Origin of the sequence: Cupriavidus sp. OTU4054 (genome assembly GCF_038440175.1) — a bacterium.
GTDB lineage: Bacteria > Pseudomonadota > Gammaproteobacteria > Burkholderiales > Burkholderiaceae > Cupriavidus > Cupriavidus pauculus_D.
Map to the genome: position 1 here is coordinate 228,314 of NZ_JASATF010000003.1, position 56,739 is coordinate 285,052.

A 56,739-nucleotide genomic window follows, 5' to 3' on the forward strand; every position below is an offset into this window, starting at 1 on the left:
GCGCCGAATTTCCAGTTCACGGATGTGAGCGTGCGGTCGGAAGCGCTGATGCGCAGCATCTCGCTGATCAACCTCGATACGGTGGCCGACTTCGCGCGCCATCTGGACCACCCGCTGGATCCGCTGCGTTTTCGCGCGAACCTGTATTTCTCGGGACAGCCCGCGTGGACGGAAATGGAATGGGTCGATCGCGAACTGACGATCGGCGACGTGGTGCTGAAGGTCGTGCGGCGCACGAAACGCTGCGCGGCCACGAGCGTGGATCCGCAGACGGGTATCCGCGACCTCAATATTCCGGTGTCGCTGCTGCAGTACGTGAAGCACGGCGACCTCGGCATCTATGCCGAGGTGGTGCGGGGCGGGACGATCCGCCCGGGAGACGAGCTGGTGCTGCGGGACGCGTGAAGGTTCGATCGACCCCGGGTCAATCCACCTTCGCGCCGGACTGCTCGACGATGGGCTTCCACTTCCGATAGTCCGAATCCACGAGCTCGGCGAACGCCTTCGGCGTCATGAGCTTCGCCTCGGCGCCCTGTTCGTGGATCGCATGAATGACGTCGGGGTTGGCCAGCACCTTGTTGATCTCGGTGGCCAGGCGGTCCACGACGCTGGCCGGCGTTTTCGCGGGCGCGAAAATGCCGTACCACGTGCTGACATCCACGTCCTTGTAGCCGCTTTCGGCGACGGTCGGCACGTTCGGCAGCGACGTGCTGCGGGTGGCCGACGTCACGGCCAGTACGCGCAGCTTGCCGGCCTTGACCTGTGCCAGCGCCGAGGGCACCGAGGCGACCATCAGGTCGACGTTGCCGGCCATCGCGTCCATCATCGCGGCATTCGAGCCCTTGTACGGCACGTGCAGCAGCTTGATGCCGGCCGCGTGGCTGAAGATCTCCGCCGCGAGGTGAATCGTCGTGCCATTGCCGGGCGAGCCATAGCGGACCGACTCCGGATGCGCCTTCGCGGCCGCGACCACATCGGCCAGCGTCTTGAAGCGCGAGTTCGCCGACGTGACGATGCAGATCGGCGTGTAGGCAACGTGGCTGATGGCGATGAGGTCGCGCGCCGGCACATACGACACCGACTTGTAGAGCCACGGCGCCACCACGAGGTTGTCCTTCTGGCCCATGACCAGCTCGTAGCCGGTGGGCGCCGCGCGCACGATCTCGGCAATGCCGAGCGTGCCGCCCGCGCCGGGCTTGTTGTCGGGCACGAACGTCCATTTGGTGCTCTGCGCGACCTGGTTGGCCACGAGGCGCGCGAGGATATCGGTGCCGCCGCCCGGCGGGAACGGAATGACGAGCCGGATCGGCTTGGCGGGCCAGTTGTCCTGCGCCAGCGCGGGAAAGCCGCTCGCCATCGCGGCCGAGGCCAGCGCGCCTTTCAGCAGGGCGCGCCTGGAGGTATTGACGTCGGGGGACGCGGGCAGGGCGGTCTCGCTGTGCAGCGAGCCGGAACGATGGGCGGGAATTCGGGGCATGGAGGGTTCGGACGGCGGGAAAGCAACCCGCGATTATACCGCCGCCGCTCCGCCGCCCACTCTACACGCCCCGCGCCGCCGAAGTCCGCCGATCGCGCTGAGATTGCCCCCTCGGGATGTTGCCCTCGGGGGGGACGGCCGTTACTCCACCATCGCGCCGGCGACGCCTTCGAGCAGGTCGCGGTCGTGGTTGGACGGCAGCTCCATGAACGGCCTGCGCGTGACGCTCCACAGGCGCATGTCCTCATCGGTATGGAACACCTGCTTCTTCGGCATGGCCGGCCACGATTCCACGCGCAGCCACATGCGCAGCAGATGGCGGCGCTTCGACAGTTCCTGATGATCTTCGTAATCCGTGCGGCCATGCACCATCATGCGGTTGTTCAGGAACTGGATATCGCCCTCGCGGAAGCCCATATCGAGGTAGTGCTCGGGCATCGCCGCGGCCTTGCGCGCGTGGTAGAGCGCGTCCGACTCTTCCTGCGAGAACGGACGCTGTCCGCTTTTCTCGGCGAGGCGCGCATAACCGGTGGGCAGGTAGCAGGTGACTTCGCCCTGGCCGTCGTCGGCAAAGAACGGCACGCGGTCTTCGCTGAACGTGCGTGTGGCGCGGCGGCCGTCCTCGTCGGTACGTTTCAGGAACAGTCCGCGGCTCAGGATGTCGAGCGACTTCGGGTGATGTTCGAGCAGATAGTTGTGCACGGTCAGCGCGCTCGTAATCCGGCTCTCGCCACCCGAGATGGCCGTGCGCAGGCACATCAATCCGATGATGTCGCACGAGTCGGTATGCATGAGCTGCCCGCCGCCTTTGCGATAGCCGCGAGACTTCGGCTCGTAGTCGCTTACGTTGACGACGTGTCCCAGGCGGTCGCCGAGGTACGACTGCGTCATGGTCTTGCCGATGTACGCGCCGAGCCCGAAATAGATGCGGGCCATGTCGTCGTCGCTGTAACGGTCACGCGGCAGCCCGCGCAGCATCAGGAAGCCCGCGCCCTCGCGCAGCCGCTTTGGCAGCGACGCCATGAGCGTGCCCACGGTGTCGAGCGGGAACGTCTCGCGCGTGATATCGGGAAAGTCCACGTCGCCCAGCGACTTCAGATGCTGGAGCGCGCGATCGATCTCGGCCAGTTCTTCCGCGCCGAGGACGTGGAGCCCTTCCTTCGTCCAGTCGATGTCGGGACCTTTCCAGGCGCCGGGACCCGTGATCGGATGACCAACTCGGTTCATTGTCTTCTCCTTGTGTGATGGCAGTGCAGCGTTGTCACGCCGCAGAGGAAAGCGGGGCGGGCGCGTGCGCGCCGCCGACCAGCGCGCCGCTCGCGCGCAATCGGGCGAGGCCTCCCTCGCCGAGCGCCTCGCGGACGATCTCGTCGTTGTGCTGCCCGAGGTCCGGTGCCGGGCAGCGGAAGTCCCCGGGGGTATCGCTCCAGCGCGGCACGATGTTGTGCATCGGCAGTGCGCCCAGTTCCGCGTCCGGCAGCTCGACGAGGCTTTCGCGCTGGGCCACATACGCGTCGTCGAGCACCTGCTTCGCGTCATGGACAGGGCCGATCGTGACGCCCGCAGCCTCGAAGATCGCCAGGTTCTCGTCGAGGCTGCGCGCGCGGATAAAGTCGCCCACCACGCGATCGACCTCTTCGATATGCGCGAGGCGCGCGCTGTTGGTGGCATAGCGCGGATCGTCGAGCATGTCGCCGCGCCCGATGGTCTCCATGAGCCGGCGCGCCACGCTGTTGGACGCCGTCGAGAGCGCGAGCCATTTGTCGTCCCGCGTGCGATACACGTTGCGCGGCGCGGTCGTGCTCGACCGGCTGCCCGTGCGGCGCTTGAGCTTGCCCGTGAACTTGTAATTGGCCGCCTGCGGTCCCATGATCGACAGCATCGGCTCGAACAGCGACAGGTCGATGACCTGGCCGCGCCCGCCATGCGCCTGGATATGCCAGAGCGCCATCATCGTGGCGCTCGCGCCATAGAGGCCCGTCGTCATGTCGCCGAGGAACATCGGCGGCAGCACCGGTTCGCGATCTTCGAAGCCGTTGATCGCCGCAAAGCCGCTATAGCCTTCGACGAGCGTGCCGAATCCGGGCTTGTGCCGATAAGGTCCGGTCTGGCCCCAGCCCGAGATGCGGGTGATGACGAGATTCGGATTGATCGCATGCAGCACGTCGGGGCCCAGTCCCATCGCTTCCAGCGTGCCGGGCCGGAAGCTTTCGACCAGCGCGTCGGCGGTCTCGGCAAGCGTCTTGAGCAACGCGATGCTTTCGGGGTTGCGCAGATTCAGCCCGAGGCTGCGCTTGTTGCGCGCGTAGGTCTTCCACCAGATATCGAGCCCATCGGTCTTGAAGTTGCGCAGCGAGTCGCCGTCGGGCGGCTCGATCTTGATCACGTCCGCGCCGAAATCGGCCAGTTGCAGCGTCAGCATGTTGCCGGCGACCAGCCGGCTCATGTCGATGATCCGCAGGCCATGCAGCGGGCCGCGCGCTTTCGGGTTGAATACCTTGCTTTGCATCGCGTGGCTCAGTTGGTGGCGACGGCCACATGTCGGGTCGAGACGAGCGTGCGCCACTTGCCGACCTCGGACTGCACATAGCTCGCGAACTGCGGCGCGGTCATGTTGCTCGGCTCCGTCGACTCGCGCGAGAAGAGTTCCTTCATCGCCGGCGTCTCGGCCACCGCGCGAATCTCCTGATTGAGGCGATCGACGATGGGCTGCGGTGTCTTCGCGGGCGCGAACACGCCCCACCATGCTTCCACGACGAAGCCGGGCAGCGTCTCGGCGACGGTCGGCAGGCCGGGCGCAAAGCGCGAACGCTCCGCCGAGGTCACCGCGAGCGCGCGGACCTGACCGCTTTTCAGCGGACCGGCCACCGATGCCGCGGTCGTGATCATGACCTGCACGTTGCCGCCCACCATATCGACCACCGCATTGGAGACGCCCTTGTACGGCACGTGTACCGCGCGGCCCTGGCCCAGCGCGTTGAGCAGTTCGCCGCCGAGATGGCCGCTCGAACCGGGACCGGCCGAGCCGAAGTTGATGCTCTTGTCCTTGTCGCCGCCCTTGCCCTGGAACGCCTCGACGACGTCCTTCACGCTCTTGTAGGGCGTATTGGCCGCGGTCACGAGCAGCATGGGTCCGCGGTTCAGCATCGCCACGGGCTCGAACGACTTGATCGGGTCGTAGGGCAGCTTCGGCTGGATCGCCGCGTTGGTGCTGAAGCTCAGCGAGTTGAGCAGCAGCGTCGAGCCGTCCGGATCGCCGGTGGCCACGGCCTGCGCGCCGATGGCACCACCGGCGCCGGGCCGGTTCTCCACGACGACGGAGGAACCGGTCCGGCCGGCCAGGCCCTGCGCCAGCGCGCGGGCGAACAGATCGTTGCTGCCGCCGGGGGAGAAGGGCACGACGATACGAATCGTTTTCGGCAGGACGGGCTCCTGGGCCATCGCGGCGCTGGCCGTGGCGAGCAGGCCTGTGCATAGCACGGCCAGAATGGATGCATGGGGGCGTTGCATGCTGTCTCCTGATTGTTGTCTTGTAGGTATGAGGATCAGTATGCGAAGCCGGTCGATAAAGAAAAAGGCCTATCGTCTTTCTTCAAAAGATAGATAATCTATCTTCATGCCGTCCCGTATCGGGTATCGACCTCATGAACACCCTCTTCCTGCAGAATTTCCTTTCCGTGCTCGAGCATGGGTCCATCGCGGAGGCCGCACGGCGGCTCAGCCTGACGCCCGCCGCCGTCGCGCAGCAGATTCGGGCGCTCGAACGCGAGATGGGGGTGTCGCTCGTGATCCGGTCGGGCCGGCATGTCATTGCCACGGAAAGCGGCGAACGCGTCGCCGCGAGAGCGCGCGACGTGCTCGCACATGTGAGCGGCATGTTCGCGGCGGCGCTCGATGAAGAAAAACTGGCGGGGGAGTTGCGGCTCGGTGCCGGACCGACCGCACTGACGGGCATGGTGCCCGATCTGCTGAGCGCGCTGATCAAGCGCTATCCGGGCATCAGCGTGTACGTGCAGCCCGGCTATTCGGTCGATATGCACCCGGCCGTGCTGAACGGGACGCTCGATGCCGCCATCGTGCTGGCCTCACCTTCGCCGCTGCCGAAGCTGCTTCGCTGGCAATTGTTGCGGGAAGAGCCGCTGGGCTTGCTGGTGCCCGCACAGCTTGCGGGGTCGGATCCCCACGAGCTGCTGCGCGTGGCGCCGTTCATCCGCTACGACCGCCACGAATGGGGCGGCCAGCTCGCCGACCGCTACCTGCGCGACAACGGCATCGCGCCCAACGAACGCTTCGAGCTCAATTCGCTGTCGGCGATTGCCGTCATGGTGGACCGGGGCCTCGGCGTATCGCTCGTCCCCGAGTGGATCCGCCCATGGCCCGAAGGGCTGCGGCTCGTGCATCTGCCGCTGCCCATGCCCAGCGAACCGCGGCGCATGGGCCTGATCTGGTCCCGCACGACGTCGCGCACACGGCTCGTGGAGGCGCTGCGGGACGAAGCGGTCAGGCAGTTCCGGGGGACCGCTTCGTGACTGCGGAGAACACCGCATTGGCGCGCGACGCCATGTTGCCGCACTAGGCAAACACCTCCGCATCCTCGAGGGTGCGGCCCGCCGCGTCCTTCGCGGCAAGGATCGGCGTGCCGGCGATCGGCCATTCGATCCTGAGGTGGCCGTCGTTCCAGAGCAGCGATCGCTCGTGCTCGGGGTACCAGCGGTCGGTGGTCTTGTACAGGAACTCGGCGTAGTCGGACAGCACCACGAAGCCGTGGGCAAAGCCTTCCGGGATCCACAGCTGCCGCTTGTTCTCGGCGGAGAGCGTCACGCCCACCCACTTGCCGAACGTCGGCGAGCTTCTGCGCAGGTCCACGGCCACGTCGTACACCTCGCCGGTGACCACGCGCACGAGCTTGCCCTGCGGATGCCTGACCTGATAGTGGAGCCCACGCAGGACATTGCGCGCCGAGCGCGAATGGTTGTCCTGCACGAAGTGGCGCTTCAAGCCGGTGGCCGCCTCGAACTCGAGTCCGTTGAAGCTTTCGTAGAAGAAACCACGATCGTCGCCGAACACCTTGGGATCGACGATCAGCACATCCGGAATCTCGGTGCGGGTCACGTTCATGGTCATGGTTCAACTCCTGGGCAATTGCGAAACCAGTTCCGGCATCACCGCATGCAGGCCGTCCTGCCAGTCGGGGAGATGGATGCCGAAGACCTGGCACAGCCTGGCGGTGGCCAGCCGCGAGTTCGCGGGCCGGCGCGCGGGCAGGGGGTAGTCGTCCGTGCCGATGGGCTCGACGCGCGCGGGATCGACCTTGAGCGCGACGCCGAGCGCGGCGGCAATCCGCAGCACTTCCAGTGCGTAGGCATGCCACGTCGTCGCGCCCGATGCGGTCAGGTGGTAGAGGCCGCACGGGAATGCGGTGGGACTGCCGAAGATCCAGTGCCGCGCCACGATCTGCGCCGTCACGTCGGCCACGAGCGCGGCCGGCGTGGGCGCGCCGGACTGGTCCGCCACCACGCGCAGCCGGTCCCGATCGCAGCCGAGCTTGAGCATCGTCCGCGCAAAATTGATGCCGTGGCTGCCGAAGACCCAGCTCGTGCGCAGCACCAGGGCGCTGGCCTCGCTGTTCAGGACCGCGGTCTCGCCCGCCAGCTTGCTTTCGCCGTAAGCCGATACCGGATGGGGCGTGTCGGCCTCGGTATAGGGGTCGTCCTTTGTGCCGTCGAACACGTAATCCGTGGAATAGTGGACGAGCAAGGCACCCAGCGCGCTGGCCTCTTCGGCCAGCACACCGGGCGCGGTGCCATTGATCGCGAAGGCCTGGGCGGCGTCGCTCTCGGCCTTGTCCACGGCCGTGTAGGCGGCGGCATTGACGATGATGTCGGGCGCGAAGTGCCGCACCACGCCGCGCAACTGGCCGATATCGGCAAGGTTGCAGCCACCGCGGTCGAGCGCGATGACGCGGCCGAGCGGCGCGAGGCTGCGCGTCAGTTCGAAGCCGATCTGACCGTTGCCGCCCGTGACCAGTAACGTGGGCGGTGCGCCGCGCGGGCGTTCACGCGGCATATTGCATCCCCATCCAGTGGCGATACGCGCCCGACATGACGTCGCGTACCCAGAGCGGATTGTCGAGGTACCACGCGACGGTCTTGCGCAGGCCTGTCTCGAAGGTTTCCGCCGGGCGCCATCCGAGTTCGCGCTCGATCTTGCGCGCGTCGATCGCATAGCGGCGGTCATGCCCGGGACGGTCCTTCACAAACCGGATCTGCTCGCGATACGAGCCCGCGTGACGGGGCCGCAGTGCGTCGAGGCTGTCGCACAGTGCATGCACGACATCGATGTTCGTCTTCTCGTTCCAGCCGCCCACGTTGTAGGTCTCGCCGACGCGCCCGTTCGCCAGTACCGCGCGGATGGCCGCGCAATGGTCGCCGACGTAGAGCCAGTCCCGAATGTTCTGCCCATCGCCGTACACCGGCAGGGTCTCGCCCTCCAGCGCGCGGGCAATCATCAGCGGAATCAGCTTTTCCGGGAACTGATACGGCCCATAGTTGTTGGAGCAGTTCGTCGTCAGCACGGGCAGGCCGTACGTGTGGTGCCATGCGCGCACCAGATGATCCGAGGCCGCCTTCGATGCCGAGTACGGACTGTTCGGCGCATAGGCCGTGGTTTCGGAGAACGGCGCGTCGGCGGGCCCCAGCGAACCGAATACCTCGTCGGTCGAGACATGGAGGAAGCGAAAGGCCGCGCGGTCGTCGTCGGGCAGCGCCTGCCAGTACGTGCGCGCGGCTTCCAGCAGCGAGAACGTGCCCGCGATATTGGTATCGATAAAGGCGGCGGGACCGTGGATGGACCGATCGACATGGCTTTCCGCGGCAAGGTGGACGATCGCGCGCGGATGATAGCGCACGAGCAGTTCGTCCATCTTCGCGCGATCGCAGATGTCCGCGTGGACGAGCCGGTGGCGCGGATCCCCGTCGATGAGGTCAAGGCTGTGGCGGTTGCCCGCGTAGGTCAGCTTGTCGACGTTGACCACGGCATCGGTCTGGGGGGCGGTCTGGGGGGCGGTCTGTGTGCCGTCCTCCGGCCGGGCCAGCCAGTCGATCACGAAATTGGCGCCGATAAAACCCGCGCCGCCGGTAACGAGAATGCAGGACATCGCTGGACTCCTGTCCGATAGATCAGGGCTCAGCGGCCCACGAGCCGCCGTGCCAGTGCCTTGGCGTACGGCGGCGTGATGCCGTGCAGGAAGTCGCGCGTCGTCAATGGAAATCGCTCGCCCGGCGCCGCCTGAAATCGTGTGGTGTGGACCTCCGCCTCCTCATCCTTGGGCCGGCCGTTCGAGTAGTAGTAGAGCGCGATGGAGCGGCGCGACATGCCCGCCGGACAGGCGAGCGGCACGGGATGCCCATGCCAGGAGCATTCGTTGGTGCTGAACACGACGAGCCGGTTGCCGATCGGCGCGATCTTCTGCACGCAGTGCTGCACGCCTTCGTCCCAGAGCTGGAGGTGCCCGGCCCAGTTGTCCTCCCAGGTGTCGTTGAAGTACAGCAGCACGTTCACGCGGCGGTCCAGCTTCCACTCGGGATGGTAGTTGTAGTCGATATGCAGCCCGAGGTGCCCGCCCGGCAGCGTCTGATGCAGCCCACCGCCATGCAGATGCGGGTCGGGCACCAGTCCGGTGATGCCGGTCAGCGTTTCGAGAAAGCGCACGAAGCCCGGGCTGTTCATCTCGAGGATGAGCCCCCGCAGCGCGGGCGGAATCGAGTAGAAGTCCTGGATCTGCAGCTTGAGGTTCTCCGCGGCCGACTGGAACTTGAACCAACCGCTTTCCTTCTTGCCCGGGAAGGCGTCACTGGTTTCGCGATATACGTCTCCGTCGAGAAAGTCGTCCACGCAGATGTGCGGGAAGGGGGGATTCGTCCGGTAGGGCTCCGCAAGTTCGCGTGCCATCCAGTCCAGCTTGGCCAGGTCAAGCATTTCCTTGTACATGCTCAGCGCTCCTCCAGAAGTGGCGATATCGATCCGCCTGTGTTGTGATGCTGGTTCCTGTATTCGGTGGGGGAGAGCGCGAAGCGCTTGCGGAAGATCTTGCAGAGGCGGTCGCCGTTGCCCATGCCGCAGCGCCGGGCGACCTTGTCGACGGGCAATGTGGTCCTGGTCAGCAGCTTGCAGCTCATGTCGAGCCGCGCGCGCAGCAGATACTCGGAAGGCGTGACGCCGATCGTGCATTTGAATCGGCGCAGATAGTTGCGCTCGCTCATCGCGGCAAAGCGCGCGGCATCGGCGACGGAGATGGACTCCATGTAATGCTCGGTGATCCAGCGCGCGGAGGCGTGGATCTTGTTGGCCGTTGCGGCCGACATGTCCGGCAGGTCGTCGTCGCGTTCTTCCTTGTCGTCGCGACTCGCATCGTCGGACGTATCGTTCGCGGCCTCGCGGCGTGGCGCGAGCAGGTTGCCCACTTCCTCCGCCATGGCCGTGCCGAGGTCGCTCTCGATCTGCGCGAGCGCGAGATCCATCGCCGAGGGCATCACTTCCGGCGTATGGCCCGTGCCGCCGCGGCACCAGAAGACGGTGGCGGGGGCGATATTGATGCCCGGGTCGCCGGAAATGGCGGCCGTCGCGCGCGACACACGCGGCGTGATCATTTCACGTCCGCTATCGCGCCATTCCAGTGCGGCCGCGCTGATCTCCAGCGTGGTACTCATGACGCGCGCGGCACGTTCGCCCGCCGGTTCGCGCTCGCTGCACGCGATGAAGATGGCGCCGAAACCGCGCTGGCCAGCGGCTTCGAGACCCTGCGTCCAGATCCTGACCGACGAGGAGCACGCGATGTTGCCGCCATGGTGCGAGAGCAGCGAGAGTTGATAGAAGGGACGCCTGTGTTTCTGGATCTCGAGTTCGTTGGCAATGCGAAACGCCTCGGCGACGATGCCGGCAGCGAGCAGCGAGCAACCATCGAACAGCAGCAGGCCGATACGCTGGACCGCCTGTTGCCCCGCCACCGGCAGAGGACCCAGTTGCCGCACGGGCGGAGGTGTGTCGACTAGGTTCTCCATGACGCATTTCCCCTCGCGAAAGAACTTCGGATTCGAAACTGGTTTATCTGCATCATATTCAATTTGCCGCGCCGCACAACGTCGAATGTCCGATATTCACGTAACGTTGTCGGAGGGATACGGTTGCCGGAGAAAAGTCGCTCTGAAAATGCGGGATACGCCGCAATATGTCGCCGAGTGATTATCAAAAGTGAATCAAATTTGATAATTGTTACCTACCGTACATACAGCCGCTGTCCGATAAGAAAGCTAAAAAGTCATATAGAACAACGACTTCACCGCATTTGTGCAACGCACGCGAAATCTGGTGCGGTGAAACACGCTCCCGCCCCAGAGATAGGCGGTTACATGACTAATTTGGTGCAGGATAATGTGCCATTATCAAGATAAATACGTTTTTCTGACATTTCGCGGCGGCATCGGTCAAATCTTCTCCGTTTTCGGACATGGTTATACCGGCGCATTTCCGCGCATCTATGCTTCAGTGCAGCAAAGTCTTGCCATACCGGTCGGATTGCCTCTCAGGAGCCCAGGATGCCCATCACCGTTCCCGGCGAAGCCCTCACCGAAGCCCCCCACCTTGCAGACGCGCGCCTGCATGCCACCGCACTGAAGTTCTGCCCCGTCGTGCTGGCCGGTGGATCGGGCACGCGGCTCTGGCCACTATCCCGCAAGCACTATCCCAAGCAACTGATCGACGTCATCGGCCGCGACTCGCTGCTGCAGGCCACCGTGCGCCGCACGGAGGCGTTGCGCGGCATGGGCCGCGCGGAGACGGCCGCGATCATCGTGTGCGGCGAGCCGCATCGCTTCATGACGGCGCAGCAACTGGAGGCCGCCGGCGTCGATGCGCGCATCGTGGTCGAGCCGACGGGCCGCAACACCGCGCCGGCACTGACGCTCGCGGCGCTGCTGGCCACGGCCCAGGGCGACGACAGCATCATGGTGGTCATGCCCGCCGACCATGTCATTGCCGATACGGAGGCCTTCGGCCATGCCGTCACGCGCGCCGCGCAGTTCGCGGAGCAGGGCGCCATCGTGACGCTCGGCGTGCCGCCGACGCGGGCAGACACGGGCTACGGGTATATCCGCATCGGCTCGCCGCTCGATGGCGTGGCGCACGCGATCGACAGCTTCGTCGAGAAGCCCGCGGCCGAGATCGCACAGGCATACGCGGCTTCCGGCGACTACTGGTGGAACAGTGGCATCTTCGTCGTGCGCGCGAGCACATGGCTGGCGACGCTGCAACGCCTGCAGGCCGACATGCATGCGGCGTGCTGCGATGCCTTCGCGAAGGGCCATGAACACGGCACGTTCTATCACCCCGACACCGAGGCGTTCGCGGCCGTGCCGTCGGACTCCATCGACTATGCGGTCATGGAGCACCTGGCGCGCGCGGGCGATGTGCAGGGCGTGGTGGTGCCGATGTCCGCGGGCTGGTCCGACCTCGGATCGTGGGACGCCGTGTGGGACGCCATCGACAAGGATGCGGAGGGCAACGCCGCGCGTGGCCGTGCGATGTACGAAGGCGCGACGTCCTGCTACGTCCATGCCGACAGCCGCCTCGTGGCTTGCGTGGGCACGACGAACCTGATCGTGGTGGAGACGCCCGATGCCGTGCTCGTGGTCGATCGCTCGCACGTGCAGGGCGTAAAGGGGCTGGTCGAGCGGATCGCGCGCGAGCGGGGCAGCGAGGCGGAGAACCATCGCAAGGTGCAGCGCCCCTGGGGCTGCTACGACTCGATCGACCAGGGCGAGCGTTTCCAGGTCAAGCGCATCGTCGTGAATCCGGGCGCATCGCTGTCCCTCCAGCTGCACCATCATCGCGCCGAACACTGGACCGTGGTGCGCGGCACCGCCCAGGTGACGCGCGGCGACGAACGCTTCCTGCTCAGCGAGAACGAGTCCACCTATATCCCGATCGGCGTGATGCACCGGCTGGAAAACCCCGGCAAGCTGCCGCTCGAACTCATCGAAGTGCAATCGGGTGCCTATCTTGGCGAGGACGACATCGTCCGCATAGCGGATACGTACGGCCGCTGCGCCTGAGCTCGACCTGAACCTGCCCCCGGGACGGCGCACCGCCAGCGTGCCGCGCCGTCTGTCGTCCACCCATCGGTCCAGGGAGAAACCAGCATGCGCCTGCGCTTCCTCAAGTCGTTGCTGTCCAGAGCCGGCATCCTGCCTTCTCATCTGACGGCCAACATCTCCGCGAGCCTGTCCCCAGATCTGGCCGAGGCGCGCGAAGGTACGAAACCGCGCGTCGAACCGCGTTATGCGGGTGCGCTCGGCCATGCCACCAAGCGCGCGTTCGATGTCAGCGCGGCCCTGACCCTGCTGATTCTCCTGTCGCCGCTGATGCTGACCGTGGCCCTGCTCGTCATGCGCGATGGCGGCGCCTGCGTCTATGGCCACACCCGCGTCGGCATGGACGGCCGCAAGTTCCGATGCCTCAAGTTCCGCTCGATGGTGCGCAATGCCGACGCCGTGCTGCAGGCGCTGCTGGCGAGCGATCCCGCCGCGCGCGCGGAATGGGAGAAAGACTTCAAGCTTCGCAACGATGTGCGCGTGACGCGCCTGGGCCGCTTTATCCGCAAGACGAGCATCGACGAACTGCCGCAGCTCTGGAACGTGGTGCGCGGCGATATGAGCCTGGTCGGTCCGCGCCCGGTGGTCGAGAAAGAGCTCGAACGCTATGGCGATTCGGTGTCGTACTACCTGCGCGTGCTACCGGGCATCACCGGACTCTGGCAGGTCAGCGGCCGCAACGATGCCGACTACGACAAGCGCGTGATGCTCGATGTGGCCTACGTCCGCAACTGGACGTTCGCCGGCGACATCGTGATCCTGTTCAAGACAATCGGAGTGGTGATCTATGGTCGCGGCGCATACTGACCTGCCCTGGAGCAGGCGGCTCTCCGGCTGGTTCTCGGCCCTCGTGGTGTATGTGGTGAGCGGCTGCGCGATGGCGCCGGGCATGACGTACAAGACCACGACGACCACGTCCACAAGCACGCAGCAGGCGTCGGCCGCGGGGCCGGTCCAGCCCGCGCCGGCCGTGGGCAGCCTGCCATCGGTACAGGGCGTGCAGTCCGTCTCGCAGGAGAACCTGATCGAGATCGATCATGGGCTGCTGGCCTCGCAGCGCGCGGCGCAACCCAACGGCATTTCGCCCGAAGTGCGCGCGCTGTTCGACAAGCCCCGCCCCTACGTGCTGGGGCCCGGCGACGTGCTCAGCATCGTCGTGTGGGGACATCCCGAACTGAACCTGCCCTCGCTGCAGGTGACCAGCGGCGTGGATACGTCCGGTTCCAACTCCGTCGTCACGGGCTATACCGTCGATGCGCGCGGCAATGTGCAGTACGCGTTCGTGGGCATGGTGCAGGTGGCGGGCCTGACGGAGGCCGAGGCGCGCGAGTTGCTGACGCGGCGGCTCGCCGAATACGTGCGCAATCCGCAGGTGACGCTGCGCATCCAGGCCTACCGGAGCAAGCGCGTCTATCTGGACGGCGCCGTGCAGCAGTCCGGCGTGCAGATCATCAACGACGTACCGATGACCTTGCCCGAAGCGATCAATCGCGCGGGCGGCTTCAGCGCCGCGGCCGACCGGTCGTGGGTCGCGGTAACGCGTGGCGAGCGCACGGCCCGGGTGAGCTTTCCGGACCTGATTGCCAAGGGCACGAACCCGTCGGACATCCTGCTCCGCGATGGCGATCTCGTGCGCGTCTACGCGGGCACCGACAGCAAGGTCTACGTCATCGGCGAGGTCGCGCGCAACGCGGCGCTCACGCTGAACAACGGCAAGCTCAGCCTCAATCAGGCGCTCGGCGACGCCGGCGGCATCAGCCAGTACTCGGGCGATGCGCAGCAGGTCTATGTCGTGCGCGGCAATGGCGGGCACGAGCCGCAGGTGTTCCATCTGGACGCCAGCCGGCCGTCCGCGATGGCGCTCGCCGATGGATTTGCACTCCAGGCCAACGACGTGGTGTTTGTGGACACCTCGTCGCTGGTGCGCTGGAGCCGCGTGGTCAACCTGCTCCTGCCCACCGCACAGACCGCCACCGCCAGCCGTGCGATAGCGCCATGAGTCAAGCGAACCCCGGGAGGGCAATGGCAATGCAAACCACAGATCTCGCACATCCGGTGCCGTACTACGGGCCGATGGCCCGTCCGACGGCACGCGCGATGAACCCGCTGACCACGCTGGTGGCCAGCCGCTGGCTGATCGCCGGCATCACGCTCGCCTGCGTGCTCGCGGGCGTCGCCTATGCAGTGTTCACGCGCCCGGTCTATCGCTCCGACATGCTGATCCAGGTGGAACCGAGCTCGATCGAGAACCGGTCGGCCTCGGGAGATCCCCGGCTGACGCCCGAGATCAAGCCCGACACCACGTCTGAGATCCAGGTGCTGAGCTCGCGCATGGTGGTATCGCGCGCCGTGGACACGCTCAAGCTCTATATCGATGCCGCGCCGCGTTATGTGCCCGTCATCGGCTGGTGGCTCGCGGAACGCGCGGACGGCTATTCGCGGCCGCTCGGCGGCCATGTCTACGGCAAGGAACGCATCGCGGTGACGACGTTCGACGTGCCGCCCGCGCTGCAGGGCAAGCCATTCACGCTGACGCTGGGGGAGCATGGCGACTTCACGCTGACGCAGCCCACCGCGTTTGGCGCGCCCGACATCTCGCTGTCCGGCCGCGTCGGCATCCTGATGCGCGCGGAGACCGCGCGCGGGCCGCTGACGCTGCTGGTTCGCACCGCCACGGGCCAGCCCGGCGCAAGCTTCACGCTCAAGCGCTATTCGGAGACCGCCACCACGGAATGGCTGCAGCGCACGCTGGCCATCGGCGAGCGCGGCAAGCAGTCGAGCATCATCGGCGTGTCGCTGGACAGCGTCGATCCGGTGGAGTCCACGCGCATCCTCAACGAGATCGGCAAGGAGTACGTGGACCAGAACGTGCGCCGGCGTTCCGAGGAAGCCGACAAGTCGATCCGCTTCCTCGACGAACAGCTGCCGCAACTCAAGAAGCAGCTCGAGGAGTCGGAAAGCCGCTACAACGCGTTCCGCGCGCAGCAGGGCACCGTCGATACGAGCCAGGAAGCGCGCGCGCTGCTGCAACAGAGCGTCGAGGCCGAGACGCGGCTGGTGGACCTGCGCCAGAAGCGGCAGGAACTGATGACGCAGTACACCGAGAAGCATCCGGCGCTGCTGGCCATCGACGGACAGATCCGCGAAGCGCAGGCGGCATGGTCCGTGGTGCAGGGCCGTACGAAGCAGCTGCCGCTGATCGAGCAGAAGGTGCTCCAGCTGCAGCGCAATCTGCATGTTGACACCGAGCTCTATACGAACCGCCTCAATGCGCGCCAGCAACTGACGCTGGTCCGCGCCGGCAAGGTGGCGAACGTGCGGCTGATCGATCCGGCCACGCCGCCGGAGACGCCGATCTCGCCGCGGCGCGGCGTGGCCATCGGCGGTTCGCTGCTGGCCGGCCTCATGGCGGGCATCGTGCTCGCGATGGCGCGCCGCCGTATCGCGGGTACGGTGCAGGATCGCGAGGAGATCGAGATCGCCACGGGCATTCCCGTCTACGCCACGGTGCCGCGCAGCCGCCTGACGGGACCGTTGCGTGCGTCGTGGCGGAGCCGCTCCGGCGAGGGCCCGATGCTGCCGGATGCGGCGATCGAAAGCCTGCGCGCTGTCCGTACCACGCTCCATTTCGCGCTGCACGACGCGCCGAACCGCGTGGTGCTCATCACCGGTCCCACCGCGGGGGTCGGCAAATCGTTCGTCGCCGCCAACCTTGCCACGCTGGCCGGCGCGTCCAAGCAGCGCGTGCTGCTGATCGACGCCGACCTGCGCAATGGCCGTCTGCACAAGCGCTTTCATCTGGACCGCGGGCCCGGACTTGCCGAGGTGCTGGCGGGCACCTGCAAGCCCGAGGACGCGATCCGCCGCAATGTGTCCTACGGCCTCGATTTCCTTTCCACGGGCGCCTGTTCCGCGGGCCCGAGCGAACTCCTGCTGCAACCCGAGCTTCGCGTGCTGATCCAGCAGGTGGCCGCGCACTACGACATGGTGGTGCTCGACGGCCCGCCGCTGTTGCCCGTGGCCGACGCGCTCGTGCTCGGCCGCATGGCGGGCACGGTCTTCATGGTCGCGCGCCACCGCGTGACCACGGTCGAGCAGATCGACGAAAGCACGCGCCGGCTCGCGCAGGCCAACGTTGCCGTGCGCGGCGTGATCTTCAACGACTTCACCGGCACGATGCATCGGTACAGCTACGCCTATGGCTCGACGGCCGAGCCGCAGACCGTCACGGCCGGGGTTTGAGTACCTATCACGACTGGCCTTGGGGAGAGCCGCCATGCCGCACCTGCACCACAAGCGCATCACGCTGGTCACGGTCACCTATGGCGACCGCCTCCATTACTGCGCGGAACTGCTGCGGCGCAGCTTCGAGAGCGAAGGCGTCATGCACGCGATCGTGGTCAGCAACAACTCGAGCTCCGATCTCTCGCTGCTCGAGACCACATGGGGCAAGCGCGTCACGATCATCCGGCTGCCCAGCAACTCGGGCTCGGCCAATGGCTACGCGATCGGCATTGCCGCGGCGCTCGAGCGCAGCACCACGGACTTCATCTGGCTGATGGACGACGACAACGCGCCGCGCGAAGGCGCGCTCGACGTGCTGGCCCACCAGCTCGACGTGCTCGCACGCCAGCGCGGACGTCAGCTCGCCGCGGTGCTGGGTTTCCGGCCCGACCATCAGGGCGATATCGCGGCCGGCGTGCCGGTCAGGCTCGCCATGCCCCCGCGCTCGAGCTACTTCGGCTTTCACGTGGCGCGCATCCCCTACAAGATCTGGCGCCGCACCCCGTGGGGACGTCCGCGCCCCGACGCGCTGCCGGCCGTGGTGCCGCTGCCGTTCGCGCCCTACGGCGGGCTGCTGGGCCACCGCGACATGTACACGGACCTCGGCCTGCCAGATACCAACCTCGTGCTCTATGCGGACGACACCGAATACACCTACCGCCTGACCGCGCGCGGCGGCTGCATCGCGCTGGTCACCGGCGCGGAGCTGGAGGACCTGGAAGGGTCGTGGAACGTCAAGCGCAACTGGAAGAACCATTTCGAATGCATGCTGCTCAGCGGTTCGGATTTCCGCGCGTACTACAGCAGCCGCAACCAGGCATGGTTCGACCGCAACTACTGGTCCCAGTCGGGAATGATGTATCGCCTGAACCGGTACGTATTCCTGCGGCTGCTGCGGCTTTATGGCAAGCGGCGCAATGCCGAGGCGCGCCTGCGCCTGCTGGAGGCCGCCATCGCCGATGGCGAGGCAAGCCGGCTCGGCTTCCACGCCGACTATTCGCTATAGCCACGACAGGAGACATCCATGCCCGACCGGACCGCATCGCCCGCGCTGACCATCGTCATCTGCAACTACAACTATGCGCAGTACCTGGCGGCCGCCATCGATTCGGCGCTCGCCCAGTCCACGCCGGACGTGCGGGTGATGGTCATCGACGATGGGTCCACCGACGATTCGCGCGCGATCATCGAAGGGTACGGTACACGCGTCGAGGCCGTCTTCCAGCCCAACGGCGGACAGGTGGCCGCCTACAACCACGCGCTGGAACGCGTCGTCACGCCGTATGTGTTGTTTCTCGATGCCGACGACATGCTGCATCCCGCCGCGGCGGCCACCGTCATCGCCGCGTTCTCGGGCTCGGGCGACTGGGTCAAGGTGCAGTACCGCCTGGACGTCATGACGAGCGACGGCCTGCCTACCGGCGTGCAGGTGCCGCAGTCGATCCGGGCCGACGGCTGTGGCCGCATGCTGCGCGACGGCTGGCTGTATCCGTCGCCGCCGGGGTCGGGCAATGCCTATCGCGTGGAGGCGCTGCGCCGCATCTTCCCCGTACCGGTCGGCGCCGACAATATCCATGGCGCCGACTTCTATGCCATCTACGGCGTGGCACTGCTGGGCAAGGTCTGCGCGATCGAGCAGGCGCTCGGTTGCTATCGCGTGCATCGCGCCGCCGCGGCGAAGGCGCCGGGCGAGGACCTGTCGCTCTCCAACGCCGAAGACTCGCTGGCCGTGGCCCGGCAGTCGGCGCGCCGCTGGTCCGTCCTGCGCGAGATCGCGCAGGACCGGCTGGGCATCGAACTGCCGCCGGCTCCGCTCGATTTCTCGGCGGAGAAGGCGCGCTTCGCGCAGCAGGTCTACGGCGCGTCCTTCGCGCAGCGCTGGCACTGGTTCCAGTACGACTCGGGCCGCTACTTCCATGCGATCGTCGCCAATCCGTTCTGGACGCTGCGCAAGAAGATCGCGGTCTGGGGCCTCACCGTGCTGTGCCTGCTGCCGGCTGCGTCGTTCAGCGACCGCGTGGTGCGGTACATCGCCAATCCGCTTGCGCGGGCCGGTCACTAGGAGCATGCGATGCCCACGACCGTCGCGATCAATGGCCGCTTCCTGGGGCGCCAAGCCACCGGCGTCGACCGCTTCGCACATGAGGTGGTCCGTTGCATCGACCAGCTGGTGGCCGAGCAGGATCCCGCCACGGCGGGCCTGTCGTTCGAACTGCTGGTGCCCCCCGACGTCGCCGTCGATGCGCAGCAGTTCCCGAACCTGCATATACGTCATGTGGGCCACCATCTGGGGCGGGGCGGCGGGCAGTTATGGGAGCAGGTCAGCCTGCCGGTGGCGGCCGGAGGCGCGCTGCTGCTCAACCTGTGCAATGCGGCACCGCTGCTCTATCCGAACCAGGTGACGGTGATGCACGACGCCGCCCCGGTGCGCGTGCCGCAGGCGTATTCGCGGGCGTTCCGCTCCTGGTACGGGGTCATGGCGCCATGGGTCGGGCGCGTGGCCAGGCGCGTGCTGACCGTGTCCGAATTCTCGCGCCGCGAGATCGCGTCCGCTTATCGCATTCCCGGCCGGAAGATCGGCGTGCTGCCCCTGAGCGGCGACCATATGCTGCGGCTGCCGGAATCGGAGGACGTGCGGCTCAAGTACGGACTGTCCGATCGTCCGTATGTGCTCGCCGTCAGCAGCGCGAGCTATCACAAGAACTTCAGGCTGGTGGCGGAGGCAGTCGGCATGCTGGGCACGGTGGACTACGACGTGGTCATCGTGGGCGGCGGCGGGCACGTGTTCCAGTCCGTGCGCGACGACCGGTCGGCCCAGATGAGTTCGGTCAAGCGGCTCGGCTATGTCGAGGACGCCGACCTCAAGGCGCTGTTCCGGGGCGCGGGCTGCTTCGTGTTTCCGTCGCTCTACGAGGGCTACGGACTGCCGCCCGTGGAGGCGATGACGCTGGGGTGTCCCGTGCTGGCGTCGAACCTGCCCTCCGTGCGAGAGGCCTGCGGTCCGGCCGTGCTGTATTTCACGCCGACCAGCCCGCGCGAGTTCGGCGCGCTGCTGACCCGCGTCATGCAAGACAGTGCCCTGCGCGAGAAGCTGCGCGAGAAGGGCCTGGCGCGCGTGCGGCGCTATTCCTGGCGCGACACGGCCGCGCGGTTACTTGGCGAGATCTCACCATGGCTTCCACAACGATGAATCCTCCTGTCAGCGAATTCGGCCGGGTCGCCGTCGTACACGAATGGCTGTCCACGTACGCCGGGTCCGAGCGCGTGCTCGAGCAGATCCTCAAGATCTGGCCGGAGGCCGACCTGTTCAGCGTGGTCGATTTCTTTCCCGACGCGCAGCGCGCCGCGCTGCAGGGCAAGCACGCGACCACGACGTTTATCCAGCGCCTGCCGCGCGCGCGCAAATCGTTCCGCTCCTACCTGCCGCTGATGCCGCTGGCCGTGGAACAGCTCGATCTCTCTGCCTACGATCTGGTCATCTCGTCGAGCCATGCCGTGGCCAAGGGCGTCATCACGGGCCCCGGCCAGGTACACGTCAGCTATGTGCATTCGCCGATGCGATACGCGTGGGACCTGCAGCACCAGTACCTCACGGAGTCGCGGCTGACGCGCGGTCCCAAGAGCTGGCTGGCCCGCGCGATCCTGCACTACATGCGGCTATGGGACCAGCGCACCGCGCATGGCGTGGATCTGTTCGTGGCCAATTCCGCGTATGTGGCCCGGCGCATCCACAAGGTCTACGGGCGCGATGCCGTCGTGGTCTATCCGCCCGTCGATGTCGAGAAATTCAGCCTGAACGAACAGCGCGAGGACTTCTACCTCACCGCGTCGCGCCTCGTGCCCTACAAGAAGGTCAGCCTGATCGTCGAGGCCTTTGCCTCCATGCGAGACAAGCAGCTGGTCGTCATCGGCGATGGTCCCGATTTCGAGCGCATCCGCGACATGGCCACGCCGAATGTCCGGGTGCTCGGCTACCAGTCGGCGGAGGTGCTGGTCTCGCATATGCAGCGCGCAAAGGCCTTCGTGTTCGCCGCCGAGGAGGACTTCGGCATCGTGGCCGTGGAGGCGCAGGCGTGCGGCACGCCGGTCATCGCGCTGGGGCAGGGCGGCGCGCGCGAAACCGTGATCGACAGCCGCGACCGGGACCTGCGCACGGGGGTGTTCTTTCCGCGCCAGACCGTCGAGGACATCGTGCGCGCGGTATGCCGCTTCGAGGGCAGCGGCCCCGTGCTGCCCGCCGCGTGCCGGCGCAATGCGCTGCAGTTTTCGCCGGAGCGGTTCCGCGCGGAGTTCCTCGCGATGGTGCGCGGCGCGATGGCGCAGACGCCCGCGGTAGCGCCGAGCATCCCGCGCGGCATGGCCGTCGCGGATCCGCTCGCCGTGGCGCCCGAGTGAAGGCCGCCCCATGCGCGACGTCCGCCCCCTGAACGACGGCTACTGGTGGGAAGATCCGGCAAAGCTGCTGCTGTGGTTCATCATCCCGCTGTACGCACTGGTCTGCGTCGAACTGCTGGGCGACCAGAAGTCGATCGATCGCATCTACTTCAACAGCCACTACGCGATCGCCGGCGCGTTGTTTCTGTTCACCATGGCCGCGGCCGCCGCCGGCGAGCGCGTGCTGGCGCCGCGTCCGGCCGAGCGGCCCGTCGCGGTGTCGCCGCTCGTGCTGGACGCGTTGTTCTGGCTCGCCTGCCTGGGCTACCTCGTGATGATGGGTGGGGTCCTCGCCAAGCCGGCCGTGCTGATGTCGTATCTGAACGGCACCGCCAGTACCTACGACGTGCTCGAACTCAAGGGCCGCGTGGCGGGCATCAGCACGCTGACGCAGGCGTCCGTGGCCTACGTGCCGCTCTACTTCGCCGTCTTTCCGGTCGCCGTGCGTGGCATCACGCGCTACAAGGCCTACCTTGGCGTGCTGTTCGTCCTCACGCTGCTGCGCAGCTTCATTTTCGCGGAGCGGCTGGCGCTGGTCGAAGTGGTGCTGCCGTGGGCGCTGATGTTTGCGCGGTTCCGGCTGTCCGGCAAGGGCGAAGGGCGAAGCCTGCTGATGTCGCTCGGGCCGTTCGCCGCCATTCCGCCGCTGATCGGCTTCTTTATCGCCAACGAGTACAACCGCTCGTGGGAGACGTACTACGTCAACATCTACGACAACATCTTCGACTTCGCGCTGGAGCGTCTGGGCCTGTACTACTCGACGGCCATCAACAACGGCGCGGGCCTGCTGACGGTCATGGGCTGGGGGACCGGCGATCCCACGTTCACGTTCGACTGGCTGGTCAAGTTTCCGGTCATCGGCGAGAGCTTTCGCCCGTTCGTCGGACGTGGCGACGGCTACGGCACGTTCCTCAACACGTTCGGCGACCCGGAGTTCAACAACCCGTCCGGCCTCTACGTGCATTTCTACGAATGGGGCTGGTTTGCGCTGCTGGAGGCGGCGCTGATGGGCTGGCTGCTGGGCCGCAGCTACGCGGGCTGGCGCACGGGCAATGGCTTCTGGTGCTGCGCGCATGCGGTGCTGCTGGTCTCGCTGATGGAAATCCTGCGCGTGCCGAACCTGTTCAGCGGCCGCAATTTCGTCCCGCTCGCCTTGCTCTGGCTGATCTTCCGCTTCCTCGGGCAGCCTGTCCGGCAGCGGGCCCCGGCCGCGGCGCAATCGCTCTATGGCCGGCCGAACTTCGGCCCACGCCGCTAAGCGAAGGCCGTGCCCATGCCGCCATCCATACGTTCGACCGCGTCGTACCTGTTGTTGATCCAGGGCAGCAACTACCTGTTTCCGCTCGTCCTGCTGCCGTTTCTGGGCCACAAGCTGGGCGTGCGCGAGTTCGGCGTGCTGGCCTACTGCCAGGCGCTGGCGCAATACCTGATTCTTCTGACCGACTACGGCCACAACCTCTCCGCGACGCGCGTGGTGTCGCTCAGGCGCGACGACCCGGCGGCCGTCGCCGAAGTGTTCTCCGCGACGATGCTGGCCAAGCTGCTGCTGTTGCTCGGCGCGGCCGTGTTGATGGGCGGCGCACTGCTCGGCCTGCCCGATCTCCGCGAGCACTGGACCATTCTCGCCGCGGCATTCGTCGGCGTCGTCGCCAATGCGGTCACGCCTATCTGGCTCTATCAGGGGCTGGAGAGGATGAAGACGCTGGTATTGCCCAACTTCGTCTCCAAGGCAGCAAGCCTCGGCTGCGTGATGTTGTGGGTCAAGTCGCCCGGCGACGCGGCGCTGGCCGCGCTCGGTATCAGCGTGGGCACCGCGATGCTTGCCGCAGCGGCGCTGTGGGGCGTCGTGCGCGGGCGGATGGCGTCGCTGGTCAGGGTCCCGTGGACGGCGGTCACGGCATCTTTGCGTGACGGCTTTCCGATGTTCCTGTCGCTGGTGCTCGTCAGCTTCTACGTGAACTTCAACGCGATCCTGCTCAACCACTTTCACGGACCGGTCGCGGTGGGCCAGTTCTCGATGGCGGACAAGATCCGCATCGCGGGCCAGACCATTTTCACGGTGCTGGGCACCGCGTTCTATCCGCGCATCAGCCAGTACAACGTGACCAACCCCGCGGCCGCGCGCGCGCTGATGCGCCGTGCGATGGTGGTGGTCTTCGCATGCTCCTGCTCGATGTTCGTGTTCGTGGAGGTGTTCGCGGGCATGGGCATTCGCATGTGGCTGGGCGAGCCGTTCCATGACGCGATTCTGCTGCTGCGGCTGGAGGCCGTGCTGCTGCCGCTGACGAGCGTGGCGTTCATCTACGGCAATCTGGGGCTGATGGCGCTGGGTCACCATCGCACGGTCCGGAACATCTATGCCGCGGTCACGCTGCTGCATCTGATCTACGTGGTGCCCTTCGTACTGTACCTGGGGGCCGAGGGCACGGTGATCTCCGTGATCCTTACCGAACTGGCGGGCGCCATCGCGTTCTGCCTCTGCTACCGGCGCGCGACGAACGGCGGCGCGCCCGCACCACGCACGCATGAATCCCCAACTGTGAAGGAGATGCAGGTATGACACGCAAGGGCATCATTCTCGCCGGCGGTTCCGGCACGCGGCTGTACCCGGTCACGCAATGCATCTCCAAACAGCTGCTGCCCGTGTACGACAAGCCGATGATCTACTACCCGCTCACCACGCTGATGGTGGCCGGCATTCGCGACGTGCTGATCATCTCCACGCCGCAGGACACGCCGCGCTTTGCCTCGCTGCTTGGCGACGGGAGGCAGTGGGGCATGAACCTCCACTACGCGGAGCAGCCTTCGCCGGACGGCCTCGCGCAGGCATTCATCATCGGCCGCGACTTCGTCGGCCGCGACCCGTCGGCGCTGATCCTCGGCGACAACATCTACTACGGCCACGATCTCGCCCGCATGCTGACCCGTTCCGGCCGGCGCGAGGAGGGTGCCACCGTGTTCGCGTATCACGTACACGATCCCGAACGCTACGGCGTGGTGGAGTTCGACGAGGACTTTCGCGCGTTGTCCATCGAGGAGAAGCCCGCCACGCCGCGGTCCAGCTACGCGGTGACGGGGCTCTACTTCTATGACAACGCGGTGTGCGACATCGCCGCGGACATTCGCCCCTCGGCGCGCGGGGAGCTCGAGATCACCGAGGTGAACTCGCGCTACCTTGCGGCGGGCAAGCTGAACGTCGACATCATGGGCCGTGGCTACGCGTGGTTCGATACGGGCACGCACGACTCGCTGATCGATGCCGCGCAGATGGTCGCCACGTTGCAGAAGCGCCAGGGCCTGATGGTCGCGTGTCCCGAGGAGATTGCATTCCGGCGGCGCTGGATCGACGACGAACAGGTCGAGCGCCTTGCCACGCCGCTCGGCAAGAGCCACTACGGCAAGTACCTGCGGCAGCTGGTCGCGGAAACGCCGCGCATCAGATAAGGCGGCGCTATTGGGGGAACGGCGCTATTGGGGACGTCGATAGGAAGACCGCACCTGGGGTAACCGGCTCGCGTCGGCCCCGGCAACCTGAACCGATCCCCCGCCGGAACACCCTGACGGCCCGGACATACCCGCGCCATCGAGCGTATTCCCGCCGCAGTTGAATTGCTCGGCCGTACAGTTGCGGTAGAGCAGCGCGATCGGCGTCCCGCCGATGGCGCCGAAACGGTTGCCGGTAATGCCGACCCCGCAGATATTGCCCTGTACCCGAAAGCCGTCGAACCGCGTGCGGATGATCTGGTTGCCCATGATCTGCAGCCGCGACACGCTGCCGCTGTCCGTATTGATGTCGATGGCCGCGTGCCCGGTCGCCATGCGGTTGTTCCCGGGTTGCGTCGCGTTCTGGTCGTCGGCAATCGAGTTGCTGGCAATCAGCACGTTGGAGGCATCCATCGTCCGATAGCCATCCTCCTGCGCCACCATGATGGCCGCGGCCTTCTGCACGCCCTCCACCCAGTTGCCGACGACGGTCACGTCCGCGCTGCCGACCACCGCGACGCCGCGTCCCCACGCGTTGCCGGCCAGATAGTTGCCGGTCACATAGATGTTCCGCGTCTGCTCGCCATCGCGCTGATAGCTGACGATCCCGACCATGTCGTCGCCGGTGGCCGTGACGGAGGAGTCCTGCACGAGCACGTCCTGCGAGCCGCCCGTGATGTGAATGCCGTCGGCCAGCGTCCCGCTGACCTTGTCCCCGATCAGCGCGATGCTTCGGCCCCGCGACACGAAGATGCCGGCGCTGGCGCCACCCTGGATCGTGACGTCGAGCACCTGAATGCCTTCGCCGTCGACGACCACTTTCGCCGATGTCGCCGACTCCAGCCGCTGCGTGCCGACGCCGCGCAGCGTCAGCCCCACGAGCGTCGAGTTTCGTCCGTTCATGACAATGGCCTGCTGATCCGGATTGGTCGCGACGAAGGTCGCCCCGTAGCCGGACACGACGACCTGCTCCCGGCTCACGGTCAGCACGCGGCTGACCGTATAGGTGCCCGGCGCGAGCACCAGCCGCTGGCCCGACTGCAGGGTATCGAGTGCCGATTGCAGCGCATCGGTCTGATCCTGGCCGCTGGGGCCAAAGGAGACATCGGCAGGTGCCCCAACCGCCGAAGGGATCGGATCCGGCACATGCCACAGGTCCAACCGGGTCACTGCACCGGCCCCTGCGAGCGCAACGAGCGCCAGACCGGTCCACAGGGTTCTACGCAAGACAAGTTTCATAGGTGCCAGCATACGTGCTGACGGGCCGGACGGCGGCTGTCTGGAACCGGTTGTCCGGAATGGACGAGATGTTGTCGGAACCCGAATGGGGCAACCGCATGTCGATAGGCGTGTTGCGATGCAAGTCCACACCCGCGATGGTGCCTACGTGCGGTTCTGCGTACAAAATCGGCCAAAGTGCCGTCAAAAAGTCTCTCATCCGGCCCTTTTTGCGGCCGTTGTTGCTGCCAAGCACTACGTACTATTACCTAATGCTGCATTGCGCCAATCCTTTTGCTACAATTCGGGAAAACCCCATAAGGGTTATCCCTAGGAAGGAAGAACGCCATGAACACGAACTCCGATATCAAGATCACCGACCAACTCGAGCGCGAACTGATCGAGCGCGAACTGGGCTCGCAAAGCCTCGGCTTCGCCAACGACGTCAAGCGCGTCATCGCCGCTGTGCAGAACGTCTTCACCCGTCTGCAAGCCGAAGCCCGCAAGGCCAAGGTTGTCTACGCAAACGGCTGATCGCAGCAAGCAAGTTGGATCGGGTCGCTGTCCAGCGACCAGGTAGTACGCGGCATCGCAAGGTGCCGCACCCCATTGAACCGGCCCACCGCCACACCTCTCGTGTGAGCGGCGGGCCGGTTTTGCTTTTTGCGGGTCACATTTCGACAATGTGACGTATATTCAATTATTTTGAATAACTATGACAGCGATAGCCGACTTTCTCCGGGAAGGCGACCGCTATAGTTCAACCCATGGACAGCGCAGCACAGCTAGCACTGCCCAACAACAACCTCAAACTTATTGAATTACCTTTTCCGGAGAGAAACCATGTCGAACGCCAAGCTGCAAGTCCTGACCCCGCGCAACAGCCAGTTGATCTTCATCGACCACCAGCCCCAGATGGCCTTCGGCGTGCAGTCGATGGACCGCCAGACCATGAAGAACAACGTCGTGGGCCTGGCCAAGGCAGCCAAGATCTTCGACGTGCCGACCACCATCACCACGGTCGAGTCCGATTCGTTCTCCGGCTACACGTATCCCGAACTGCTCGACGTGTTCCCCGGCAAGGAAACGCTGGAGCGCACCTCGATGAACTCGTGGGACGACCAGAAGGTGCGTGACGCGCTGGCCGCCAACGGCCGCAGGAAGATCGTCGTGGCCGGTCTGTGGACCGAAGTCTGTAACACCACGTTCGCGCTGAGCGCGATGCTCGAAGGCGATTACGAGATCTACATGGTGGCCGACGCCTCGGGCGGCACGACCAAGGAAGCGCACGACTACGCGATGCAGCGCATGATCCAGGCCGGCGTGGTGCCCGTGACGTGGCAGCAGGTGCTGCTCGAGTGGCAGCGCGACTGGAAGAACAAGGAAACGTACGACGCCGTGACGGGCCTGGCCAAGGAACACTCGGGCGCCTACGGCATGGGCATCGACTACGCCTACACGATGGTCCACAAGGCCGCCCAGCGCACGCAGACCCCGCACGCATCGATCGCACCGGTCCACGCGCCGGTGACCGAATACTGAGAACCCCGCAGATATAAACCGGCAACGATCACGCAGGCGATTCGCGGACAAGACCATGACACGCAACCACAACCTCGGCCGCAGACTGGAACTGGCCGCCATCGCCTTCGCGACCGGATTCACCACGCACGGCCACACCTCGTCGTCCCTCGGCGTCCTCGCCGGAACGTTCGCGGTATGCGCGCTGGTCGCGCGCAGCACGCTCCGCAGGCGCGGGCCGGCGGCCGCGCTTGCGTGAAGGGGCGTCGGGCCCTCAGGGCCACAGGCCCACAGGCCCACAGGCCCACAGGCCCACAGTCCCACAGGCCGCCCCCTTCAATCCATCTCGATCTGCGCCTCCTTGATGACCTTTGCCCACTTGACTGCCTCGCTGCGCATCTGGTTCTCCAGCACCGACGGCGGACCGCCTACGAGGTCGAAGCCCATATCGGTCAGGCGGGTGCGGACCTTCGGGTCTTCGAGCGCTTCATTGAACGCCGTGTTCAGCTTCGCGACGATCGGGGCCGGTGTGCCGGCCGGGGCAACGAGGCCGTACCAGGCCACGAGCTCGTAGTTCGGCACGCCCGACTCGGCCACGGTCGGCAGATCGGGGAACTGCGCGAGGCGATTGCTCGTGGTCACGGCCAGCGCGCGCAGCTTGCCGTCCTTCACCATGGGCAAGGCCTCGGGCGCGATGGCGATCATCATCGTCGTCTGGTTGCCGAGCAGGTCGGCCAGCGCGGGGGCGCCGCCCTTGTAGGGCACGTGCACCAGCTTGGGCAGATTGGCCAGCTTCTTGAAGAGTTCGCCGCCCAGATGCGCGGGCGTGCCGTTGCCCGCGGACGCATAGGAGGCCTGCGCGCCCAGGCTCGAGAGATAGGGCGTCAGTTCCTTCATCGACTTCACCGGACTGCTCGAGTTGACGACCACGAGGCTCGGCAGGCGCGTGGCCAGCATCACCGGGCGAAAGTCCTTCAGCGGCGAATACGACAGGTTCTTGTACAGGCTTACATTGACGGCCAGCGCGGCCGACGTGCCCAGCAGCAGGGTATAGCCGTCCGCCGGCGCCTTCGCCACGAACGCGGCGCCGATATTGCTGCCCGCACCGGGCCGGCTTTCGACGACGACGGGCTGGCCGAACTTCGCGCCGACCCGCTCCCCGAGCGCCCGCGCGAGCAGATCGACGGAGCCGCCCGCCGGATACGGCACGACGATGTGGATCGGCCTGGACGGAAAGTCGGTGGCTTCGTCCGCGGCATGTGCCGGCGCGACGATGCCCGCTGCGAGCGTCACTGCGGTCGCGGCCAAGAGGCCCGGCAGGGAAATTCCATGCATTGCTTGCTCTCCATGGGAGGATGACCGTGGGCGGTCAAAGTGGGGGTTAAACACAGGAGCGTGCGCTGGAGCGAGCAGGCGGCCATCGAGGGCCGCTTCATATCGTATTGGTTCAGACGAGCATTTCGCATGCCCGTCTCAGGCGCTGGCAGCCTTCGTCGAGCACCTCGATCGAGGTCGCATACGAAATACGGAAAAACGGCGAGACGCCATAGGCGGCCCCATGCAGGACGGCAACGTTCACCGCGTCCAGCAGATACAGGATGAAATCCTCGTCGGTCTCGAGCACCTTGCCGTCGGGCGTCTTCTTGCCCAGCAGCGCGGCACACGACGGAAACGCATAGAACGCGCCTTCGGGCCGGTGGCAGCGGATGCCGGGGATGTCGTTGAGCCAGCCCACGACCTTGTCGCGCCGTTCCTGAAAGATCGCCCGGCGCGGCGCCATGAAGTCCTGCGGTCCGTTGAGCGCTTCCACGGCGGCCGCCTGGCTGATGGAGGACGGATTCGACGTGCTCTGCGACTGCAGCTTGACCATCGCCTTGACGAGACCGGCCGGCGCGCCGGCATACCCGATCCGCCAGCCCGTCATCGCGTACGCCTTCGACACGCCATTGAGCGTCAGCGTGCGGTCCTTCAGCGCGGGCTCGACCTGCGCGGGCGTGCAGAACTCGCGCCCATCGAAGATCAGGTGTTCGTAGATGTCGTCCGACAGTACCCACACATGCGGATGGCGCATCAGCACGTCGGCCAGTGCGCGCATTTCTTCACGCGTGTAGATCGCGCCGCTGGGATTGTTCGGCGCGTTCAGGATGACCCACTTCGTGCGCGGCGTTATCGCGCGGTCGAGGTCTTCGGGCTGCAGCTTGAATCCGCATCCTGCGGGGCAGGGCACGATGATCGGCGTACCGCCGGCCAGCAGCACGATGTCGGGATACGACACCCAGTAGGGCGACGGCACGATGACTTCGTCGCCGGCTTCCACTGTGCACATCAGCGCATTGAAGATGATCTGCTTGGCGCCCGTGCCCACGATCAGTTCGGACGGCTTGTAGTCGAGGCCGTTGTCGCGCAGGAACTTGTCGCGGATGGCGAGCTTGAGGTCCGGCGTGCCGCCGACGTCGGTGTACTTGGTCTTGGACGCGGCCATCGCGCGGATGACCGCTTCGGTCACGTTGGCGGGCGTATCGAAGTCCGGCTCGCCGCTGGTCAGGCCGACGATGTCGCGGCCCGTCTCGCGCAGTTCGCGCGCGCGCTGGCCTGCCATGGAGCTCGGAGAGGGTTTGATGCGGCGGATTCGGGCAGCAAGGTTCGGCATGGTGTGCGGGGTGGGCAGGTCGGAAAAAACAGGCCGGGTGCGAAAAGTTTATGTGGGCCGGCTATTCGGTACAAATTATTAGTTTTTGTTGACTATTCGTTTTTGCAGATATATTTTTCGAGGCATGAATCGCACCATTTCGCTTCGTCATCTGCGCTGCTTCGCCGAGGTCGCGGAGTCGGGTTCCTTCACGACGGCCGCGACCCGGCTGTTCGTGACCCAGTCCGCGCTCACCGCCACCATCCAGCAGTTCGAGGAGGCCGTCGGCCTCAAGCTGTTCGACCGCAACACGCGCCGCGTGGCGATGACGCCCGAGGCGGTACGGTTCAAGGCGGAAGCGGACAAGATCCTGCGAGAGTTCGACGCGGCGATCTCCGACCTCGAGGCCATCGCGCAGAGCCAGAAGGGCCATGTGCGCATCGCCGCCGCGGCATCGGCCATCTATCAGTTCCTCGTGCAGTCGATCGTGGCGTTCCGCGAGGAGTACCCGGCCGTGTCGTTCACGCTCCGCGATGCGGGCGCGCAGCAGGTCGAGCAACTGGTGGTGGACGGCGAACTGGACTTCGCCATCGCCAGCCGCTACAAGGGCTTCGACGAACTCGACTACGTGCCGCTGCTGAGCGATACGTTCGGCATCGTCTGCCGCCCCGACAATCCGCTCGCGAAGGGCAAGGGCCCGCTCAAGTGGGCCGACCTCCCGAGCGAAGGCTTCGTGGCCTTCACGCAGGACACCGGCATCGGCACGATCCTCAGGACGCAGGGTCCGGCATGGCCAGGCTTCGACAACTGCCAGTTCGAGATCTCGAGTTCGACGTCCCTGCTGGCCGTGCTGACGGAAGGCGGCGGCTTCTCGATCGTGCCCGCGCTCGCGGGCAAGGTCGCGGGATTCGAGACGCTGGCCTTCCGCGAACTCGAATCGCCGGTGCTGAAGCGCGAGGTCTGCCTGATCACGCGCCGGCTGCGCTCGCTGTCGCCGACCGCGCAGCGGCTGCTGCGCGTGCTGCTGCAGACGATCCACGGGCAGACGCTGCCCGAGGGCGTGGTAGCCGCCGCGATCGACCCTGTATAGAGACGCCTCGCGCATGGCTCAGGCCACGTAGCCGTGCAGGCGGTCGCGCCGGCCGAGTTCCGGGTCCCGGGCCGAGGCGGGACCGAAACCGCCGCCGCCCGGCGTGCGCAGAATGACTTCGTCGCCGGGGTTCAGCGTATGCGGAATGCGCGCATTGATGGCCTCGCCGTTGATCAGCACCTCGCCACACGCGCCGGCCTCCGCGCCCCCGAGTCCCGGTGCGGGCACGTGCAGGCGTTCCGTGAGGAAGACGATGGAGAGCGGCGTCGGATGTTCGCTGACGAAACAGATCTCTTCGCCAAGGCCGCCGCGATACTGCCCGGCACCGCCCGATCCTTCGCGCAGCCGCTTGTACCGGAAGTGCAGCGGCGCATCGCGCTCCGCGACCTCGATCGGCGTCGGCGAGATATTGCTCGGCCACGACATCACCGACGCGCCGTCCTTTTTCGCCGTGCCACCCAGGCCGCCGTTGTAGAACAGCACCGTGGCAAACGGCTTGCCTTCCGCCGTGGTGCCGCTGAGGTTGGCGATCCACAGCGGCGAACCGACGCCCGCCATCACTGCATCGGGCAGCACGCGATGCATGGCGCCGAAGATCGCCGTCGGCACATAGTGCCCGGTGCACGCGCGGCCGCCCACGGGAGCCGGCGAGCGCGGGTTCAGGATCGTGCCTTCCGGCGCGGTGACCTTGATCGGACGGAACAGCCCATCGTTGTTGGGCAGGTCGGGCAACAGCAGGCACTTGATCGCATACACGGACATCGCGTTCGTATAGGACAGTACGCAGTTGATGCCGCGCGGCTGCTGCGGCGACGTTCCCGCGAAATCGCATTCGATCTCGCCGCCGCGCACGCGGACCGTGACCGCGAAGCGAAAGCGCTCGCCGAAGCCGTCCGTTTCCATGTCGTAGGCATAGCTGCCTTCGGGCAGCTTCGCGATGGCGCGGCGCATCGCGTCTTCGCTCCGCGTGAACAACGCCTGGGCGAGGTCATCGATACCGGGCAGCGCGTACTCGCGCAGGATGGCGGTGAGCCGTGTGGCGATGAGTTCGACCGCGCCCACCTGTGCCCAGATATCGCCGACCGTCTGCTCGGGCGTCCGCACGTTGGTGCGGATCAGCGACAGCAGCGTTTCGTCCGCCCGATTCGCGCGCAGCAGCGGCATCAGCGGAATATGGAAGCCTTCTTCGAACAGCTCGCGCGCATCGACCGATCGGATCTTGCCGCCGATATCGGGCACGTGGCCCGCCGTGGCCGCGAAGCCGATCAGCGATCCGTCGTGGAACAGCGGCTTGACCAGGCAGACGTCGTTCAGGTGGCCGGTGCCGATCCACGGATTGTTGGTGATGTAGATATCGCCGGGCTGCATATTGGCCGCACCGATCCTGGCGAGGGCGGCCTGCACGGTGCGGGGCAGAGTGCCGATGAACGACGGAATGCTGCCGCTGTTCTCGGCCAGCGCGCGGCCGGCTGAATCCGTCACCACCACGGCGAAGTCGTTGGCTTCGGTGGACAGTGTGGAGAACGATGTGCGCACGATCAGCTTCGCGGCTTCGTTGACGACCGAGCGCACGCGCGTCCAAAATACTTCGAGAAAGATCGGATCGACCGATGCCGCCGATGCCGCCGATGTCGCTGCATTTGCAATGGCCATGGCTCACTGCTCCTTGATGGTGATGACCAGGTTGCCGCTGGCAAGTTGTTCGACATGGCCCTTGGGGCCGACCACGAGCGTCGAGCCCGTGTCCTCGACGAGCAGAGGCCCCTGGGCGGAGAAGCCCACACGCAGCGCCGAGCGATGGAACACGGGTGTGGACACGTAGCCATGCGCCTCGCGGAAATACACCTCGCGCTCGCCGGACGGCGTGGCACGATCGCCGGTGTCGAGCGGCTTCGGCGCGAACGCCATGCGCGGCGGCGCTTCGCCGGTGACGCGCAGGTTGACGAGTTCGATCGGGACATTGGGCGGTGTGCGGCCGAATTTCTCGCGATAGGCGGACTCGAACGCGGCGGTGAGCGCCTCGCGCATCGCGCCTTCGCCGGCCGTGTCGGCAAGGTAGGGCCCTTCCGGCAGTTCGACGGACAGCGTGAAACCCTGCCCGACGAAGCGGCCATCGGCATGGCGCGACAGCCTGATGGGGCCGAACGTCGCATCGACGGAGGCCAGCGAATCGCGGACCTGCGCCTCGAGGTGGCGGAACGCGTCTTCCAGTTCGGCGAGTTGCCCCGTGGACGGACGGAACGTCGCCGTGCGCGAACGGTCGGCCCGCGCGGGCGCGACCAGCAGGCCATACGCCGAGGCGACGCCGGCGGCCGGCGGGCAGATGATCGTGTTCACGCCGATCTTCTGCGCGACATAGTACGCGTGGAGCGGCCCCCCGCCGCCCGTGCACAGCAGCACGAAGTCGCGCGGATCGCGGCCGCGTTCCGCGGCGTGGACGCGCGCGGCGCCGGCCATGTTCTCGGCCACGATGTGGTGCATGCCCCATGCGACGTCGAGCGCGCCGATTTGGGTCTGGCCGCCCATCTCGCTGGCGATGCGCGACAGTGCCCCGTGCGCCTTGTCGCGATCGACCTTCATGGTGCCGCCCGCGAAGTAGTCGGGATTGAGGTAGCCGAGCACGAGGTTGGCATCGGTGACGGTCGGATCCTGTCCGCCCAGCCCATAGCATGCCGGTCCGGGTTCCGAACCCGCGCTATGCGGGCCCACCTTCATCAGGCCGAGTTCGTCGCAATGGGCGATGCTGCCGCCGCCCGCGCCGATCTCGATGAGGTCGATGGTGGTGATGCGAATCGGCAGGCCGCTACCTTCGGCGAAGCGCTTGCGGCGCGCCGCCTCGAAGCCGAACGCGATATAGGGCTTGCCGTGCTCGACGAGGCAGAGCTTGGCGGTGGTACCGCCCATGTCGAACGCCATGAGGTTGGGCTGGTCGTCGCGATGGCTGTAGTGCGCCGCGGAGATGGCACCGGCCGCGGGGCCCGATTCGAGCAGTTCGATCGGATTGCGCTTGGCTTCCTCGATATGGGACAGGCCGCCGTTGGACAACATCAGCAGCACGCCCTTCGGCAGCCCGAGCGCGGTAAGCCGGCTCTCCAGCGCGTCCAGATACCGCTTGGCCAGCGGCTTGATATAGGCGTTGGCCACCGTGGTCGAGTTGCGCTCGAACTCGCGAATGACGGGCGCCACGTCGGAGGACAGCGTGACGTGGAGATGCGGAAAGTCCTGCGCGATCCATGCCCGCACCTGCTGCTCGTGGCCGGCAAACGCGTAGGCATGCAGCAGGCAGACGGCGATCGATTCGACGCCCTGTTCGACGAGGCCGGCGACGGCCTTGCGCACGTCTTCCGCATCGGGCGCCTCGAGCACGCGGCCATGGCCATCGACGCGGCCGCCGATTTCGGCGCGCAGGTTGCGCGGTACGAGCGCGGGCGCCGGTTCGATATGGATGTCGTAGAGGTCGTACTTGCGCTCGTGCCCGATCTCGAGCACATCGCGAAAGCCGCGCGTCGTCAGCAGACCCGTGGTGCTGCCGCGCCGCTCGATCAGCGCATTGGTGAAGAGCGTGGTGGCGTGGACCACGCGGGCGACGCTGCCGGGACGGATATCGCATGCCTGCATCAGCTGCTGCACGCCGTCGGCCACGCCCTGGGCCGGATCCCCGTGTGTGGTCAGGACCTTGAGGCTATGCAGCGCCCCCTCGTCGTAGTCCAGGGCGACCACGTCCGTGAACGTGCCGCCGATATCGATGCCAATTGCCCAGGTTGTCAAAGGAAGCCCCTATCCGTATTCCGCTTGGTGTGAGCAGATCATAGGGCGGGGCATTTACAAGTTCCAATGACATGTTTCGATAGATTATTCATCAGCGTTGATAAATAAGTGGATGGAGAACCGTTCGAACTGGAAAGACGGGCGGCAATCTGAACCCTCGGTGCGGGAAAAGGGAGAAGAATGGGCTTGCCCTGCCCCTAACGAGGAAGATCCATGGCATCAGCTGCCGAGTACCTGAAGGCGGGGACCATCGCGCCCGACTTCAGTCTTCACGCGACACCGGACCAGAGCATCGCGCTGCGCGAATTGCGCGGCCGGCCCGTGGTCCTGGCGTTCTATCCCGCGGACTGGAGTCCGGTCTGCGGCGACGAAATGACGCTCCTCAACGCCACGCGGCACGAGATGGAGGCCTTTGGCGCCGTCCTGTTGGGGATTTCCGTCGATAGCGTATGGAGCCATACGGCGTTTGCCGAACAAAGGAAGCTGCATTTCCCGCTGCTCGCGGACTTCGAACCGAAGGGCGCCGTGGCGCGCGCCTACGGCGTCTATCGCGAAACGGATGGCACCTCGGAACGCGCGCTGTTCGTTATCGATGGCGACGGCGTGATTCGCTGGAGCTATGTGTCGCCCATCGCCATCAACCCTGGCGTCGATGGCATTCTCGATGCGCTGGGCCGTCTGCAGGGCAAGGAGCCTCAATGAGCCACCTCACCATTCCGGTCGGCCCGGCCGATCATCTGCAGGGCAACGCGGACGCACCGCTGGTGCTCGTCGAGTACGGCGACTTCGAGTGTCCGTTCTGCGGGCGCATGTATCCGATCATCCAGCAGCTGCAGCGCGAACTCGGCGATCGGCTCGCCGTGGTCTATCGCCACTTTCCGCTCGTCGATATGCACCCGCATGCGGGTGCGGCGGCGATGGTCAGCGAGGCGGCCGCGCACGCGGGCAAGTTCTGGCCGATGCACGACCGGCTCTTCGAAAGCCAGGGCGCCCTCGAGGACGACGATCTGGTGCGCTACGCGCGCGAGCTCGGTGTGCCCGACGTGCTGGTCCAGCGCGCGTTCGACGGCGACAAGGAATTCGTGGCGAAGATCGAAGCCGACTTCAAGGGAGGCGTGCGAAGCGGCGTGAATGGCACGCCGTCGCTGTTCCTCAACGGCACACGCTACGACGGCGCGCCGGACTTCGCGCCGTTGCTGAAGACGCTGGTGCGCATGCTCGGCTAGCGCGCGGCAAGCTCGAACACGCCGAACGCGGGCGCGTCGCTGATCCAGTGGCGCGTCACCTGCCAGCCCGCATCGACGGCAAGCGCCGAGAGCGACTCCACCGTGAACTTGTGCGAGTTCTCGGTATGCAGCCGCTCGCCGCGCCGGAACGTGAACGACTGCCCCGCGGCGTGCACGATCTGGTCGACGCGGCTGACCAGATGCATCTCGATACGCTGGTGCGCGTCGTTCCAGATGGCGAGGTGGTCGAACGTGTCCGGATCGAAATTCCCATCGAGCTCGCGGTTGATGCGCACGAGCAGATTCTTGTTGAACCGCGCCGTCACGCCTTCCGCATCGTCGTAGGCGCGCAGCAGCGTCGGCAGATCCTTGACCATGTCCGCACCGACGATCATGCGGGCATCGGCGCCGAGCATCTCGCGCGCATTGCGCAGGAACTGCGCGGCCTCGTCGTGCGTGAAATTGCCGATGGTCGAGCCCGGGAAGAACCCGACGCGCGGACGGCCCTGCGTGGCCTCCGGCAGCGCGAACGGCTGCGTGAAATCGGCCTCCAGCGCGTGGACGTGCAACGCCGGATAGCGTTGCGCAAGCCGCGATACCGCGCCCGCCAGCGCGTCGCCGCTGATATCCACGGGCACATACGCATCGATGCGATCGCTGGCCGCGAGCAGCAGATTCGTCTTCTCGCTGGCGCCGCTGCCGAATTCGATCAGCGCGGTGCCCGTGGCAAAGGTGGCGACCACATCGCCGGCGATACGCGCCAGCAGCGCGGATTCCGTACGCGTGGGGTAGTACTCGGGCGTGCGGCAGATCGCCTCGAACAGATCGGAGCCGGTCGCATCGTAGAAGTACTTTGGCGACATCGCCTTGGGATGACCCGACAGGCCCACGCGCACGTCGCGCGTGAAGTCGTCATGCTCGTCATGGCTGGGATGCCGCCCCGGCGGCTGCGTGCCCGGATCGCGCGCCAGACGCACGCCCGCGAACATCCAGCGCATATGCGGATAGAAGAAATTGCGGTACGTTGCCCGTGCGTGGTCCGGCGGCGTCACGCTCGCGCCGCCGCGCAGCACGAGCTGGCTCACCATGAACTTGCCGTTGTACTCGCCAATCGCATCCATCGACGCGTGGAAGCCCGGATAGGGGCCGTACGCGGTCTGCGTCCACTGCCATGCCACATCATCGACCTGGGTCAGCACCCCGGCGCGCGTGCTGATCTCCCACTCGGCTTCCGACGGCAGGCGCGCACCGGCCCAGCGCGCATAGGCGTTCGCCTCGTAGTAGCTCACGTGCACGACGGGGGCGTCCCAGTCGATCGAACGCAGGCCGCCGAGGGTCATCTCCTGCCAGCCATGCTCGGAATGCTGCCAGTACAGCGGGGCATCGAGCTCGCCCGACTTTACGCGTGCCCAGCCATCGGCAAGCCACAGCTCGGGGCGCGTGTAGCCGCCATCGTTGATAAAGCGCAGCCATTCGCCATTTGTCACGAGCCGGTCCGCGATCTCGAACGGGGCCACGTAGATCTTGTGGCGCGGCCGCTCGTTGTCGAAGCAGAAGCCGTCGGTGTCGTCGCCGATCTCGACGAGTCCGCCCTCCATGCGCGCATAGCGCGCGCGGCCGGCGGCACGCGGGCGGGGCCAGCGCGTGTCGTACGCGGGCTTGAGCGGGGACTGCGCGAACAGATGGAGGATGTCCATCAGCAGCAGTTCCTGGTGCTGTTCCTCGTGCGCAAGGCCCAGATCCATCAGCGATGCCAGCGTGTCGGGCGCGCGCGTCTCGAGCAGCGCGAGCATCTGCGCGTCGACATGCGCGCGGTAAGCCATCACCTCATCGACGGTCGGCCGGCTCAGCAGCCCGCGAAACGGGCGCGGCTGACGTTCGCCGATGGCTTCGTAATACGAATTGAAGAGATAGCCGTAACTGGCGTCATAGACCTTGTAGCCCGGCAGATGCGGCGTCAGCAGGAACGTCTCGAAGAACCACGTCGTATGGCCCAGGTGCCATTTGGCGGGACTCGCGTCGGGCATGGACTGGATGGCCATGTCCTCCGCGTTGAGGGGCTCGACCAGTGCGAGCGTACGCTGGCGTACCGCGAGATAACGGCTATACAACGGCGAACGGTGCCCGGCGGGCACGCCTTGGGTCTGCAATGCCATGTGTCGTGTCTTTGTTGTGGAGCGCGCGCTCAGGCGCTGACTTCGATGCTGTCGACGCGATCGGGGTAGAACGCGAGATGGCCGGCGATGGACACCACCGCGTCATGCGGGGTTTCGTACGTCCATACCGCATTGGCGCCGCGATCGCCGGCGCCGGGAATGCTGTAGTACGCGGCATCGCCCTTGTAGGGGCAGTGCGTGCTGTGCGTCGTGCGGGTCAGCTGCGACATGTCCGCGTCTTCTCGCGGAATGTAGTAGACGGCGGGGTAGGTGGATTCTTTCAGTACGAGCGCGTGCCGGCTGTCGGCAACCACCCGGCCGCCCGCTGTCACGATCACGCGGCCATCGAGCGGCTTGATATCGATGGGATGGTCCGGCCCGGGAATCCTGACGGTCTTGCCTTGCATGGCGGTCTCCTCGTCTCGGGTAGAAAAGTAGGCGCGGCAAGCGCCGCGCCTTGTATCAACCGGGCGTGCGGACGAACAGTCTGACCACGCGCGCTGACACCAATGAAAAAACCGCCACGGAGGTGACGCGGAGTCGGAAGGAGAGAAGAGCCCCGACCCCAATACGCACGATAGCAAGGTCTGACGCGTCAGAAAAGCGTGAGGACGGAACACACTTTTCTTCAATGTTGAACAATGTGTGCAAATGCCCGACCAAACGCCCGACTAAACGCCCGACTAAACGCCCGACTAAACGCCCGGCACGCGCGCGTGCGCGATCGGCGCGAATCAGCGCGATTGTTCCTCGACCCACAGCGACAGGCGCACCTTGTAGGCCTGCTGGATATGCCGCCGTGCGATTTGCTCGGCTTGCGTGGGATTCCGTGCTTCGAGCGCTTCCACGAGGGCCATGTGTTCCTCGTACGAACCGCGCGCGCGGCCCGGCACGGCGAGGGTCGAGCGGCCCAGCAACGCCATCGACTCGTGCAGCGTGCGCAGGGTCTTGAGCAGGTAACGGTTATGCGCGCAGCGGTGCAGTGTCTCGTGGAACAGGCGGTTGTTCGCGACGAGCCGTTCGGGATCTTCGGCGAGGAGCAGGTCTCGTTCGACGATATCGCGCAGCAGCGAGATCTCGACGTCGGTCGCATGGCGCGCGGCCAGCGCGGCCGCGGTGGCCTCCAGCACTTCGCGCATCACGTACAGCTCGCTGACCATGCTGGCGTCGAGCTGCGTCACCATCATGCCGCGATTGGGTTCGTTGACGACGAGGCCCTCGGACTCGAGCCGCGACAGCGCCTCGCGCACGGGGGTGCGCGACAGGCCGAGCGACTCGGCGAGCTCGACCTCGCGCAGGCGCGTGCCCGGCGACAGTTGCCCGGACTGGATGGCGGCCCGCAGCTGCTGATAGGCCCGTTCGGACCGCGGCAGCGAAGCCTGGCTGCCGTCGGGACCGGAAAGATCGGTAGGAAGCATGGAGTGGGGTTATGCGTGACAGCAACCGGAGATGATACCCGTTCGCCCGCGGCTGTTGCCGCCCGGGCCTAGTGCTTCTTCTTCCTGCGCCGCGCCAGCATGTTCAGCGCCTCCACTGCCACGGAGAAGGCCATGGCCGTATAGATATACCCCTTCGGCACGTGGTGGCCGAGCCCGTCCGCGATCAGCGTCATGCCGATCATGATCAGGAAGGCCAGCGCCAGCATGACGATGGTCGGGTTGCGGTTGATGAAGTTGGCCAGCGGCCCTGCCGCGAACAGCATGACCGTCACGGCCACGATCACCGCGACGAACATGATGGGCACATGGTCGGTCATACCCACGGCCGTGATGATGCTGTCGATCGAGAACACGATGTCGAGGATCAGGATCTGCCCGATCGCGGCCGCAAAGCCGGGCACGGCGCGGGCCGCCGCGGCGTCGTCGCCTGGCTCGCCGCCTTCGCCATGGTCGTCGTCGTGTGCCACGTGCTGGTGGATCTCCCGCGTCGCTTTCCAGACGAGGAACGCGCCGCCGGCAATGAGGATCAGATCCCGCCACGAGATGCCCTTGCCGAAGATCGTGAACACGGGCTCGGTCAGCGACACGATGATGGCGATCGTCGCCAGCAGGCCGAGGCGCAGGATCAGCGCCAGGCCGATACCGATCCGCCGCGCCTTCTCGCGCGTTTCCTCGGGCAGCTTGTTCGTGAGGATGGAGATGAAGATGAGGTTGTCGATCCCAAGCACGACTTCCATCGCGATCAGCGTGGCCAGCGCGGCCCATGCCGACGGGTCACGGGCGAGGTCCATCAGCGAATCCATGCGAACTCCTTGGCGGGTGGGGCACGGGGAACGGGCTGGGCACAGCGGACGACACTTCGATGGTAGTGCAGCAGGCGCTATCTGAGAACAGGAGGATGTCTGACAGTGCACGTGAACGCCGCGCGGAGGCGGGAAAGATTGCGGTCGTCCCGCAAATTGAGGTTGTCCTGTGCTGGTGTGGAATATAGTATGTGATATATCAAAACAGCTTTCACATAATCTATAGCACTGAGGAGACGACGCATGAAGATCTGTATCTATGGCGCCGGTGCCATCGGCGGGTATCTGGGCGCCCAGCTCGCGCTGGCGGGTGCCGACGTCAGTTTTATCGCGCGCGGCCCGCATCTGGCCGCCATGCAGGCCAACGGCGTGCGGTTGCTGATCGAGGGGCAGGAACGCGTGGCCCGCGTCCGCTGCACGAGCGATCCACGCGAACTGGGCCCGCAGGACTACGTGTTCATCACGCTCAAGGCCCACCAGGTGCCGGGCGTGGTGGACCTGATGCAGCCGCTGATCGGTCCCCAGACCGCCATCGTCACGGGCGTCAACGGCATTCCCTACTGGTACTTCTACAAGCACGGCGGCGAATTCGCGGGCTCGACGCTGGAGAGCGTGGACCCGGGCGCGAAGCAGTGGAAGGGCTTCGGCCCCGAGCGCGCGATCGGCTGCGTGCTCTATCCCGCCGCCGAGATCGAGGCGCCCGGTGTGATCCGGCACGTCTATGGCAAGAAATTCCCGATCGGGGAGCCCGATGGCAGCCGGTCCACGCGCGTGACGGCGCTGGCCGAGCTGATGGTTGCCGCGGACCTCGACGCACCGGTTCGCGACAACATCCGCGACGAGATCTGGCTCAAGCTCTGGGGCAACCTGTGCTTCAACCCGATCAGCGCGCTGACCCACGGCACGCTGGACATCATCACGTCCGATCCCGCCACCCGCGCGCTGTCGAAGCAGATGATGCTCGAGGCCAAGGACATTGCCGAGCGCTTCGGCGTCCATTTCCGCGTGGACGTGGAGCGGCGGATCGATGGCGCGGGTGCGGTGGGCGCGCACAAGACGTCGATGCTGCAGGATCTGGAGGCGGGGCGCGCGATGGAGATCGATCCGCTGCTGACGGTGGTGCAGGAGATGGGCCGCATGCTCGGGCAGCCGACGCCGATGATCGACGCGGTGCTGGGCCTGGTCAAGCAGCGCGATCGCATGGCGCAGACCGCGCTGGCGCCCGCGTCGGCGCCGAACGACGCGAAGGTGGCGCGCGCGGCATAACCTTGCAGTGGCAGTGATGTGATATACCATATACGAAAGGCCGGTGGCGATATCTGATCGCCACCCGCGCGTCCCCGGAGGCAGAATTCATGAGCGAAACGCATGACGGCATGCCAAACTGCCATCTATCGTTGCGTGTGAAGTCTGCCGGGGACCGCGCGCCGGCCATCTACGAGTGCATTCATGTCTGCCCAAAGCCAAACAGAAGTTCAGGACGTCACCCAGCCGCCAGGCGGTCTCACACTGGCGCTGCAGCCGATCAATGCGGGCGCCAGCCTGCGCGACCAGGCCTACGCGATGCTGCGCCAGGCCATCGCCGATGCCGATATCTACCAGTCGCGAGAGGAGGTGCGCCTCGACGAGCGCGTGCTCAGCGAAGCGCTGGGCGTGAGCCGCACCCCGATTCGCGAGGCCATGACGCTGCTCGAGCAGGAAGGCTTCCTGCGCACGGTGCCGCGCCGCGGCATCTACATCATGCGCAAGACCAAGCGCGAGATCGTCGAAATGATTCAGGTCTGGGCCGCGCTGGAAAGCATGGCCGCGCGTCTGGCCACGCAGAACGCCACGGACGAGGAGATCGGCAAGCTGCGCCACATGTTCGACAGCTTCCGGGACTCGACACCGGCCGAGCATATCGAGGAGTACTCGGACGCCAACATCGTCTTCCATCAGGCGATCGTGCAGCTGTCGAAGTCGCAGGTCATCATGGACCAGATCAAGAACATCTTCGTCCATGTGCGCGCGATCCGAAAAATGACCATTTCCCAGAGCGATCGCGCCGCGCGTTCGATCGTCGACCATCTGCGGATCATCGAGGCACTGGAAAAGCGCGACACGGAACTGGCCGAACGGCTCGTGCGCCAGCATTCGCTGGACCTCGCCGATTACGTCGAGAAGCACTGCGACTTCCTGGACTGACGACCCGCTCCGTCATCGCGATGCCCCAGCGCCGGCCCGGCGCTGGGGCATTTTTTTTGGCCGAATCCTGATTGCTGCGTCGCAATATCGAAACTTGCCTGATTGGGGTTTAAACCCTCTTGCATCTTCGTGATATACCACATACTGTATGTCGAAAGAGCGAAACACAAATCAGGAGACGCATCATGGAGCAACGCAAGGCCCTGGACGGCATTCGCATCCTGGACATGACGCACGTGCAAGCCGGACCTTCGGCGACGCAGCTGATGGCGTGGATGGGCGCCGACGTGATCAAGGTCGAAATGCCCGGGCGGGGCGACATCACGCGCAGCCAGCTGCGTGACGTGCCCAACGCCGACAGCCTGTACTTCACGATGCTGAACAGCAACAAGCGCAGCCTGACGCTCAATATGAAGACGCCGGAAGGCAAGGCGCTGCTCGAGGACCTGATCCAGAAAAGCGACGTGCTCATCGAGAATTTCGGCCCGGGCGTGCTGGCCCGCGCCGGCTTCGGCTGGGACCAGATCCAGGACCTGAATCCGCGCATGATCTACGCGTCGATCAAGGGCTTCGGCCCCGGCCCGTATCAAGACTGCAAGGCCTACGAGAACGTGGCCCAGTGCATGGGCGGCGCGGCATCGACGACGGGCGAGGCCACCGGCATGCCGACGGTGACCGGTGCGCAGATCGGCGACTCGGGCACGGGCGTGCACTGCGTGGTGGGCATCCTCGCCGCGCTGCTGCAGCGCGAGCATTCGGGCCGCGGCCAGCGCGTGGAAGTGGCCATGCAGGACGCCGTGCTGAACCTCTGCCGCGTGAAGCTGCGCGACCAGCAGCGTCTGGATGCCGGCCCGCTGCGCGAGTACCCCAACGACCAGTTCGACGACCACGTGCCGCGCGCGGGCAACGCATCGGGTGGCGGCCAGCCGGGTGCCGCGCTGCGCTGCGCGCCGGGCGGTCCCAACGACTACGTCTACGTCATCATCCAGCCGCAGGGCTGGGAACCGCTGATGCGTCTGTGCGGCCGCGAGGAACTGATCACCGATCCGGAATTCGCCACGCCCGAAGTCCGCCTCAAGAAGCTCCCCACGTGCTTCGGCATCATCGAGGAATGGACGCTGGGCCGCACCAAGTTCGAGGTGATGAACGCGCTCAACGGGGTGGACGTGCCGTGCGGCCCGATCCTGTCGATGAAGGACCTGATCGAGGACCGGACGATGTACGAGCGCGGTTATCTGGTGGAGCTGGACCACCCGGCGCGCGGCAAGTACGTGCAGCTGGGCTCGCCGATCACGCTGTCCGACTCGCCGGTCGAGGTCGAGCGCTCGCCGCTGCTGGGCGAACATACCGACGAGATCCTCGAATGGCTGGGCCGATCGCCGGCGCAGATTGCGGCGCTGCGCGTCGCGGGAGCGATCTGACCCGAGGCGGCCGGCCCCGGCCGGCGCCTGCAAGCCACTGCCCCTGACAGGGGCTCCCCCTCAACGTGCAAAGCGCTGGTGCGACACGGTCGCGCCCGCCGGAGGAGCTTTTGCCGTGCAAACCTGGATTCGCTTCCGCCGCCCCGATGGCGACCTCGCCTACGGGCGGCTCGACGACAGCCATGCCGACCGCGTCATGGAATTCGACGGCCCCGGCTATACCGATCCGCGCGCCACGGGGAACATCTACCCCTATGCCGCGCTGGAACTGGTGGCACCCTGCGAGCCCGGCAAGATCGTGGCGCTGTGGAACAACTTCCACGCGCTCGCGGCCCGGCTCGAGAAATCGGTGCCCACGCATCCGCTGTTCCTGCTGAAGCCGGCGAGTTCGCTCGCGGGTCCCGGAGACGCCATCCAGCGTCCAAGCGGGTACACCGGCAAGATCGCCTACGAAGGCGAACTGGGCATCGTCATCGGCCGCCCATGCCGCAATGTGCCGCTCGCCGAGGCCGCCTCGCACATCTTCGGCTACACGATCGTCAACGACGTCACGGCGGGCGAACTGCTCAATGCCGACCCCAATTTTCCGCAGTGGACGCGCGCCAAGGGCTCGGACACGTTCGGCTGTATCGGGCCGGCCATCGTCACGGGTTTCGACTGGCGCAGCGCCAGTGTCGTGACGCGGCTGGACGGCGTCGAGCGTCAGAACTACCCACTGTCCGACATCGTGTTTTCGCCCGAAGAGCAGGTGAGCCTGCTGTCGCGCGACATGACGCTGATGCCGGGCGACGTGATCGCCGTCGGCACCTCGATCGGCGTCGGGTCGATGAAGGACGGCGCCGTGGTGGCGGTGACGATCGATGGCATCGGGTCGCTGGTCAACCATATGAGCGGTTGATCTCCGTAATTTCCCTTATCTAACCGGCAATTTCGGTCAAATGCTGCGCCGCACCGACGAAAGTTCACAATGAGTCCTTGCTGAGCTTGGATATATCACATACCGTATTTGCACGTCCTGAAGCAGAAGTCCTCTATCCCAGTCAATTCGTACAGAAGGATGCAACCATGGCAGAAGTAGACAACGAGCTGCAGCGTCAAGCCGTCGAAGCGCAACAGGCGCAAACCGATGGCTTTCATCTGGTCATCGACGCGCTGAAGCTGAACGGCATCGAGAACATCTACGGCCTGCCCGGTATCCCGGTCACGGATCTGGCCCGCCTGGCGCAGGCCAACGGCATGCGCGTCATCAGCTTCCGTCATGAGCAGAACGCGGGCAACGCGGCGGCCATCGCCGGCTTTCTCACGCAGAAGCCCGGGGTTTGCCTGACCGTTTCCGCGCCGGGCTTCCTGAACGGGCTGACCGCGCTGGCGAACGCGACCACCAACTGCTTTCCGATGATCCTGATCAGCGGCTCGAGCGAGCGCGAGATCGTGGACCTGCAGCAGGGCGACTACGAAGAGATGGACCAACTGGCCATCGCCCGTCCGCACGCCAAGGCCGCCTTCCGCGTGCTGCACGCCGAGGACATCGGCGTGGGCGTCGCGCGGGCCATCCGCGCCGCCGTATCGGGCCGCCCGGGCGGGGTGTACCTGGACCTGCCGGCCAAGCTGCTGGCGCAGTCGATGGAAGCCGAGAAGGGCCGCAACTCGCTGATCAAGGTCGTGGATCCGGCCCCGCGCCAGTTGCCGGCACCGGACTCGATCGACCGTGCCGTCGCGCTGCTGAAGAGCGCCAAGCGCCCGCTGATCCTGCTGGGCAAGGGCGCTGCGTACGCACGCGCCGATGCGGACATCCGCGCGCTGGTCGAGAAGACGGGCATTCCGTATCTGCCGATGTCGATGGCCAAGGGCCTGATTCCCGATACGCATCCGCAGTCGGCCTCGGCCGCGCGCTCGTACGTGCTGGCGGAAGCCGATGTGGTGATGCTGGTCGGTGCGCGCCTGAACTGGCTGCTCTCGCACGGCAAGGGCAAGACCTGGGGCAAGCCGAAGCAGTTCATCCAGATCGATATCTCGCCGACGGAGATGGACAGCAACGTCGCCATCGCCGCGCCGGTCGTGGGCGATATCGGCTCGTGCGTATCGGCACTGCTCGAGAAGGTCGGCAACGGCTTCCCGAAGCCCGGGGCAGAGTGGCTGCACGCGGTGGACGAGAAGAAGGACAAGAACCTCGCGAAGATGGCAGAGACGCTGGCGAAGGAAGTGTCGCCGATGAACTTCCACGGCGCGCTGCGCGTGCTCAAGGATGTCGTCAAGGACAACCCTGGCATCTCGTTCGTGAACGAAGGCGCCAACACGCTGGACTACGCCCGCGCCGTCATCGACATGTACGAGCCGCGCAAGCGCCTGGACGTCGGGACGTGGGGCGTGATGGGCGTGGGCATGGGCTACGCGGTGGCCGCGGCGGTGGAGACCAGCAAGCCGGTCCTCGCGCTGTGCGGCGATAGCGCGTTCGGGTTCTCCGGCATGGAGGTCGAAACGATCTGCCGCTACGACCTGCCCATCTGCATCGTCGTGTTCAACAACAACGGCGTCTACAAGGGCGTCGATGTGAATCCGACCGGCGGCAAGGATCCCGCGGTCACGATGTTCGTCAAGGGAGCGCGTTACGACAAGATGATGGAAGCATTCGGTGGCGTCGGTCACAACGTCACCACCCCCGCGGAGCTCGAAGCCGCGGTGCGGGAAGCCCTGAAGTCGGGCAGGCCCACGCTGATCAACGCGGTCATCGACCCGAATGCGGGCACCGAAAGCGGTCGTCTGACCAACCTGAATCCGCAGAGCTCGGCCAGCAAGTAATCCAATCCAGCCAACCCCGTTTTAGTTTCACCCCTCTATTCCAATAGGAGAGCGAACGTGAACCTCCCACTCAACGGCATCAAGATCATCGACTTCACGCACGTTCAGGCCGGTCCCGCCTGCACGCAGCTTCTCGCGTGGTTCGGCGCGGACGTCATCAAGGTGGAGCGCCCCGGGTCGGGCGACGTCACCCGCACGCAGCTGCGCGACATTCCCGACGCGGACGCGCTGTACTTCACGATGCTGAACAGCAACAAGCGCTCCCTGACGCTGGACACCAAGAAGCCGGAAGGCAAGAAGATCCTCGAGCAACTGATTCGCGAGTCGGATGTGCTGGTGGAGAACTTCGGCCCGGGCGCGCTGGACCGCATGGGCTTTTCGTGGGACCGCATCAAGGAACTGAACCCGAAGATGATCGTGGCATCGGTCAAGGGCTTCAGCGACGGCCACCACTATGAAGACCTGAAGGTGTACGAGAACGTGGCACAGTGCGCCGGCGGCGCCGCGTCGACCACGGGTTTCTGGGACGGCCCGCCGACCGTGTCGGCCGCCGCGCTGGGCGACTCGAACACCGGCATGCACCTGGCCATCGGCATCCTGACCGCGATCATCGGCCGCCAGCAGACCGGCGAGGGCCAGAAGGTGGCCGTGTCGATGCAGGACGCCGTGCTGAACCTGTGCCGCGTGAAGCTGCGCGATCAGCAGCGCCTGGACCGCATCGGCTATCTGGAAGAGTATCCCCAGTACCCGCACGGCACGTTCAGCGACGTGGTGCCCCGCGGCGGCAACGCCGGCGGTGGCGGCCAGCCGGGCTGGGTGCTGAAGTGCAAGGGCTGGGAGACCGATCCCAACGCGTATATCTACTTCACCATCCAGGGCCACGCATGGGAGCCGATCTGCAAGGCGCTGGGCCGGGAAGAGTGGATCAACGATCCGAACTACAACACGGCCAAGGCGCGCCAGCCGCATATCACGGAGATCTTCGACACCATCGAGCAATGGCTCGCCGACAAGACCAAGTACGAGGCCGTGGATATCCTGCGCAAGTTCGATATTCCGTGCTCGCCGGTACTGTCGATGAAGGAGATTGCCGAGGATGAATCGCTGCGCAAGAGCGGCTCGATCGTGGAAGTCCCGCACAAGGAACGTGGCACGTACCTGACCGTGGGCAGCCCGATCAAGTTCTCGGGCATGAAGCCCGAGATCACCGGTTCGCCGCTGCTGGGCGAGCACAGCGCGGAAGTGCTGTCCGGTCTTGGCTACGGCGCCGAGGAGATCGCCCGCCTGCGCGAGGCGCAGGTCATCTAAGCTGGACGGCAGCACTGCCAGTGCCCCGATGGCAGCCACCGGTGTTTCCGGTGGCGCATCGGGGCATTCCCATCATTCCTCAGGAAAGACCATGCAGGCTGCGATCGACTACGAGCAACTGGTGACGGCCATCGGCGATGCCGTCGTCATCTCCGGTCCCGACGGTGCCATCACGTTGTGGAACCCGGCCGCCGAGTACATGTTCGGCTACACCCAGGAAGAAGCGCTGGGCAAGTCGCTGGACCTCATCATTCCCGAGCGCCTGCGCGCGCGCCATTGGGAAGGCTACGACAAGACGATGGCGACGGGCCAGACCCGCTATGGCCACGATCTGCTCAAGGTTCCCGCGATCAACAAGAACGGCGATGCGATGTCGATCGCGTTCACCGTGGCGCTGTTGCACGGCGAGGGCGGGGCCATTACGGGCATCGTGGCCATCATCCGCGACGAGACCGCGCGCTTCCAGGAGGAACGCGCGCTACGCAAGCGGATCGCGGAGCTGGAGGCCAAGGCGAGCGCCACGGCCAGTGCAGGCTGATAAAACAAGAACACCCCTTGGGAAAGGGGTGTTTCTTGGGGGTGTCTTTGACGTCGAGAGTGGCGTCGAGAGGCGGGTGTATCAGTTCACGCCCGTCCGCATCGCGCGCAGGTAGTCGTTCTTCTTGTCGAAGATCAGCTGGCTCAGGAAGGCCGGTTCATAGGCCGTGAGCAGGTGCGCGTGGTATTCCTCGATATAGCGGCACACGCGCGTGCGTTCGCATTCGATGCCGCACAGCCATTCGAACATCTGCATGTCCCAGCGGAAGCGCAGGCCCAGCTCCATGAAGGCTGCGTTGAACGCGGCCAGTTGCATGTCGCGGTCCAGATGCGCGGCGGTGGTGCCGTCGTGCGTGACGGCGTGCGGGGCGGTTTGCAGTTGGTCCATGTTCGTCTCCTTCGTTGTGGGCTTCGTTGAAAGGAAGCTTAGTGGCGACGAACCATTTACGATAATTAAACTTTCATCGGAAAACCATAAGCCATCGTTTATGGATGGCGGATCAGGCCTTCCACGCCAGTGATCTGCTGGATCAGCCGTGCGCCTTCCTCCATCAGGAAGTGCTTGAACGCGAGCGCCACGGGCGGCAGCCGCTTGTTGCGGCGGTGAACCACGTACCAGTTGAGCATCACGGGAAAGCCCTCGATATCGAGCACGGCAAGCTTGCCCGTCTGCAATTCGAGGCCCACCGTATGGGCGGAGAGGAACGCGATACCCATGTTCGCGATGACGGCCTGCTTGATGGTCTCGGTGCTCTTGATCTCCATCGCGATGCGCAGGTTGGACAGCCGCCCCGCAAAGCCCTCCTGCATCGAGTTCCACGTGTCGGAGCCGCGCTCGCGCGAAACGAATGCCTCCTCCGCGAGCCCGGCGAGCGGAATATGGCGCTTGCCGACCAGGGGATGATTGGGCGCCGCGACAATGACGTACGGGTGCGGCGCGAACGATTCGGCGATCGTGTCGCCGCCTTCGGGCGGGCGCACCATGACCGCGAGGTCCGTGAGGTTGCCGCCGAGCTGATGCAATAATTCTTCGCGATTGTGCACCGCAAGATTTAAAGTCACGCCGTCATGGCGGCCCATGAATTCCGCAAGCAATCGCGGAAAAAAATAGTCGCCCGCACTGATCACCGCGACATTGAGACGGCCTCCGGATATACCCTTAAGCTGCGCCATCGCATCTTCCGCCTCGCGGAATTGCTGAATGATGCTGCGGCTATAGTGCAGCATTTCCGTGCCCGCCGGCGTGAGGTAGATCCGCTTGCCGAGCTGCTCGAAAAGCGGCAGTCCAACGTGATGCTCGAGCTGCCGAACCTGTGTAGAAACAGCAGGTTGCGTAAGGTGCAGCTCCTCCGCCGCGCGCGAAAAACTCAGGTGGCGCGCCACCGTTTCGAAGACCTTGAGTTGACGCAGCGTGGCATTTTTCATTGCACCGTTTCCTGCAATCTATAAAGGATCGTAAATGATCATAATAAAAAACTTTATGCTGTGGTGATCTAAGTTTGAAGTAGCATCAATTCCACAGATGCAACGTGCCGCAATGTCAGGCGCGCTCATTCAGTAGTGAAGAAACGAGGGCGCCATCCCCCACGATGTGTTGCCCGCGAGCTGCGCCACCAGAGCGCAAGACACTAATGCAAGGAGACACGACATGGCGCACATCGATGCGGCAGGCCCCGTCATGGGCAATTCCAATGGCGGTTTGCTGCACAACCGTTGGTTCCAGTTATTTATCGGTGTGCTCTGTATGGGCCTCGTGGCGAACCTCCAGTATGGCTGGACGCTGTTCGTCAACCCCATGAACGCCAAGCATCAGTGGGGCGAATCGGCGATCCAGATCGCGTTCTCCATCTTCATCGTGACCGAAACGTGGCTGGTGCCCATCGAGGGCTGGCTCGTCGATAAATTCGGTCCGCGTCCCGTCGTCGCCTGTGGCGCCATCTGCGCCGGCCTGTCCTGGGTCATGAACTCGTATGCCACGTCGCTGCCGATGCTCTACGCCTCGGCGGTGATCGCCGGCATCGGTGCCGGCGGCGTGTATGGCACGTGCGTCGGCAACGCGCTCAAGTGGTTCCCGGACAAGCGGGGCCTTGCCGCCGGCCTGACCGCCGCGGGCTTCGGCGCGGGCTCGGCCCTCACCGTGATTCCCATCGCGAACATGATCCAGAAGTCCGGCTACGAGCATGCGTTCTTCACGTTCGGCATCCTCCAGGGCGTACTCATCTTCATCATGGCGATGCTGCTGGTCAAGCCGAAACCCCCGCGCAACGTGGCGACCAACAAGGCCATCCTGACGAATCCGGTGGAGTTCACGCCGGGCCAGATGGTGAAGACGCCGGTGTTCTGGCTGATCTATGCCTCCTTCGTGGCGGTGGCGGCGGGCGGCATCATGGCCACCGCGCAACTCGGCCCGATCGCCAAGGACTTCGGCTTCGCGTCGATGCCCATCACGATGCTCGGCGTGACGCTGCCGCTGCTCACGATGACGCTGTCGATCGACAACCTCTGCAACGGCCTGACGCGTCCGCTGTGCGGCTTTATCTCGGACCGCATCGGCCGCGAGAACACGATGTTCTTCATCTTCATCGGCGAGGGGCTGTCGCTCATCGGCCTGATGGAACTCGGCCACAACCCTTACTGGTTCATGCTGTTCGCGGCGCTCACGTTCCTGTTCTGGGGCGAGATCTTCTCGATCTTCCCGGCCCTCTGCGCCGACACGTTCGGCAGCAAGTTCGCCGCCGCCAACGCCGGCACGCTGTACACGGCGAAGGGTACCGCGGCGCTGCTCGTGCCCCTGGCATCGGTGTTGTCCCATCACGGCGGCTGGAGCCTCGTGTTCACCGTGGCGGCCGTCATGACGGTAGCGGCGGGGCTGTCGGCGAAGTTCCTGTTGCAGCCGATGCGGCGCCGCTTCATCACCGGCCACGCGAATGCACAGACGGTCAGCGACCGTGCCACGTATATGGCCGGCTTCTCCACCGGCAAGGGGGAGTAGGGCGGCATCGCAATACCCGATCTATCCGAAAAGCGGCAACACGAGCGCGACGGCACAAGCACGACACCACCACGCGGCACCAAAAAGCAGTCACACAACAAGGAGCGGCACCATGAATGTTTCGCTTCCACAATTGAAGGCCTTCGCGGCGGTAGCGCGGCAGAAGAGCTTCACGCGCGCCGCCGCCGAGCTGGGCCTGACGCAATCGGCCATCAGTCGCAGCGTGCGCGAACTCGAGGAGGAAATCGCCCAGCGGCTGTTCGATCGCACCACACGGCAGGTGGAACTGACCGATGCGGGCGCGCACCTGTCGCAACGCATCTGCCATCTGATCGAGGAGGTCGAGCAGACGCTGCGCGAAAGCCACGGCACGGGCAAACCGAGCCAGGGCACCGTGCAGATCGCCACCGATCCCGTGCTGTCGTCGATGTGCGTCCCCACGTGGGTCGCGGGTTGCCGCACGGCATGGCCGGGCATCGGCATCACGCTGCGCGACCGTTCGCACGAAGGGGTACTGCAGAGCGTGCGTAACGGCGAAGTGGATTTCGGCATCGCGAGCAATCCGGCGTCCTGCGACGATCTGTATTGCGAACCGCTATGCGTGGATCCGCTATGCGCGGTACTTCCCGCGCAGCACCCGCTGGCCGCGCGCGAATCGCTCGGATGGGGCGACCTCGCCGATGCCACCGTGCTGACGCTCGACCAGCATTCGGGCATGCAGCCCGCCGTCGAACGCGCGCTCGCGACCTATCATGTGCGGCCCGGCACGCTGCAGGTGCTCGGGCATTTCGCGGCGATCTTCGGCATGGTCGCGATGGGCCTCGGCATCGGTGTGGTGCCATCGCGCGCGCAGGCGTCCGGCATGGCGCCCGCGGCCGTGCTGCGGCCATTGCGGCCGCAGGTCACGTCCACGGTCATGCTGGTCCGGCGCAAGAGCCGGTCGCTCAAGCCCAATGCGGCGGCGGTCTGGGACAATCTGCGCGCGCAGGAATACGATCAGGACCTGCTGAAGAAAGCCGGCTGACCGCAACGCACAAAGGGTCTTTGCCCCGAAAGTGTGGATTTGCAACATGCGGCGCCCCAGTGATTGGCGCGCTCGAGAGAACGACAAGGCACCCCGCGGGGTGCCTTGTTGCGTTTGGTGCATATAGAGGAAACCTTCTCAAGATATATCACATACCAAATATTTACAGACCTTGCGATGCAGCATATAATGAAAACTCCTTGACCTACCTCACTCAGGATTTTTCATGAACACCGCTCTGCTTTCCGTCCTCGCTCTTGGTCTGATCCATCTGGGCGTTTTCGCAACCTGGCTGATCGGCACGCGCGTGCCGATGGAAACGCTGACGACCGCGCAAGACCATGGCCGTTTCGCCGGCCTGGGTGCCTCGCAGGATTCGACCGACGGTGTCGGCCGCTCGCGTCCCGCCGCCACGCCCGTTCAGGTCCCGGCTCTGGTTCCCGAGTTCGCGCGCATCTGATTGGCAGTAACGTTGGAGCTTGTTACGGCCGGCTTCTCCATACGTGCTTCACAGCTTTTGTCGCGCCCGCGACATCCGAGCTTACGGCCGATTTCCTGCCTGTCTTCTTCCTGCCTCATTCCGTCAGATTCTGAATGTCGACACATTCACGATCGACAGCACTTGTCGCACGCCTAGGACTTTCCCTATCAGGGTCCTCACGCTGCTGCAACGCACGGAAATCACCCCCACTCGACACCGCTTCGCATTGATCTGGCGATCGCATCCAAATCATTGATTCGCAAGCGAGTCCTGGCCCATTCCAATGCGCGTTTCATGCGCATGGCACACCAGTGGCGGAGCAGGGTGCCAGTGACGAGCCAATGCCATCCGCCACGGTGCGGCGGCGCACCGAAATCCCGGCTTGACTTGGTTGATATATCACATACCGTATAGCACTAGAACGGCTCAGCTGTTCGAAGGTCTAGCGCGCAAATATCGAACAACAACAGCACAAAAGAGCGTCCGCACAGGACGCCTATCCACAACGGCGGGCCGCCCCGTCAGAAGGAGACACCATGGAACTACAGCAACAGGCGTCGACGTCCCGTTTTGCGTCCCCGTGGATGCAACTCGTGTTTGGCGTGATCTGTATGGCGATGATCGCCAATATGCAGTATGGCTGGACGCTGTTCGTCAATCCCATCGATGACAAGTACCACTGGGGCCGCACGGCCATCCAGGTGGCGTTCACCATTTTCGTGGTCACGGAGACGTGGCTGGTCCCGATCGAGGGCTATCTCGTCGACAAGTACGGTCCCCGCCCGGTGGTCGTGGGCGGTGGCTTGCTGTGCGCCATCGCATGGGCGCTGAATTCGGTGGCCTCGTCGCTGCCGATGCTGTACGTCGCAGCCGCCATCGGCGGTGTGGGTGCCGGCGCGGTATATGGCACCTGCGTGGGCAACGCGCTCAAGTGGTTCCCGAACCGCCGCGGGCTGGCGGCGGGGATTACCGCGGCGGGCTTCGGCGCGGGCTCCGCGATGACCGTGGTGCCGATCGCCAACATGATCAAGAGCAGCGGCTACGAGGCCACGTTCCTCTGGTTCGGCCTGGGCCAGGGCCTGATCGTGTTCGTGCTGGGCATGGCGCTCTATCCGCCCTCGGCGAAGATCCTCAGCGAGGTCAAGGCCACGCTGAAGAGCGCCACGACCTACAACGCCACGCCGCGCCAGGTCCTGTCCTCGCCGATCTTCTGGGTCATGTACGCGATGTTCGTGATGATGGCCGCAGGCGGCCTCATGGCCACCGCGCAGCTCGGCCCGATCGCCAAGGACTTCGGCCTGCATGACTCGCCCGTGTCCATCCTCGGCCTCACGCTGCCGGCGCTGACATTCGCGCTGACCATCGACCGCGTGCTCAATGGCCTGACGCGACCGTTCTTCGGCTGGATCTCCGACAACATCGGCCGGGAGAACACGATGTTCATCGCGTTCGCGGTGGAGGCCGTGGGCATCGTGCTGCTGTCGAAGTACGGCCACAACCCGGTGGCGTTCGTGGTGCTGACGGGCGTGGTGTTCTTCGCCTGGGGTGAAATCTACAGCCTGTTCCCGGCGACCTGCGGCGATACGTTCGGTCCGAAGTTCGCCGCGACCAATGCTGGCTTGCTCTACACGGCCAAGGGCACGGCCGCGCTGCTGGTCCCGTTCTCGAGCGTGATCACGGCTGCGACCGGTGACTGGCACGCGGTGTTCATGCTGGCTTCCGGCATGGCCGCGCTGTCCGCGGTGCTGGCGATCTTCGTGCTGAAGCCGATGCGAGAGGCCCACGCGAAGAAGTACGTGCATGCCAACACCACCGCGCCGATGGGCTACCGCCCGGTGCCGGACGATGTGACCTGACGGTACGCTGCCCCTGGCAGGAACGATGCGCTGACGCGTGCCCGCCCTCGTGGCGGGCTTTTTTATGGACGGATTTTCACGATTCCAGTGAAAGTGATTGCTTCAGCTTCCGGCTAATCAAGCGGATGGAAGTTGGTTACGATGCAGGCATCGTAGATTTACTTCCAGACAGGAGCCTGCCATGAAAGCCATCGGCCTGACCCATTACCTGCCCATCAGCGACCCGCGTTCGCTGTTCGACACCGACCTGCCGAAGCCGGAAGCGGCCGGCCACGATCTGCTGGTCAAGATCGAGGCGGTGGCCGTGAACCCCGTGGACACCAAGGTCCGCGCGCCGAAGGACAAGATCGAGCCCGCGCCGCGCGTGCTGGGCTGGGATGCGGCCGGCACCGTGGTAGCGGTGGGTCCGGACGTGACGCTGTTCAAGGTCGGCGACCCCGTGTTCTACGCGGGCAGCATCACGCGTCCGGGTACCAACAGCGAGTATCACCTCGTCGACGAACGCATTGCCGGGCACAAGCCGGCCTCGCTGGACTTCGCGCACGCGGCCGCGCTGCCGCTGACCGCCATTACCGCATGGGAAGCGCTGTTCGATCGTCTCGGGGTTTCGGAGAAGGGTGAGGACGCGGGCAAGTCGGTGCTGATCATCGGCGGTGCCGGCGGCGTGGGTTCCATCGGTATCCAGCTGGCCAAGACGCTCGGCAAGCTGACCGTGATCGCGACGGCCTCGCGTCCGGAGTCGGAGGCCTGGGTGCGCAAGCTCGGCGCCGACCATACGATCGACCATCGCGGCGATATGCCCGCGCAACTGCGTACGCTGGGCTTCGAGAACGTCGATTACATCCTGTGCTTCAACGACACCGACCGTCATTTCGAGGCGATGGCCGAGGCGATCGCGCCGCAGGGCAAGATCTGCTCGATCGTGGAGAACGCGGGCCCGCTGGCCATCGGCGCGCTCAAGAGCAAGAGCGCGACGTTCGTGTGGGAGTTCATGTTCACGCGCGCGATGTACGGCACGCCGGACATGATCGCGCAGCACAAGCTGCTCAACGAAGTGGCGCGCCTGATCGACGCGGGCCGCCTGCAGACCACGCTCGGCGAAAACCTCGGCACGATCAACGCCGAGAACCTGCGCCGCGCGCATGCGATGCTCGAAGGCGGTCAGACCATCGGCAAGCTCGTGCTGCAGGGCTTCTGAGCTTCGAGGAACCCGGCGATTCTCGCCGCTACCGCCGCGTCCCGCAGGATGCGGCGGTGGCCGAGCCCTTCGGTCGTCGCCAGTTGTGCACCAGGCCATGCGCCCGCGATCGCGGCGCCATCTTCCCAGGGCACTTCGCGGTCATCGCGATCGTGCACGATCAGCGTTGGCGGCACATCGCGCGTGCGGCCGACGTCGGGCACGTTCAACGTCTCCCATGGCATGCCGAGCCACGCCGCGCTGTCCCGCGCCATGCGCGCGAAT

General features: G+C 65.5%; 51 protein-coding genes and 2 pseudogenes (2 of these 53 only partly in view). 31 read left to right on the forward strand and 22 right to left on the reverse strand.

From position 1 onward, the window contains the following. Window positions 1-405: the 3' portion of an MOSC domain-containing protein gene (locus AAHB16_RS05860; RefSeq protein ID WP_150376844.1), read on the forward strand. The gene continues 369 nt to the left of window position 1, outside the view; 405 of the gene's 774 nt are visible here — the last part of the coding sequence; its start codon lies beyond the left edge, outside the window; it ends in the stop codon at window positions 403-405. 19 nt (window positions 406-424) lie between these two features. Here the strand turns inward: AAHB16_RS05860 and AAHB16_RS05865 are convergent, their stop codons facing one another. From AAHB16_RS05865 to AAHB16_RS05880, 4 genes are all read right to left on the reverse strand, one after another. Next, complete coding sequence (locus AAHB16_RS05865) at window positions 425-1,357, reverse strand: Bug family tripartite tricarboxylate transporter substrate binding protein (RefSeq protein WP_150377576.1); 933 nt, start codon at window positions 1,355-1,357, stop codon at window positions 425-427. A 261-nt stretch (window positions 1,358-1,618) separates the two neighbouring features. Then, the gene (locus AAHB16_RS05870; protein WP_150376857.1) at window positions 1,619-2,704 is read right to left on the reverse strand and encodes a TauD/TfdA family dioxygenase; all 1,086 of its coding nucleotides are present in this window, start codon (window positions 2,702-2,704) and stop codon (window positions 1,619-1,621) included. Between the two features lie 34 nt (window positions 2,705-2,738). Then, the gene (locus AAHB16_RS05875) at window positions 2,739-3,986 is read right to left on the reverse strand and encodes a CaiB/BaiF CoA transferase family protein (RefSeq protein ID WP_342050337.1); all 1,248 of its coding nucleotides are present in this window, start codon (window positions 3,984-3,986) and stop codon (window positions 2,739-2,741) included. Window positions 3,987-3,994: 8 nt separating this feature from the next. Next, complete coding sequence (locus tag AAHB16_RS05880; RefSeq protein WP_342050338.1) at window positions 3,995-4,987, reverse strand: tripartite tricarboxylate transporter substrate-binding protein; 993 nt, start codon at window positions 4,985-4,987, stop codon at window positions 3,995-3,997. 134 nt (window positions 4,988-5,121) lie between these two features. Between AAHB16_RS05880 and AAHB16_RS05885 the strand changes: the two genes are divergently transcribed. Then, on the forward strand, window positions 5,122-6,006 hold the full coding sequence (locus AAHB16_RS05885) for a LysR family transcriptional regulator (RefSeq protein WP_342050339.1): 885 nt from the start codon (window positions 5,122-5,124) through the stop codon (window positions 6,004-6,006). A 43-nt stretch (window positions 6,007-6,049) separates the two neighbouring features. On the opposite strand, the gene rfbC is transcribed toward AAHB16_RS05885, so the two are convergent. From rfbC to AAHB16_RS05910, 5 genes are read right to left on the reverse strand one after another with little or no spacing between them, the layout of a single operon-like run. Next, window positions 6,050-6,601, reverse strand: coding sequence for a dTDP-4-dehydrorhamnose 3,5-epimerase (gene rfbC, locus AAHB16_RS05890; protein WP_150376861.1), 552 nt, complete (start codon window positions 6,599-6,601; stop codon window positions 6,050-6,052). Between the two features lie 3 nt (window positions 6,602-6,604). After that, window positions 6,605-7,543: a dTDP-4-dehydrorhamnose reductase gene (gene rfbD / locus AAHB16_RS05895; protein WP_342050340.1), complete on the reverse strand. Its 939-nt coding sequence runs from the start codon at window positions 7,541-7,543 to the stop codon at window positions 6,605-6,607. Continuing rightward, the gene (gene rfbB, locus AAHB16_RS05900; RefSeq protein ID WP_342050341.1) at window positions 7,533-8,633 is read right to left on the reverse strand and encodes a dTDP-glucose 4,6-dehydratase; all 1,101 of its coding nucleotides are present in this window, start codon (window positions 8,631-8,633) and stop codon (window positions 7,533-7,535) included. Before rfbB ends, rfbD begins: the two co-directional genes overlap by 11 nt. Window positions 8,634-8,662: 29 nt before the next feature. Continuing rightward, complete coding sequence (locus AAHB16_RS05905; protein ID WP_150376864.1) at window positions 8,663-9,466, reverse strand: 2OG-Fe(II) oxygenase; 804 nt, start codon at window positions 9,464-9,466, stop codon at window positions 8,663-8,665. 2 nt (window positions 9,467-9,468) lie between these two features. Then, the gene (locus AAHB16_RS05910) at window positions 9,469-10,536 is read right to left on the reverse strand and encodes a GlxA family transcriptional regulator (RefSeq protein WP_150376865.1); all 1,068 of its coding nucleotides are present in this window, start codon (window positions 10,534-10,536) and stop codon (window positions 9,469-9,471) included. 534 nt (window positions 10,537-11,070) lie between these two features. On the opposite strand from AAHB16_RS05910, the gene AAHB16_RS05915 reads away from it, so the two are divergent. From AAHB16_RS05915 to rfbA, 11 genes and pseudogenes are all read left to right on the forward strand, one after another. Next, the gene (locus tag AAHB16_RS05915) at window positions 11,071-12,585 is read left to right on the forward strand and encodes a mannose-1-phosphate guanylyltransferase/mannose-6-phosphate isomerase (protein WP_150376866.1); all 1,515 of its coding nucleotides are present in this window, start codon (window positions 11,071-11,073) and stop codon (window positions 12,583-12,585) included. 222 nt (window positions 12,586-12,807) lie between these two features. After that, window positions 12,808-13,431, forward strand: a pseudogene (locus AAHB16_RS05920) (sugar transferase); the annotation flags it as partial. Continuing rightward, on the forward strand, window positions 13,412-14,623 hold the full coding sequence (locus tag AAHB16_RS05925) for a polysaccharide biosynthesis/export family protein (RefSeq protein WP_150376868.1): 1,212 nt from the start codon (window positions 13,412-13,414) through the stop codon (window positions 14,621-14,623). The pseudogene AAHB16_RS05920 and the gene AAHB16_RS05925, both read left to right, overlap by 20 nt. 29 nt (window positions 14,624-14,652) lie before the next feature. Continuing rightward, the gene (locus AAHB16_RS05930) at window positions 14,653-16,866 is read left to right on the forward strand and encodes a polysaccharide biosynthesis tyrosine autokinase (protein ID WP_342050342.1); all 2,214 of its coding nucleotides are present in this window, start codon (window positions 14,653-14,655) and stop codon (window positions 16,864-16,866) included. A gap of 34 nt (window positions 16,867-16,900) precedes the next feature. Beyond that, window positions 16,901-17,914 (forward strand): glycosyltransferase, encoded by a 1,014-nt coding sequence (locus AAHB16_RS05935; protein WP_342050343.1) that lies wholly within the window; start codon window positions 16,901-16,903, stop codon window positions 17,912-17,914. An 18-nt stretch (window positions 17,915-17,932) separates the two neighbouring features. Next, entirely contained in the window at window positions 17,933-18,970 is a 1,038-nt protein-coding gene (locus AAHB16_RS05940) for a glycosyltransferase family 2 protein (RefSeq protein WP_342050344.1), read from the forward strand. A 9-nt stretch (window positions 18,971-18,979) separates the two neighbouring features. Then, complete coding sequence (locus tag AAHB16_RS05945) at window positions 18,980-20,098, forward strand: glycosyltransferase family 4 protein (RefSeq protein WP_342050345.1); 1,119 nt, start codon at window positions 18,980-18,982, stop codon at window positions 20,096-20,098. Beyond that, entirely contained in the window at window positions 20,080-21,303 is a 1,224-nt protein-coding gene (locus AAHB16_RS05950; RefSeq protein WP_342050346.1) for a glycosyltransferase family 4 protein, read from the forward strand. The genes AAHB16_RS05945 and AAHB16_RS05950 overlap by 19 nt, the downstream gene beginning before the upstream one ends. 10 nt (window positions 21,304-21,313) lie before the next feature. Continuing rightward, window positions 21,314-22,600 (forward strand): oligosaccharide repeat unit polymerase, encoded by a 1,287-nt coding sequence (locus tag AAHB16_RS05955; RefSeq protein WP_342050347.1) that lies wholly within the window; start codon window positions 21,314-21,316, stop codon window positions 22,598-22,600. Between the two features lie 15 nt (window positions 22,601-22,615). Next, on the forward strand, window positions 22,616-23,902 hold the full coding sequence (locus tag AAHB16_RS05960; protein WP_150376874.1) for an oligosaccharide flippase family protein: 1,287 nt from the start codon (window positions 22,616-22,618) through the stop codon (window positions 23,900-23,902). Next, window positions 23,899-24,786 (forward strand): glucose-1-phosphate thymidylyltransferase RfbA, encoded by an 888-nt coding sequence (rfbA, locus tag AAHB16_RS05965; RefSeq protein WP_342050348.1) that lies wholly within the window; start codon window positions 23,899-23,901, stop codon window positions 24,784-24,786. The genes AAHB16_RS05960 and rfbA overlap by 4 nt, the downstream gene beginning before the upstream one ends. A gap of 24 nt (window positions 24,787-24,810) precedes the next feature. Here rfbA and AAHB16_RS05970 read toward each other — a convergent pair whose 3' ends face one another. After that, a complete protein-coding gene (locus tag AAHB16_RS05970) occupies window positions 24,811-26,052 on the reverse strand; it encodes a right-handed parallel beta-helix repeat-containing protein (RefSeq protein WP_223851644.1) in 1,242 nt (413 codons plus the stop codon). 339 nt (window positions 26,053-26,391) lie between these two features. On the opposite strand from AAHB16_RS05970, the gene AAHB16_RS05975 reads away from it, so the two are divergent. The 3 genes from AAHB16_RS05975 (at window position 26,392) to AAHB16_RS05985 (ending at window position 27,823) form a co-directional block, all read left to right on the forward strand. Further along, window positions 26,392-26,577, forward strand: coding sequence for a hypothetical protein (locus tag AAHB16_RS05975; RefSeq protein ID WP_150376877.1), 186 nt, complete (start codon window positions 26,392-26,394; stop codon window positions 26,575-26,577). 309 nt (window positions 26,578-26,886) lie between these two features. Beyond that, window positions 26,887-27,585, forward strand: a complete 699-nt coding sequence (locus tag AAHB16_RS05980; RefSeq protein WP_150374063.1) for a hydrolase — start codon at window positions 26,887-26,889, stop codon at window positions 27,583-27,585. Between the two features lie 55 nt (window positions 27,586-27,640). Next, a complete protein-coding gene (locus AAHB16_RS05985) occupies window positions 27,641-27,823 on the forward strand; it encodes a hypothetical protein (RefSeq protein WP_150376878.1) in 183 nt (60 codons plus the stop codon). Between the two features lie 77 nt (window positions 27,824-27,900). Here AAHB16_RS05985 and AAHB16_RS05990 read toward each other — a convergent pair whose 3' ends face one another. Next, window positions 27,901-28,899, reverse strand: coding sequence for a Bug family tripartite tricarboxylate transporter substrate binding protein (locus AAHB16_RS05990; RefSeq protein ID WP_342050349.1), 999 nt, complete (start codon window positions 28,897-28,899; stop codon window positions 27,901-27,903). 112 nt (window positions 28,900-29,011) lie between these two features. Further along, on the reverse strand, window positions 29,012-30,214 hold the full coding sequence (locus tag AAHB16_RS05995) for a pyridoxal phosphate-dependent aminotransferase (RefSeq protein ID WP_342050350.1): 1,203 nt from the start codon (window positions 30,212-30,214) through the stop codon (window positions 29,012-29,014). Between the two features lie 124 nt (window positions 30,215-30,338). On the opposite strand from AAHB16_RS05995, the gene AAHB16_RS06000 reads away from it, so the two are divergent. After that, window positions 30,339-31,283: a LysR family transcriptional regulator gene (locus AAHB16_RS06000; RefSeq protein WP_342050351.1), complete on the forward strand. Its 945-nt coding sequence runs from the start codon at window positions 30,339-30,341 to the stop codon at window positions 31,281-31,283. Window positions 31,284-31,301: 18 nt separating this feature from the next. Here AAHB16_RS06000 and AAHB16_RS06005 read toward each other — a convergent pair whose 3' ends face one another. Continuing rightward, window positions 31,302-32,936 (reverse strand): hydantoinase B/oxoprolinase family protein, encoded by a 1,635-nt coding sequence (locus AAHB16_RS06005; RefSeq protein ID WP_342050352.1) that lies wholly within the window; start codon window positions 32,934-32,936, stop codon window positions 31,302-31,304. Window positions 32,937-32,939: 3 nt separating this feature from the next. Beyond that, on the reverse strand, window positions 32,940-35,051 hold the full coding sequence (locus AAHB16_RS06010) for a hydantoinase/oxoprolinase family protein (RefSeq protein ID WP_342050353.1): 2,112 nt from the start codon (window positions 35,049-35,051) through the stop codon (window positions 32,940-32,942). A gap of 213 nt (window positions 35,052-35,264) precedes the next feature. Between AAHB16_RS06010 and AAHB16_RS06015 the strand changes: the two genes are divergently transcribed. After that, window positions 35,265-35,753 (forward strand): redoxin domain-containing protein, encoded by a 489-nt coding sequence (locus tag AAHB16_RS06015; protein ID WP_150376884.1) that lies wholly within the window; start codon window positions 35,265-35,267, stop codon window positions 35,751-35,753. Next, complete coding sequence (locus AAHB16_RS06020) at window positions 35,750-36,277, forward strand: DsbA family protein (protein WP_150376885.1); 528 nt, start codon at window positions 35,750-35,752, stop codon at window positions 36,275-36,277. The genes AAHB16_RS06015 and AAHB16_RS06020 overlap by 4 nt, the downstream gene beginning before the upstream one ends. Here AAHB16_RS06020 and egtD read toward each other — a convergent pair. The 5 genes and pseudogenes from egtD to AAHB16_RS06040 form a co-directional block, all read right to left on the reverse strand. After that, window positions 36,274-37,254: an L-histidine N(alpha)-methyltransferase gene (gene egtD, locus AAHB16_RS32730; protein WP_446718067.1), complete on the reverse strand. Its 981-nt coding sequence runs from the start codon at window positions 37,252-37,254 to the stop codon at window positions 36,274-36,276. The genes AAHB16_RS06020 and egtD overlap by 4 nt on opposite strands. Then, window positions 37,237-38,433: pseudogene (gene egtB / locus AAHB16_RS32735) on the reverse strand (ergothioneine biosynthesis protein EgtB); the annotation flags it as partial. The pseudogene egtB and the gene egtD, both read right to left, overlap by 18 nt. A 29-nt stretch (window positions 38,434-38,462) precedes the next feature. Further along, window positions 38,463-38,840 carry a DUF427 domain-containing protein gene (locus AAHB16_RS06030; protein WP_342050355.1) on the reverse strand — a complete coding sequence of 126 codons (378 nt, stop codon included), beginning with the start codon at window positions 38,838-38,840 and terminating at the stop codon, window positions 38,463-38,465. A gap of 327 nt (window positions 38,841-39,167) precedes the next feature. Further along, window positions 39,168-39,851, reverse strand: coding sequence for a GntR family transcriptional regulator (locus tag AAHB16_RS06035; RefSeq protein WP_150376888.1), 684 nt, complete (start codon window positions 39,849-39,851; stop codon window positions 39,168-39,170). A gap of 68 nt (window positions 39,852-39,919) precedes the next feature. Beyond that, window positions 39,920-40,675 (reverse strand): TerC family protein, encoded by a 756-nt coding sequence (locus AAHB16_RS06040; protein WP_150376889.1) that lies wholly within the window; start codon window positions 40,673-40,675, stop codon window positions 39,920-39,922. Between the two features lie 243 nt (window positions 40,676-40,918). On the opposite strand from AAHB16_RS06040, the gene AAHB16_RS06045 reads away from it, so the two are divergent. From AAHB16_RS06045 to AAHB16_RS06075, 7 genes are all read left to right on the forward strand, one after another. After that, window positions 40,919-41,941: a 2-dehydropantoate 2-reductase gene (locus tag AAHB16_RS06045; RefSeq protein WP_150376890.1), complete on the forward strand. Its 1,023-nt coding sequence runs from the start codon at window positions 40,919-40,921 to the stop codon at window positions 41,939-41,941. Between the two features lie 183 nt (window positions 41,942-42,124). Next, on the forward strand, window positions 42,125-42,859 hold the full coding sequence (locus tag AAHB16_RS06050) for a GntR family transcriptional regulator (protein WP_150376891.1): 735 nt from the start codon (window positions 42,125-42,127) through the stop codon (window positions 42,857-42,859). A gap of 185 nt (window positions 42,860-43,044) precedes the next feature. Further along, on the forward strand, window positions 43,045-44,280 hold the full coding sequence (gene frc / locus AAHB16_RS06055; protein ID WP_150376892.1) for a formyl-CoA transferase: 1,236 nt from the start codon (window positions 43,045-43,047) through the stop codon (window positions 44,278-44,280). A 115-nt stretch (window positions 44,281-44,395) separates the two neighbouring features. Further along, window positions 44,396-45,178 (forward strand): fumarylacetoacetate hydrolase family protein, encoded by a 783-nt coding sequence (locus AAHB16_RS06060; protein ID WP_150376893.1) that lies wholly within the window; start codon window positions 44,396-44,398, stop codon window positions 45,176-45,178. Between the two features lie 167 nt (window positions 45,179-45,345). Then, window positions 45,346-47,079, forward strand: a complete 1,734-nt coding sequence (gene oxc, locus AAHB16_RS06065) for an oxalyl-CoA decarboxylase (protein WP_150376894.1) — start codon at window positions 45,346-45,348, stop codon at window positions 47,077-47,079. A gap of 57 nt (window positions 47,080-47,136) precedes the next feature. Next, the gene (gene frc, locus AAHB16_RS06070) at window positions 47,137-48,387 is read left to right on the forward strand and encodes a formyl-CoA transferase (RefSeq protein ID WP_150376895.1); all 1,251 of its coding nucleotides are present in this window, start codon (window positions 47,137-47,139) and stop codon (window positions 48,385-48,387) included. Between the two features lie 91 nt (window positions 48,388-48,478). After that, window positions 48,479-48,925: a PAS domain-containing protein gene (locus tag AAHB16_RS06075; RefSeq protein ID WP_150376896.1), complete on the forward strand. Its 447-nt coding sequence runs from the start codon at window positions 48,479-48,481 to the stop codon at window positions 48,923-48,925. Between the two features lie 81 nt (window positions 48,926-49,006). Here the strand turns inward: AAHB16_RS06075 and AAHB16_RS06080 are convergent, their stop codons facing one another. Together AAHB16_RS06080 and AAHB16_RS06085 are read right to left on the reverse strand one after the other, a co-directional pair. Continuing rightward, on the reverse strand, window positions 49,007-49,312 hold the full coding sequence (locus tag AAHB16_RS06080) for a LysR family transcriptional regulator (protein ID WP_150376897.1): 306 nt from the start codon (window positions 49,310-49,312) through the stop codon (window positions 49,007-49,009). Window positions 49,313-49,410: 98 nt separating this feature from the next. Then, complete coding sequence (locus AAHB16_RS06085) at window positions 49,411-50,349, reverse strand: LysR family transcriptional regulator (RefSeq protein ID WP_150376898.1); 939 nt, start codon at window positions 50,347-50,349, stop codon at window positions 49,411-49,413. Between the two features lie 223 nt (window positions 50,350-50,572). On the opposite strand from AAHB16_RS06085, the gene oxlT (AAHB16_RS06090) reads away from it, so the two are divergent. From oxlT (AAHB16_RS06090) to AAHB16_RS06110, 5 genes are all read left to right on the forward strand, one after another. Further along, entirely contained in the window at window positions 50,573-51,916 is a 1,344-nt protein-coding gene (oxlT, locus tag AAHB16_RS06090) for an oxalate/formate MFS antiporter (protein ID WP_150376899.1), read from the forward strand. 112 nt (window positions 51,917-52,028) lie between these two features. After that, entirely contained in the window at window positions 52,029-52,940 is a 912-nt protein-coding gene (locus AAHB16_RS06095) for a LysR family transcriptional regulator (protein ID WP_150376900.1), read from the forward strand. Between the two features lie 226 nt (window positions 52,941-53,166). Then, a complete protein-coding gene (locus AAHB16_RS06100; protein WP_150376901.1) occupies window positions 53,167-53,400 on the forward strand; it encodes a hypothetical protein in 234 nt (77 codons plus the stop codon). A 557-nt stretch (window positions 53,401-53,957) separates the two neighbouring features. Then, on the forward strand, window positions 53,958-55,277 hold the full coding sequence (gene oxlT, locus AAHB16_RS06105) for an oxalate/formate MFS antiporter (protein WP_150376902.1): 1,320 nt from the start codon (window positions 53,958-53,960) through the stop codon (window positions 55,275-55,277). A gap of 181 nt (window positions 55,278-55,458) precedes the next feature. Continuing rightward, window positions 55,459-56,475, forward strand: coding sequence for a zinc-binding alcohol dehydrogenase family protein (locus tag AAHB16_RS06110; protein ID WP_342050356.1), 1,017 nt, complete (start codon window positions 55,459-55,461; stop codon window positions 56,473-56,475). Here the strand turns inward: AAHB16_RS06110 and AAHB16_RS06115 are convergent. Beyond that, window positions 56,439-56,739: the 3' end of an alpha/beta fold hydrolase gene (locus AAHB16_RS06115; RefSeq protein ID WP_342050357.1), read on the reverse strand. Its footprint extends 710 nt past the window's final position; the window shows 301 of its 1,011 coding nt (coding positions 711-1,011); its start codon lies beyond the right edge, outside the window; it ends in the stop codon at window positions 56,439-56,441. The two genes, AAHB16_RS06110 and AAHB16_RS06115, sit on opposite strands and share 37 nt — an antisense overlap.

What these genes read in the sequence shown, in the direction of transcription:
- AAHB16_RS05990 (WP_342050349.1), bottom strand. Translation starts at nt 28,899, where the DNA reads ATGCATGGAATTTCCCTGCCGGGCCTCTTGGCCGCGACCGCAGTGACG.
- AAHB16_RS06035 (WP_150376888.1), bottom strand. Translation starts at nt 39,851, where the DNA reads ATGCTTCCTACCGATCTTTCCGGTCCCGACGGCAGCCAGGCTTCGCTG.
- AAHB16_RS05940 (WP_342050344.1), top strand. Translation starts at nt 17,933, where the DNA reads ATGCCCGACCGGACCGCATCGCCCGCGCTGACCATCGTCATCTGCAAC.
- rfbC (WP_150376861.1), bottom strand. Translation starts at nt 6,601, where the DNA reads ATGACCATGAACGTGACCCGCACCGAGATTCCGGATGTGCTGATCGTC.
- AAHB16_RS06075 (WP_150376896.1), top strand. Translation starts at nt 48,479, where the DNA reads ATGCAGGCTGCGATCGACTACGAGCAACTGGTGACGGCCATCGGCGAT.
- AAHB16_RS06095 (WP_150376900.1), top strand. Translation starts at nt 52,029, where the DNA reads ATGAATGTTTCGCTTCCACAATTGAAGGCCTTCGCGGCGGTAGCGCGG.
- AAHB16_RS05925 (WP_150376868.1), top strand. Translation starts at nt 13,412, where the DNA reads ATGGTCGCGGCGCATACTGACCTGCCCTGGAGCAGGCGGCTCTCCGGC.
- AAHB16_RS06050 (WP_150376891.1), top strand. Translation starts at nt 42,125, where the DNA reads ATGTCTGCCCAAAGCCAAACAGAAGTTCAGGACGTCACCCAGCCGCCA.
- oxlT (WP_150376902.1), top strand. Translation starts at nt 53,958, where the DNA reads ATGGAACTACAGCAACAGGCGTCGACGTCCCGTTTTGCGTCCCCGTGG.
- oxc (WP_150376894.1), top strand. Translation starts at nt 45,346, where the DNA reads ATGGCAGAAGTAGACAACGAGCTGCAGCGTCAAGCCGTCGAAGCGCAA.
- AAHB16_RS06045 (WP_150376890.1), top strand. Translation starts at nt 40,919, where the DNA reads ATGAAGATCTGTATCTATGGCGCCGGTGCCATCGGCGGGTATCTGGGC.
- AAHB16_RS05880 (WP_342050338.1), bottom strand. Translation starts at nt 4,987, where the DNA reads ATGCAACGCCCCCATGCATCCATTCTGGCCGTGCTATGCACAGGCCTG.
- AAHB16_RS05865 (WP_150377576.1), bottom strand. Translation starts at nt 1,357, where the DNA reads ATGGCGAGCGGCTTTCCCGCGCTGGCGCAGGACAACTGGCCCGCCAAG.
- AAHB16_RS06030 (WP_342050355.1), bottom strand. Translation starts at nt 38,840, where the DNA reads ATGCAAGGCAAGACCGTCAGGATTCCCGGGCCGGACCATCCCATCGAT.
- AAHB16_RS05870 (WP_150376857.1), bottom strand. Translation starts at nt 2,704, where the DNA reads ATGAACCGAGTTGGTCATCCGATCACGGGTCCCGGCGCCTGGAAAGGT.
- AAHB16_RS05935 (WP_342050343.1), top strand. Translation starts at nt 16,901, where the DNA reads ATGCCGCACCTGCACCACAAGCGCATCACGCTGGTCACGGTCACCTAT.
- rfbA (WP_342050348.1), top strand. Translation starts at nt 23,899, where the DNA reads ATGACACGCAAGGGCATCATTCTCGCCGGCGGTTCCGGCACGCGGCTG.
- AAHB16_RS05960 (WP_150376874.1), top strand. Translation starts at nt 22,616, where the DNA reads ATGCCGCCATCCATACGTTCGACCGCGTCGTACCTGTTGTTGATCCAG.
- AAHB16_RS05910 (WP_150376865.1), bottom strand. Translation starts at nt 10,536, where the DNA reads ATGGAGAACCTAGTCGACACACCTCCGCCCGTGCGGCAACTGGGTCCT.
- oxlT (WP_150376899.1), top strand. Translation starts at nt 50,573, where the DNA reads ATGGCGCACATCGATGCGGCAGGCCCCGTCATGGGCAATTCCAATGGC.
- rfbB (WP_342050341.1), bottom strand. Translation starts at nt 8,633, where the DNA reads ATGTCCTGCATTCTCGTTACCGGCGGCGCGGGTTTTATCGGCGCCAAT.
- AAHB16_RS05930 (WP_342050342.1), top strand. Translation starts at nt 14,653, where the DNA reads ATGCAAACCACAGATCTCGCACATCCGGTGCCGTACTACGGGCCGATG.
- AAHB16_RS05950 (WP_342050346.1), top strand. Translation starts at nt 20,080, where the DNA reads ATGGCTTCCACAACGATGAATCCTCCTGTCAGCGAATTCGGCCGGGTC.
- AAHB16_RS05875 (WP_342050337.1), bottom strand. Translation starts at nt 3,986, where the DNA reads ATGCAAAGCAAGGTATTCAACCCGAAAGCGCGCGGCCCGCTGCATGGC.
- AAHB16_RS05985 (WP_150376878.1), top strand. Translation starts at nt 27,641, where the DNA reads ATGACACGCAACCACAACCTCGGCCGCAGACTGGAACTGGCCGCCATC.
- AAHB16_RS06040 (WP_150376889.1), bottom strand. Translation starts at nt 40,675, where the DNA reads ATGGATTCGCTGATGGACCTCGCCCGTGACCCGTCGGCATGGGCCGCG.
- AAHB16_RS06000 (WP_342050351.1), top strand. Translation starts at nt 30,339, where the DNA reads ATGAATCGCACCATTTCGCTTCGTCATCTGCGCTGCTTCGCCGAGGTC.
- AAHB16_RS06005 (WP_342050352.1), bottom strand. Translation starts at nt 32,936, where the DNA reads ATGGCCATTGCAAATGCAGCGACATCGGCGGCATCGGCGGCATCGGTC.
- AAHB16_RS06080 (WP_150376897.1), bottom strand. Translation starts at nt 49,312, where the DNA reads ATGGACCAACTGCAAACCGCCCCGCACGCCGTCACGCACGACGGCACC.
- AAHB16_RS05995 (WP_342050350.1), bottom strand. Translation starts at nt 30,214, where the DNA reads ATGCCGAACCTTGCTGCCCGAATCCGCCGCATCAAACCCTCTCCGAGC.
- AAHB16_RS06015 (WP_150376884.1), top strand. Translation starts at nt 35,265, where the DNA reads ATGGCATCAGCTGCCGAGTACCTGAAGGCGGGGACCATCGCGCCCGAC.
- AAHB16_RS06020 (WP_150376885.1), top strand. Translation starts at nt 35,750, where the DNA reads ATGAGCCACCTCACCATTCCGGTCGGCCCGGCCGATCATCTGCAGGGC.
- AAHB16_RS05975 (WP_150376877.1), top strand. Translation starts at nt 26,392, where the DNA reads ATGAACACGAACTCCGATATCAAGATCACCGACCAACTCGAGCGCGAA.
- AAHB16_RS05905 (WP_150376864.1), bottom strand. Translation starts at nt 9,466, where the DNA reads ATGTACAAGGAAATGCTTGACCTGGCCAAGCTGGACTGGATGGCACGC.
- frc (WP_150376892.1), top strand. Translation starts at nt 43,045, where the DNA reads ATGGAGCAACGCAAGGCCCTGGACGGCATTCGCATCCTGGACATGACG.
- AAHB16_RS06110 (WP_342050356.1), top strand. Translation starts at nt 55,459, where the DNA reads ATGAAAGCCATCGGCCTGACCCATTACCTGCCCATCAGCGACCCGCGT.
- AAHB16_RS05885 (WP_342050339.1), top strand. Translation starts at nt 5,122, where the DNA reads ATGAACACCCTCTTCCTGCAGAATTTCCTTTCCGTGCTCGAGCATGGG.
- AAHB16_RS06085 (WP_150376898.1), bottom strand. Translation starts at nt 50,349, where the DNA reads ATGAAAAATGCCACGCTGCGTCAACTCAAGGTCTTCGAAACGGTGGCG.
- AAHB16_RS05915 (WP_150376866.1), top strand. Translation starts at nt 11,071, where the DNA reads ATGCCCATCACCGTTCCCGGCGAAGCCCTCACCGAAGCCCCCCACCTT.
- AAHB16_RS05955 (WP_342050347.1), top strand. Translation starts at nt 21,314, where the DNA reads ATGCGCGACGTCCGCCCCCTGAACGACGGCTACTGGTGGGAAGATCCG.
- AAHB16_RS05980 (WP_150374063.1), top strand. Translation starts at nt 26,887, where the DNA reads ATGTCGAACGCCAAGCTGCAAGTCCTGACCCCGCGCAACAGCCAGTTG.
- rfbD (WP_342050340.1), bottom strand. Translation starts at nt 7,543, where the DNA reads ATGCCGCGTGAACGCCCGCGCGGCGCACCGCCCACGTTACTGGTCACG.
- AAHB16_RS05945 (WP_342050345.1), top strand. Translation starts at nt 18,980, where the DNA reads ATGCCCACGACCGTCGCGATCAATGGCCGCTTCCTGGGGCGCCAAGCC.
- AAHB16_RS06100 (WP_150376901.1), top strand. Translation starts at nt 53,167, where the DNA reads ATGAACACCGCTCTGCTTTCCGTCCTCGCTCTTGGTCTGATCCATCTG.